The organism is Rheinheimera mesophila (genome assembly GCF_000986865.1).
Taxonomy (GTDB): Bacteria; Pseudomonadota; Gammaproteobacteria; order Enterobacterales; family Alteromonadaceae; genus Pararheinheimera; species Pararheinheimera mesophila.
Genome location: NZ_LAVS01000015.1, coordinates 1 through 54,151, shown reverse-complemented (window position 1 = coordinate 54,151; position 54,151 = coordinate 1). Strand labels below are relative to the sequence as shown.

Here is a 54,151-nt window from a genome sequence, read left to right as displayed (position 1 = left end):
AATCAGTTCTCCATGACTTACAATATAGGCAATTTCACAGACATCAAGCGTTTCGCGCACATTGTGGTCAGTGATCAGCACACCTATACCTCGTTGACACAAATGCTGAATGATTTTTTTTATATCTAACACTGAAATAGGATCAACGCCAGCAAAAGGTTCATCTAAAAGGATAAATGCCGGATCGGCAGCTAAAGCTCTGGCGATTTCCACCCGTCGACGCTCACCTCCTGATAAGCTCATACCCAAACTATTGCGGATATGGCCGATGTGGAATTCGTCCAGCAGCGCATCGGCTTTTTCTTCGCGCTGTTCTTCCGTGAGATCTTTACGGTGTTGCAAAATCGCCAGCAGGTTGTCGTACACAGTCAACTTACGAAAAATAGAACTTTCTTGCGGCAAATAACCAATACCCAGGCGGGCGCGGGCATGGATGGGATCAAAGGTGATTTCTTTGCCGTCTAAGGTGATGTGGCCTTTATCAGAGGGCACCAGACCCACAATCATATAAAAGGTGGTTGTCTTACCCGCCCCATTTGGCCCCAGCAAACCGACAATCTGACCTGCTTTGACTTCCAGACTAACGTCTTTGACCACCTGGCGGCCTTTATAACTTTTCGCCAGATGGGACGCGACTAACTTCATTATTCTTTTCCTTCCGGGCTGAACACTGTGGTGACACGTTCGGTTTTTTTACCGTCTGACTGCGCTTCCAGCTCCTGTTTTTCCAGGTTGTATTTAATCACCGCACCTTGCACCATACTGCCACTCTGACTCAGTTCAGCATTACCTGTCAGCACCAGTGTGCCATTGGCGACGTCATAACGAATTTCATTAGCACTGGCTCTGATAGGTTTTTCGCCATCGAGCATTTGCGAATAAGTCGCGGGTTGGCCTGAAGCGATAAAGACTTCTTTGCCTTTGCCTGCGCTGGCAATGACTTCCAGTTTATCGGCTTCAATTAACAGGCTGCCTTGTTCCACTTTGACGTTGTCGACAAAGGTCATCACCTTATCTTTAATGGAGCCAAACTGACGGTCGGAACCGACCTGAATTTCTTTTTTGAAATCGTCGGGTCCGGCCTGAATGACGGCACTGAACGTCAAAGCGATACTTAATAAAATAATGTTACTTTTCATTGTAATAAACCGTTTTAGTGTGCTGTTTCAGCTCTATGTTCTGTGCGTTTAAATCGGCCAGCATGCCCTGACCTGTAATTTGGAAACCCAGTCCGAAGATCCGCACCTGTTCGCTCGATTGCAGTGTATTGTTGTCGAACAGCAGCTCAACCGCATTGGTCTCTATCCGGGTAAAGAGTGGGTCTGTCGCCATATTACGCAGCTCCACCCTCTGTTCGAGAATAAGTTTGTCATCAGGATAAAGTACGGCCTGCTCGCTTGTCACTTGCCATAATGGCACTTTTTGCTGGTAAATGGTGTAGATAGGGAAATCAAACTGTAAAAAACCGAAACGCTCGAAATGCTCCATGCGCTGCGCCCGGATCAAGTCAGACAAGTGGCCTTCCTTGTCATAAATCATCCGGGTCAGGTCCTGCGCCACATAGTCAGGTTGACTATCCTGATTGGCTGGCAAGCCGCTTTGTTCCTGCTCCAGTAGTTGCCAGCTATAAAAACCAGCAGCGGCGGCCACGATGAGCAGTAGCCATAGAAATTGACGGATCATGTACTACTTCCTGAAAATTCAGCAAATTTACCCTGACAGGTCAAAAGCAAATCGCACAGTTCACGCACTGCGCCAAAACCACCGGGTAATGTACAACGGTAGTCAGCGTGCAACGCGAGGTAAGGATGTGCATCCTTTACCGCAACGCTCAATCCACAGTGTTGCATCACGGCCCAGTCGGCTAAATCATCGCCGATAAAAGCAATTTGTGAGGTTTCGAGTGCCAGTTTCTGCTGGAGTTCAGCAAAAGCGGCTAGTTTATTTTCTTGTCCCTGATAAATGTAAGGGACAGTGAGTGACGTCATACGTTGCTGTACTAGATCGGAGCGACGACCTGTAATCACGGCTACTTCAATACCTGCATGACGTAATGCTTTAATACCATAGCCATCGCGGGTGTGAAATGCCTTCAGTTCCTCGCCCTGATTGCCCAGATAAATCCGGCCATCAGAGAACACGCCGTCGACATCACAGATCAATAAACGGATCTGCTGAGCTTTGTGCTCCAGCTCCGGGCTGACGGCCTGATACATTTGAGCAAATAAAGACGACATTAAAGCACCCCGGCTTTGAGTAAATCATGCATATTCAGCGCACCTACAGGCTGTTGGTGTTCGTTCACTACAATCAGACCATTAATTTTGCGTTGTTCCATCACTTGTAACGCTTCTGCCGCCAGCATAGCAGGTTTAGCCGTGATGCAGTTTCTGGTCATCAGACTGGCGATACGGGCTTGATGCAAATCAACTTGTTGATCCAGGACGCGGCGCAAATCACCATCGGTAAATAATCCTGCCAGTTGACCAGCGTCATCGACAATAGCTGTCATGCCCAGGCCTTTGCGGGAAATTTCCAGCAGTGCTTCTTTCAGGCTGACCTGGTGATGCACTACAGGCAGAGCCTCACCACTGTGCATTATATCTTCCAGTCGTAACAATAAACGCCGGCCTAAGCTGCCGCCCGGATGAGATAAGGCAAAGTCATCCGCAGAAAAGCCCCGTGCATCCAGTAAAGCTACAGCTATTGCATCTCCCATCGCCAGGGTAGCTGTAGTGCTGGCGGTAGGTGCCAGACCCAAAGGACATGCTTCCTGTTCAACCCGGACACAGAGATGAATATCAGACAAAGTCGCCAGCGTCGATTCTGCACGTCCTGTCATACTAATGAGTTTGATGCCGCGACGTTTCAAAACCGGCACTATGGTCAGAACTTCTGCGGTTTCTCCTGAATTAGATATGGCAAGCACCACATCATGCTGGGTGATCATGCCCAAATCACCATGACTGGCTTCCGCCGGATGTACAAAAAATGCTGGCGTACCAGTGGAGGCTAAGGTGGCGGCAATCTTATTGGCGATATGGCCGGATTTACCCATCCCAATCACAATGACACGACCTGTACAGTCATACATCATCTGACAAGCCAGATTAAAACCCTCGTCTATATAAGCGGCCAGTTGGGTCACCGCTGTGGCTTCAATTTGTAATACCTGCAAAGCCTGAGGGCGAAAGTCCAGAGTCATGCAAAAGTCCCCATTTAGTAATCAGTGCCAACTGGGTTGGATCTGAGTTCATTGGAAAGGATCCGGTTAGAGAATCTGTGTCGTTGTCTATGCCTGCTATTCGCAAAACCAATGACTTAGGATAGCAAGAGCTGAAATATTAAGCTGCGATTCACTTTCAGCGCGGCACACTTTGCGCCTGTACACAGAGGCAGATATTTTCGTGCTTCTCAGACCTAAATGCAAAAGATTACGTAAAACAAATGAATTATTCTGTTTTTGCAATCAGTTGTTACTATTTTTTATAAGGTTGTTGCGGCGAAAAACCTATACAATAGTGCCTCTTTGTGAATCCGCTTCGCTTGAAGTCGCTGTTGTGCATAGGTATATTGCGCGCCTTTAATTTTAGCGATACGCGCTAGTCTTTTTTATCAATGAGGATCAACGTGTCAGATATTCTGGTAGACATTCAGCACCTGACGTTCAAACGTGGTGACCGTGTGATCTATGATGACATGAGCATGCAGTTTCAGCGTGGCAAAGTCACCGCCATTATGGGGCCGAGCGGTATTGGTAAAACTACATTGCTGCGCCTGATTGGCGGACAGCTTAAACCTGAGCAGGGAAAAATACTGATCAATGGTCAGGACATTCCTACTTTGAATCGTAAAGATTTGTACAAAGCCAGGCAAAAAATGGGCATGTTGTTTCAAAGTGGCGCCCTGTTCAGCGATATGTCGGTGTATGACAATGTCGCCTTTCCTATTCGTGAGCATACCCGTCTGCCGGAAGAGATTATCCGTCTGATGGTGCTGATGAAACTGGAAGCTGTAGGCTTGCGTGGCGCCCGCGATTTAATGCCGGCTGAACTCTCTGGTGGTATGGCCCGGCGGGCTGCGCTGGCCCGCGCTATTGCTCTTGACCCTCAACTGATTATGTATGATGAGCCATTTGCTGGTCAGGATCCGATTTCGATGGGGGTAATAGTGCGCTTGATCCGCTCGTTGAATAACGCGTTAGGTTTAACCTCTGTTGTTGTTTCACATGATGTCAATGAAGTAATGAGTATTGCGGATTACGTCTATGTGGTGGCAGAACAAAAAGTGATAGGGCAGGGTACGCCGGATGAACTTCGGGCCCATCCTTCTGCCTTAGTACAACAATTTTTGCAGGGACAGTCTGATGGTCCTGTGCCTTTCCACTTTAAAGCAGCCAGTTACAGTGCTGAATTAATGGAGTTAGCCAAGTGATAGTGGATAAGTTACAGCAACTTGGACAACACAGTATTGCTAAGATCCAGGGCATGGGCCGTGCAACTTTAATGTTGTTTGGTGCTTTAGTGGCCTGGCCAACGCCGCGTAAAAGCTTTCCACTGTTGTTAAAGCAGTTGTATGTGGTTGGGGTGTTGTCTTTACTGATTATTCTGGTGTCTGGTTTGTTTATCGGCATGGTGCTGGCATTACAAGGCTACACTGTGCTGTCTAAATTCGGCGCTGAGCAGATGTTAGGCCCTTTGGTCGCGTTGAGCTTGTTGCGGGAATTAGGGCCTGTGGTAACCGCCTTGTTGTTTGCCGGCCGTGCCGGTAGTGCGTTGACCGCAGAAATAGGCCTGATGAAAGCCACAGAACAGCTTTCCGGTATGGAAATGATGGCCGTGGATCCGCTGCGCCGTATCATAGCGCCGCGCTTTTGGGCCGGTGTGATCAGTATGCCGTTACTGGCCCTGATCTTTACTGCAGTAGGTATTTTAGGTGGTCATCTGGTCGGTGTGGATTGGTTGGGTGTAGACGGCGGTGGGTATTGGTCCGCGATGCAGGCCAACGTCGATTTTCAGCAAGATATTCTCAACGGTGTGATTAAAAGTGTGGTCTTTGCCTTGATTGTAACCTGGATAGCCTTACATAAGGGGTTTGATGCGGTTCCTACCTCGGAGGGGATCAGCCAGGCGACCACACAGACAGTCGTGACCTCATCGTTAGCGGTCTTAGGTTTTGACTTTATATTAACAGCAGTAATGTTTGGTGGATAAAAAATGACATCTCGCAAAATCGAAGTGTTGGTGGGTCTGTTTGTAGCTTTGGCTATAGCTGCTTTTCTGTTGTTAGCGCTGAAAGTGGCCAACAGCGGCATGACGGGCTCAGGTGAAACTTATATGTTATACGCCAAGTTTGAAAACATTGGCGGCTTAAAAGTTCGTTCGCCGATTAAAGTGGGTGGGGTAGTGGTAGGGCGGGTTCGTTCTATCGAACTCAATACTGAAGAATATTCCCCTGTGGTGGCGATGGAAATTGATAGCCAATACAACAATTTTCCTGAAACCAGCTCGGTGGCTATTTTGACCTCAGGTTTGTTAGGTGAACAGTATTTAGGGTTACAGCCTGGTTTTGTCGATGAGACAGTCTCCATTCTGAAAAGTGGCGATTATGTGGAAGACACCAAGTCAGCTATCGTACTGGAAGAGTTAATTGGCCAGTTCTTATTTAACAGAGGAAGTAACTAAGCATGAAAAATTTGCTGGTAAAAATTGCAGCGACAGCGCTGATTTCTTTTGGGTTAGTTGCCCAGACTTTCGCCGCTGAGGTCAAAACCTATGATGATCCGTACAAAATGATCGAAGCTGTGGCGGATCAAACCTTCCGTCGTATTTCTGCTGATCAACCTTTAATCCAAAAGGATTTAGAGCATTTACGGGTGATCGTCAATGAGGAATTAGTGCCTTACATTGACAGTCGCTATGCCGCTTTCCGCGTGATAGGTAATTACATTAAACAAACCAAACCAGAAGAACGTGATGCTTTTGTGGTGGCCTTTAAGGACTATATGGTAGCGACCTATGCTGGTGCATTGACCCAGTATAAAAACCAGAAAGTGATTTTTGAGCCGGCAAAAGCTGTAGGTAACCAGAATATTGTTACGATCAAAACCCGTGTGATTGATCCAGGCAAGCCGGATATCAACATCGAGTTTAAACTGCGTCGTGCTAAAGATGCGCAGAACTGGCAGGTATTTGATATGGTGGCTGAAGGTATTTCTCTGCTGGACAGCAAAAGAGCAGAATTGGGTAACCTGATCCGTCAGCAAGGTTTGGCCAGCGTCACAGCTTTGTTAGTGGAAAAATCAAAAGCTCCTATCACAGCTCCTTTGCAGGGTAATGATGCTAAAAATTAGTCAGCAACAACAAACACTGTTTTTTGCCGGCGCCCTGGATCGGCAAACTGTGCCCACCCAGTGGCCATTTAAGTTATTAAAAAAGCTAAATGGCGCTGTGGTATTCGATTTCAGTGATTTGGCTTTGGTCGATACCGCCGGGCTTGCCTGGTTACTGCATCAGGTGGCGCAGGCCACTCAGCTTGGCTTAACTATCCAGATGCGTCATGTGCCTGAGCAATTAATTTCGCTGGCGCAGTTGTCAGATGTGTTGGCATTGTTGCCATTAGAAAAAGAGGATAAAGGCCATGCAGTGTAACGAGATTGAGCAGCTATTAACTGAAGAATTAAAGCTGGCAGAGGTCTATGTCAAAGCCGAAGGCAACCATTATGCTGTGACTGCAATAGGCGACTGTTTTGACGGCGTCAGCCGGGTTAAGCAGCAACAAATGATCTATGCCCCTTTGATGGCAGCCATTGCAGATGGTAGTATTCATGCTGTTTCGATCAAAACTTTCACGCCGACTCAATGGCGTCGTGAAAAATTACTTAACCCACCTGTATAGTAGTTAAAAATGCAACAATTTCTGGTTTCAGGCGGCGCCACTTTAAAAGGTGACGTTGTTATTTCCGGCGCTAAAAACGCCGCACTTCCTATTTTATTCGCCACTATTCTGGCTGAGCAGCCGTCTGTGCTGAGCAATGTTCCTGTGTTGAAGGACATCGACACCACCTTCAAATTGTTGCGTATTTTTGGTGCACAAGTCAGCCGTGACGATCATCAGGTGACAGTGGATGCGACTGCTATTCACAGCCAGATGGCTCCCTATGAGCTGGTCAAGACGATGCGCGCTTCGATTCTGGCACTAGGACCTTTATTAGCACGTTTTGGTCATGCTGAGGTGTCCTTGCCCGGTGGTTGTGCCATTGGCGCCCGTCCGGTCAATCTGCATATCGACGGTTTGCGCAAAATGGGTGCTGAGATCACAGTGGAAGCTGGTTACATCAAAGCCAAAGCGGCCCGCTTGCACGGTGCTCATATTTTTATGGATATAGTCAGTGTCACTGGTACTGAAAATCTGATGATGGCTGCTGTGTTGGCGGATGGTTTAACCATTATTGAAAACGCTGCACGTGAGCCGGAAGTGGTGGATTTAGCCAAATATCTGATTGCTATGGGGGCAGATATTCAGGGGGCAGGCACTGATACCATTCGTATTACCGGCAAAGAGAAGCTGCATGGCGCTCATCACACCGTATTACCAGATCGCATTGAAACCGGCACTTTCTTAGTCGCAGCCGCTGTAACAGGTGGTGATGTCACCTGTTTAAATGCATCGCCCGCTGAGCTTGAGGTGGTGCTGGAAAAACTGCGTGAAGCAGGGGCAGATGTTAGTTCAGGACCAGATTGGATCCGTCTGAACATGACAGGCCGCACCTTAAAATCTGTGAATGTAAAGACTGTACCTCACCCTGGTTTTCCGACCGACATGCAAGCTCAGTTCACTGTACTGAATGTGGTAGCTGAAGGTGTGGGAATGGTCACAGAGACTATTTTTGAGAATCGCTTCATGCATGTGCCTGAATTACAACGTATGGGCGCAGATATTCAGTTGGAAGGCAATACAGCGCTGATTAAGCATACAGATAAACTGATGGGTGCTCAGGTGATGGCCACCGATTTACGGGCTTCTGCCAGTTTAGTGATTGCAGGTTTAGTGGCTGAAGGGGACACCATAGTGGATCGTATTTATCACATCGACCGTGGCTACGAGCAGATTGAGCACAAGCTCAAAGGTTTGGGGGCCAGGATTCAGAGGATCAACGCCCCTGCCTGATCCGAGGTTCGGTGAATAAAAAAGTCAGCGGTTTTTGCCACTGGCTTTTTTATTTGTCCGTCAGTCGTTTAGTTGAGCTCACGTATCACTACAGGTATTTTTAGCTGCTTACCTTGTCGGTCAATCGACATTTGCAAGGTTGTATCCGGAGCGGTTTCAGCGATTAAATCCAGTGCATGGTGCACGCTGGTCAGGGTTTCGCCGTTGATTTGCTGCAGAATATCACCGACCTGTAAACCGGCAATAGCGGCAGGGCTTAAAGGTTCAATAGCGCTGATTTTGACGCCAAACAAGGTTTGTGCTGTGGATATCATCAAGTCGCCGGCAGGGTTCACCACCGGATCTCCGCTGACACCTAAATAACCCCGGATCACCCGGCCATGCTTGATCAGTTTTTGCAGCACATTACTAGCAAGGCGATAAGGCACCGCAAAAAATATCCCCTGAATATCCTGATTACGCTGGCGTTGAAAGGCCGCGGTATTGATACCCACTAAAACACCATTGCTATTGATTAAAGCGCCTCCTGAATTACCGGCGTTAATAGCCGCATCCATCTGCATAAAGTCGGCATAACCATTGGCCGGGCTCAAGCCGGCACGCCCTGTGGCACTGATCACTCCCTGAGTAATGGCTTGTCCCAGGTTAAAAGGGTTCCCTATGGCTAATACGACATCACCCACTTGCGGCTCTAAACTGGCATCCTGAGGGATCACTGGCAGATTGTCTGCCTCAACATACAAGACGGCTAAGTCGGTTAATTGATCCTGACCGATCAGCACGGCATCAAAAACCCGGCCATCTTGCAAAGCGACAGAGATTTGGTCTGCACCATAGACCACGTGGTAGTTGGTCAGGACATAACCCTGAGCATTCATGATCACACCTGAACCCAGTTCCTGGCGTTCGATGGTGCGGCTTTGATAAGAGCGCGGATCCTGACTGGTACTTTTTGTGTATACATTGACCACTGCAGGTGCGGCGGCACGAACCGCCTTAGAATAAGATACCGGCGCAGGCAACGATTCTTTTTCCTGCCAAAAATTCAGCTTCAGTCCTGGTTGCGGGTTGAAAAATACCAACCACAGCATGGCGATTGCCAGACCATAAGCGACACTTTTTAATAGACTTATCAGAAGTTTGGACACAGGAAGAAATTAAGAAACTAAAGGATTTTGCAAGCATAACACTAAAACAGAAGTTGCAGTAGCAAGCCAATAGCCTGCTACTGCAAAAAGTTAAGCGATTAACGTATTAACACATACAGGATACGTTCACCACGTTGAATCTGCAGCGCTATCACACCTGAGCTCTTGCTCAGAATATCGCGCAGTTCCTTAGTGGTCGTGACTCGGCTGCGGCTTACACCAACGATCACATCGCCTTTTTCCAGTCCTAAAGCTGCTGCGGGTGAACGACCAGCCACATCGTTGATCACGACACCTGCTTCGCCATCCGGAGTTTTTCCATCACTCAGGCTGGCACCTTCGAGCATAGGATGCAGCACTTTAGCCTCTGCAGTGGTTGCTTCTGCTGCTTCTAATGTGACTTTGACCGTCATGGCTTTGTCTTCGCGCAGAATACCCAAGGTAATCTCTTTACCCACACCTAAGGTCGCTATTTTTGCTCTGATTTCAGTAAATGAACCAATTTTTTTACCATTCAGATGCGTAATAATATCGCCACTTTTCAGACCTGCTTTATCTGCAGCAGACCCCGGGATCACTTCCTGTACCCAGCCACCTTTGTTGGTTTTAGCTTTCATCGCCTTAGCAATTTCAGCATTTAAATCACCGCCCCGCACACCAAGAGCACCGCGGCGTACCTCACCGTATTCAATAAACTGAGCGACCAGATTTTTCATCATATTGGCAGGAATGGCAAAACCTATGCCGATATTGCCGCCGTTTGGACCCAGTATGGCGGTATTAATACCAATCAGCTCGCCTTTGAGGTTCACTAAAGCGCCCCCTGAGTTACCACTGTTGATGGCAGCATCGGTCTGAATAAAATCTTCATAACCTTCGATGCCTAAACCACCGCGGCCCAGGGCACTGACAATACCTGAAGTGACGGTTTGACCCAAACCAAAGGGATTACCTATAGCAATGGTAAAATCCCCCACTCTTAACGCATCCGAGTCCGCCAAAGCGACTTGTGTCAGATCTTCAGCCTCGATTTGTAGCAAAGCGATGTCACTCTCTGGATCTTCACCAATTTTTTTCGCTTTATAGCTGCGGCCATCTTTTAAGGTGACCTGAATTTCAGAGGCTTCGTTAATGACATGATGGTTGGTGACTACATAACCTTTTTTGGCGTCAATGATCACGCCTGAACCCAAACCACGGAAAGGTTGTTCCTGACGCAGTTCACCACCACGACCTAAAAATTGCTCTAATGCACCGGGCAAACGCTGACGAACCTCACGGCTACCAGCGACAGAGATATTGACCACTGCCGGAGTTACATTTTCCAACATAGGGGCCAAACTTGGCATTTCCTGATCGCCAGCACCAAAGAAAGGTAATTTGGCATGAGCTGGCGCGGGCTGCGCCAGCAGGAAGGCGGCAAAAATACTGACACTGACTAAAGATAACTGCGACTTCATAGTAGGTAATGCTCCTTTACGCGGACGACGCCACTGTACAGATGACGTCACTAAGAATGCTTTACCAGTCGAAAAGTTCAGTTGTCCGATGAGTTTTGCTCAGTTTTATTTTTCATTAAACCACTAGCGGTATTGGAATAATCCAGTGGTTGATAGGATGGCTCATCCTTCACTTTGCGACGCTCATCCAGTTTATGGATCGACTGGCGAATTTGTGCCGTAGTGTCTGCCGAGAAATAATTCAGCTCACTGCGGTTGTCAAATGTTGGTCTTTCGATCAACTGCATCTTGGTCTGTGCCATGTGGCGGGCAATTTTTTCGTAGTTTTCGTGGAGCTGACTCATCAGTTGATGGGTGGTTTCCACATGTTCTGTCACATCGCTACGATATTGCTGCAGCTGTTGTTTGGTTTCGTTTAGCTCCACCTGCAGTTTGCTCTGATTAAATTGGCGCAAACAGTACAAGCGGGTTGCCACTATGCCAACCACTAAGCCAGCTACTAACCAGGCCAAGGCAAAAGTAACAGTCATAACAACTCCTGAAAAATTAGTTAGTTCAACAATAGTTTAACCTATCTTCTTATCCAGAGTGGTAAGGCATGTTACTATTACGACCATTATTTAGGGTTAATTGGCTTATTTTTCAATATCCGGCATGACGACACCACTGCAAAAATATCAACAAGACCTCCAACGTGAAGATTTTCTGTTTGATGCGGCTCAGCAAAATGCGGTGCAACATCTGGAACGTCTATACCAGCAATTTGTGCAGGACAAACCTGTTAAACAGAGCTTTTTCGATAAGTTGCTGGGTAAAAAGCCAGAGATAACACCATTAAAGGGACTCTATTTCTGGGGTGGGGTGGGCCGGGGTAAAACTTATCTGGTGGATACCTTTTATGAATGCCTGCCAACAACACGTAAGCTGCGTATTCATTTTCACCGCTTTATGCACAAGGTGCATCAGGAGCTTAAATCTCTGCCAGGGGTGTCCGACCCGTTAAAAATTGTGGCCGATCGCTTTAAAGCTGAAACGGACATCTTATGTTTTGACGAGTTTTTTGTGTCTGACATCACAGATGCAATGATTTTAGGCACCCTGATGCAAGAGTTGTTTGCCCGCGGTATTACACTGGTGGCCACCTCTAATATTGAACCTGACGGTCTGTACCGCAACGGTCTGCAGCGGGCCCGCTTTTTACCGGCCATAGCGTTAATCAAGCAGCACACCGAGGTAGTGAATGTCGACAGTGGCATAGATTACCGGCTTCGTACTTTAACTCAGGCTGAGATTTATCATTCGCCTTTGGATGCAAAAGCAGATTGTAATCTGGCAGAGTATTTTTTAGCTTTGTCGGTTGAACCGCGCCAGGAGCAAGCTCAGATTGAAATTGCCGGTCGGACTTTAACCAGCCGCAAAGAAGCGGACGGTATTATCTGGTTTGATTTTTCTGAACTCTGTGAAACGGCCCGCAGTCAGTATGATTATATGGAACTGAGTAAGTGTTATCACACAGTTCTGTTGTCGAATGTGACCCAGATGGGACAGACCCGCGATGATGTCGCCAGGCGCTTTATTGCCCTGGTTGACGAGTTCTATGAACGCCATGTCAAACTGATTATTTCCGCTGCTGTGCCTATGGAACAACTTTATCTAGAAGGCATTTTGTCTTTCGAATTTAAACGCTGCTTAAGTCGCCTGCAGGAGATGCAATCGCACGATTATCTGGCCAAAGAACATTTACCGTAATTTTTTCTGTAAATGGCTGTTTTTTATCATTGGTTACTATATAATCCGCGGCCGGCCCACGTTACAGCCTGAAATTGCCGTAGCCTGGCAGTTTATGTACTCGAAGGGGTGCGATAAGCGACACAATGAAGATTGTGTTAGGTGTAACAGTGTTATTTTTTTGGGTAGTTTTTAGATGAAAACTTTTACTGCTAAGCCAGAAAGCGTACAACGCGACTGGTTCGTTGTTGATGCAACAGGTAAGACACTTGGTCGTATCGCAACTGAGATCGCTCTTCGTTTACGCGGAAAGCACAAGCCAGAGTACACTCCACACGTTGACACCGGTGACTACATCATCGTTGTAAACGCTGACAAAGTGACTGTCACTGGTAACAAAGCAAAAAACAAAATGTACTACTCTCACAGTGGTTTCCCAGGTGGTATCAAAGAAATTAACTTTGAAAAACTGCTGGTTAAGAAGCCGGAGATGGTATTGGAAGCAGCCGTTAAAGGTATGTTGCCAAAAGGTCCTCTGGGCCGCGCTATGTTCCGTAAGTTAAAAGTTTATGCAGGCGCCGAGCATCAACATGCTGCTCAGCAACCGCAAGTTTTAGATATCTAATCGGAGCAGAACATGGCAACTAATCAATATTACGGTACTGGTCGTCGTAAGACCTCTACAGCTCGTGTATTCATCAAAGCAGGTTCAGGTAACATCGTTATCAACCAACGCTCTATCACTGAATACTTCGGTCGTGAAACTGCTCGTATGGTTGTGATGCAACCATTAGAGTTAGTGGAAATGGTAGGCAAGTTTGACTTATACGTCACTGTAAAAGGTGGTGGTATTTCTGGTCAGGCTGGCGCAATCCGCCACGGTATCACCCGCGCTCTGATGGAGTTCGACGAGTCTCTGCGCCCTGCATTACGTAAAGCTGGTTTCGTCACTCGTGACGCCCGTAAAGTTGAACGTAAGAAAGTGGGTCTGCATAAAGCTCGTAAGCGTCCACAGTACTCAAAACGTTAATTCGTTTTTTGTTGCAAAGAACCCGGTCTTGTACCGGGTTTTTTTATGTCCAAATTTTACAGTGCTGCTGCGTTGAGTAGCGCCATTGCTGCTGTGTAACTGGGCTGATATCGGAACGCTGGTTTTTTTATGCCGACATGATTTTTTTATCGCTAGAACAGCTTTGGTTGTGCTTGATCATGGCAGAAGTGGCTTTTTCAGGTTAAAACATGGTGATGCAAAGTTTTACTGACTATTCTGGTTTCGTATTTCGTCGAAAAACTGATGTCAGAACAAAGAGAATTCGGCTAAATCCTTGTGTAAAGCAGGGCTTTTCATTATGATCCGCCGTATTTTTCAACTTATAATAATCGCTGTAATTCAGCCGCTTAAAATATCAACATTTAAGCGTTTAACGTGGAGATGAGTGGATGAGCAATGCGCCTGTAGATCATGGTCGCCGTCGCTTTCTGACCATAGCAACTTCTGTAGTTGGTGGGGTTGGTGCGATTGGAGCTGCTGTTCCCTTTATTGCTTCCTGGAATCCGAGTGAAAAAGCTAAACAAGCCGGTGCAGCAGTCACCGCTGACATTAGTAAACTCGAAGACGGGCAGTTAATTCGGGTCGAATGGCGGGGTAAGCCGGTGTGGATCGTGAAGCGGACGCCAGCCATGCTGGAAAGTCTGAGCAAAGTGGTAGATAAACTTCGTGATCCAGCTTCTGAAGAGCCACAACAACCTGATTACGCTAAAAACGACCACCGTTCGAAAAAACCTGAGATTTTTGTTGCTGTGGGTATCTGTACTCATCTGGGCTGTTCTCCTACTTACCTGATGAAAGATTTCGACGCTCAGGTCGAAGGCATCCCTTCTGGTTTCTTCTGTCCATGCCATGGCTCTACCTACGATATGGCTGGCCGGGTGTTCTCTGGTGTTCCGGCACCAAAAAACCTGATGATTCCACCTTATATGTTTGTCGATGACACCACCATTTTAATTGGTGAAGATGAGGGGACAGCTTAATGTTTAAAAACTTTATGAGCTGGATTGAGTACCGTATGCCATTTATGGAGAAAATGAATCTTCATGTGTTGCAGTACCCAGCGCCAAAAAACTTTAACTTCTGGTACTTTTTTGGCTCTTTAGCCATGTTAGTACTGGTGAACCAAATCCTGACCGGTATTTGGTTAACCATGAACTTCGTTCCTACGGCTGAAGGCGCTTTTGCTTCAGTTGAATACATCATGCGTGATGTCGACTACGGCTGGTTGTTGCGTTACATGCACTCCACAGGCGCCTCCGCCTTCTTCGTTGTGGTTTACCTGCATATGCTGCGTGGCATGATGTATGGCTCTTACCAGAAACCACGGGAATTACTGTGGATTTTCGGTATGCTGATTTTCTTAGTGTTAATGGCTGAGGCATTCATGGGCTACTTGTTACCATGGGGTCAGATGTCGTTCTGGGGGGCTCAGGTTATTATTTCCATCTTCGGTGTTATTCCAGTGATTGGTGATGATTTAACGCTGTGGATCCGTGGTGACTACGTAATTTCAGGCGCTACCTTAAACCGCTTCTTTGCTTTACACGTGATTGCTTTGCCATTGGTATTAGTGGTGCTGGTGTTCTTGCACATCATCGCTTTGCATGAGGTGGGGTCAAACAACCCGGACGGTATTGATGTAAAACGTCCAAACGACGGTCAAAAGATTGAAGACAACGTGTCTGATAAATTCACCTTCCATGAATATTTCACCAAAGGTGGCAAGAAAATTATCGTTGATGCTATTCCTTTCCACCCGTATTACACGGTGAAAGACATAGTGGGTGTGGTCGGTTTCCTGTTTATTTTCTGCTGGGTTATTTTCTTTGCACCAGAAGGTGGTGGTTTCTTCCTGGAGCCGCCAAACTTTGAACCGGCAAACCCAATGAAAACACCTGACCATATAGCACCGGTTTGGTACTTCACCCCTTTCTACGCCATTTTACGTGCTGTACCTGATCAGCTGTTTGGTGCGATTTTTATGTTTCTTGCTATTCTTTTCCTGGCTTTACTGCCTTGGTTAGACCGTTGTCCGGTTCGTTCAGTGCGCTATCGCAGCACTCTGCACAAACTGAATCTGGCTAACTTTGTGATCAGCTTTGTGATACTGGGTATTTTAGGGGTTCTGCCTGCTACTCCAACTTATACCTTGTTAGCACAGATTTTCTCGTTCACTTATTTTGCTTACTTTGGCCTGTTATGGTTCTACAGTAAAAATGAGAAAACCAAGCCGTTGCCAGTGAGGTTATCCTGATGATTAGAACGTTATTTACTGTACTGGCGCTGGTTGCATCCAGCGCCGCTATGGCTGCGGCTCCGGCTGTGCATTTGGACAAAGCGCCTATTGATCTGACGGACAAAGAGTCACTGCAACGTGGTGCACGGATGTTCCAGAACTACTGTTTAGGTTGCCACCAGATGCAGTACCAGCGCTATTCCCGGACCTTCCGTGACTTGGGTATTCCCGATGATATAGGGATGGAAACCTTAGGCTTTACTGCAAACAAAGTGGGCGACCATATTAAAAATGCAGCGCCTAAGGCTGACCTGGCGAACTGGTTTGGTGCCGCACCACCAGATTTGACTAACGTGGCCCGTGTCCGTGGTCCTGACTGGCTTTATACTTATTTACGCACCTTCTATGCAGATCCAAGCCGTCCATTTGGTGTGAACAATGAAGTTTTCCCGATGGTGGGTATGCCACATGTATTACAGGAGCTGCAAGGTATCCCTTACAAAGCTACTGAAACACGTTTAGTTGACGGTGTTCCTACTGAAGTAGACGTTGGCATCAAAACAGACGGTTCAGGCGAATTGAGTACGGAAGAATATGACCGTGCTGTAGCTGATCTGGTGAACTATCTGGAATATACAGGTGAGCCTTCTAAGCTGGAGTCGCGCAGCTTAGGTATTAAGGTTCTGATTTTCTTAGGTATCTTCTTCATCTTCGCATTCCTGCTGAAGAAAGAATACTGGAGAGATGTTCACTAACTACAAGAGTGTTCGCCTTTGAAGGGGCCGCGAGGCCCCTTTGTATTTATGCTTGTAACCGGAGGATCCTATGGCAATTTCTGCCAACAGACGCGCTGTGATGACCTTGTTTTCAACAGCCAATGACATGTACTGTCATCAGGTCAGAATGGTATTGGCGGAGAAAGGCGTCACAGTAGATATTATGCAGGTCAGTACAGATTGTCTGCCTGAAGATGTCTATGAGGTCAATCCTTATGGTTCTTTGCCCACTCTGATGGACAGAGATTTGGCTTTGTTTAAAGCCGATATTATTAACGAATACCTGGACGAGCGTTTTCCGCATCCTCCTCTGATGCCGGTGTATCCGGTTGCCCGTGCTAATGCCCGTCTGATGATGCATCGTATCGAAAAAGACTGGTATGCTTTAGCCGAAAAAATTCTGCAGGATGGCCCTGACGCTGCGCTCGCCCGTCGTGACTTGCGTGAAGGCTTATTGGCTATGGCGCCGTTGTTTCAGGAACATCCTTATTTTATGAGCGACGAGTACAGTCTGATTGATTGTTATCTGGCGGCCTTGCTCTGGCGCTTGCCTTTGTTTGGCATTGAACTGACAGGGGCTGGCAGCAAGTTACTGCAAAGTTACATGACCCGTATTTTTGAGCGGGATGGGTTTCAACAGTCTTTAACAGAAGCTGAGCGTGAAATTCGCCGGGGACGTGGTTACTGATGGATATGACGTCAAACAAGCCTTACTTAATCCGTGCCTTTTATGAATGGATAGTGGATAACAACCTGACTCCGTATCTGGTGATCAATACCAGCATCAAAGGCTGCAAAGTTCCAACTCAGCACATACAGAATGGTCAGATTGTACTGAATATTTTGCCTTCCGCCGTTGGCAATATGCTGATGGGCAATGAGGTGATTACTTTCAATGCCCGTTTTGGTGGTAAGCCTTTTGCACTGACAGTTCCTGTCAAAGCAGTGTTGGCTATTTATGCCCGCGAAAATGGGGCTGGCACTATGTTTGAAGCAGAGGAAGACACAGAAGATGAACTTCATCAGCCGGAGTTTAGAGCTGACGAAGAACCGCATCAAGACGGCGATATGCCACCGGACAACGAACCTACCGATCCAAACAAAGGTAAAAAAGTTTCTCACCTTCGTGTGGTGAAGTAAGGCCGAATAGCATCTGAGTTAAATCAGCTCAGATGCAACCTGCCAAAACGCTCTTAATAGCGGCTCATGTAAGCGTTTTGATAAGGTACATAAACCCAAATCAAAAGGCGCAAATTCATCGCCTTGGGTTAAATACTTTACCCTGTCCCGCGCTGGACTTTGTTGCGCCACTATAGCGGGCACCAACGCCACCCCGGTGCCTAAAGCCACCATACTGACCATAGCTTCATGTCCTTCTACCTTCGCCACTACCTTCGGCTCAGCAATGCGGGTTTTACGCCATAACTCAAAGCGGCTGCGCACCGGGCCATGCTCAGGCAAAATAAAAGGCACTTGCTCCCAGGGAATAGGACTTTGACTTAATAAATCATTGGTTTTGCAGGGGATCACAGGAGCTATCAGTTGCAGTGGTACTTTAGCTATGCTGCGAAAAGCCATATTCAGCGGAAAATGTTCGGGGTATACCGCCAATGCTATATCGGCTTCGTCTTGTTTTACTTTCTCCAGCGCTGCTGAGGCATCGCCAGTAATCAGCTTAATTTCTGCCAGAGGGCAGACTAAGCGGAATTTATCCAATATGGCCGGCAGGTGACTGAAACTGGCTGTGACAGTACAAAACAGCCGGATCTCACCGCTTAAGGACGCGCTGGTTTCACTTAAATCAATTTGCAACTGATGCCATTGTTCCAGATAATTTTTCACAAAGCTTTGTACTTTTTGACCTGCCAATGTCAGCCGTACAGAGCGATTATCCCGTTGAAATAACTCGACATTCAGTTCTTGTTCCAGGCGCTGGATCACCCGGCTTAAGGTCGATGGGCTGACATACATCTGCTCGCTGGTACGGGCAAAGTTCAGGCTGCTGGCCAGATGCAAAAAAAGCTGTGCATTACGGATATCCAATTGGGTCTGAATCCTTCGTTGCATAAAGTGAAATGCTGTATTGTGAATATATCACTTCACGCAATCATTGCACTGTTTTATTCTCAATCGCATCAAAACAGTGCATGACTTTTCTGCACTGTTACGCTGAGCGCAACTGGTCGCCAGCTAAAAGAATGGTCAGGATTTGCTATGAGTAACTACTTCAATACATTGAATTTGCGTCAGCAGTTAAAACAGTTAGGTAAATGCCGTTTTATGGCCAAAGAAGAGTTCGCCAAAGGCTCTGATTTGTTAAAAGGCTGGAAAGTAGTGATTGTAGGTTGTGGTGCTCAGGGTTTAAATCAAGGCCTGAACATGCGTGACTCTGGCTTGGATATTTCTTATGCCTTACGGGCTGAAGCCATCGCCGCCAAACGCAAATCGTTCCAGAACGCCGCTGACAATGGCTTTAAGGTAGGGACATACGAAGAGCTGATCCCAACCGCAGATTTAGTATTAAACCTGACGCCGGATAAACAGCATACGTCGGTAGTGAAGGCGGTGATGCCATTGATGAAACAAGGTGCCACACTGGCTTACTCGCACGGTTTCAACATAGTGGAAGAAGGCACACAGATTCGTAAAGACATCACAGTGGTGATGGTGGCGCCTAAGTGTCCTGGCACTGAAGTACGTGAAGAATACAAACGAGGTTTTGGCGTGCCAACGCTGATTGCTGTGCACCCTGAAAACGACCCTAAAGGTTTAGGTTTAGAGATTGCCAAGGCCTACGCTTCAGCAACAGGCGGCGATCGTGCCGGTGTACTGGAGTCGTCTTTTGTCGCCGAAGTGAAGTCGGATTTAATGGGTGAACAAACCATTTTATGTGGCATGTTACAAACCGGTTCTATTCTGGCGTATGACAAGTTAGTGGCCGAGGGTGTAGAACCAGGGTATGCCGCCAAGTTAATCCAGTATGGCTGGGAAACTGTGACCGAAGCCTTAAAGCACGGCGGCATCACTCATATGATGGATCGTTTATCGAACCCGGCGAAAATCAAAGCTTTTGATTTAGCGGAAGAATTAAAAGGTACTTTACGTCCACTGTTCGAAAAACATATGGACGATATCATCAGCGGCGAATTTTCCCGCACCATGATGGCCGACTGGGCCAATGATGATAAGCAGCTGTTAGGCTGGCGGGAAGAAACCCGTCAGTCTGGTTTTGAGAATGCGCCTGTTTCCAGCGAACAAATTCCAGAGCAGGATTATTTCGACCGCGGCATTTTGTTTGTTGCTATGGTCAAAGCCGGTGTTGAACTGGCGTTTGAAACTATGGTTGCTGCAGGTATTGTTGAAGAATCGGCTTATTACGAGTCCTTGCATGAAACGCCGTTGATCGCCAATACCATAGCGCGTAAACGTCTGTATGAGATGAATGTAGTGATTTCAGACACTGCTGAATACGGTAACTACCTGTTCAGTAACGCTGCAGTGCCTTTGTTGCGCGATTTCGTCAACAAATTAAGCACTGAGTATATTGGCAAGGGCTTAAGCTCTGCTGCCAATGGTGTAGACAACATTCGCCTGATTGCTGTGAACGAAGCAATACGCCAGCACCCTGTCGAGCTGGTGGGTAAAAAGTTAAGGGGCTATATGACCGCGATGAAAAAAATCGTCGGTTGATAGGCTAACCCAAAGTACCGAGTTTTTACGTGGACCTTGGTTGTTTGCCCGGCTTTGCCGGGCTTTTTTTATTCGCAGCCATCCATGGCGCTCACCCTGTCGGGCCATCGTCGCTTTGCTCCGATGTTCAAAATCGCTCCGGGCGATTTTGTTACCTTCGTACTTGCAGCTTATGCTCCTTGGGACTCGATTGCTTGCCGCCTGGCTGCAACAGCAGTTACTTTGGTAAAGTGTCCTGAAATTTATGCAAAACTCAGTGTATGCTGGCAGCAATCTTAAGGGGGAAATCAGTGAAAACTATAGCTTTAGTAGCGCATGATGGGAAAAAGGCCGAATTGCTGGCTTGGGTCAAGCAACATGCAGATTTTTTTCAGGATAAACAACTGGTGGCGACTGGTACTACAGGTCGTTTACTGAGCGAGGCGTTACATAAAGACGTGTTATGTCTGGCCAGTGGCCCATTAGGCGGCGACCAGCAAATTGGCGCTTTAATTGCGGAGCAAAAAATTGACTGGCTGGTGTTTTTTTGGGATCCATTGTCGTCTCAGCCGCATGATCCTGATGTTAAAGCGCTGATCCGTCTAGCTGTGGTATGGAATATTCCGGTGGCTTGTAACAAAGCAACGGCAGATTTTATTCTGACTTCAGCATTAGTAGGGCAGGACTATCAGCGCACAGTGCCTGATTTTTCCAGTCATAACAACAGGTTGACAAAGTAAATAAACTGTTTTGCTTGGTAACAGGATGTTGACAATAATTCCTGTTTTGGTTTAACTAGCACAGGTTATTTTTTACAGGACAATTTGATATGGATATTCATCATTCAACTGCAGCAACTGAAGTCAGTTCAGCTCGCCGCTCAAAAGTGCAATTTTCAGGTCGTGGTGCGGAATTTTTCGGTATTTGGATAGTGAATGTGCTGCTGACCATAGTCACGCTTGGTATTTACAGCGCATGGGCTAAGGTGCGTACTACCCAGTATTTTTATGGGCACACCAAGGTAGATGGCCATAGTTTTCGCTACCTGGCTACACCCATTCAGATCCTCAAAGGCCGCATTATCGCTGTGATTATTTTTGCGCTGATTTCTGTCTTGAGTGCCTTCAGCCCTGTGTTTGGTCTGATAGCTGCTTTGGTGTTCTTAGTTGCATTGCCCTGGTTAATGGTGCAAGGACTGAAGTTTAATTTACGCATGACCAGCTATCGTAATGTGCGATTTGGCTTTCATGGTACGTATGGCCCGGCTTTTATCTATTACCTGCTCCTGCCGTTTTTGTGTATTTTTACTTTGTATCTGGCAATGCCATGGGCTCTGAAAAAGTTGGATCATTTTGTTTTCAGTAATATCAGTTTTGGCGGAAAACAGTTTGAGGTGAATACGCAAACCTCAAACTATTTCCAGGCATTTTTTGTTGCCTTAGGCGTAGCCATAGGTCTGGGGATCGCCTGCGGCATAGTCGCTGCCGTTTTAGGTTTTTCGATGCCAGAGCCGGAAGCCGGATTTAGTCTGGCGATATTGCTGCTGTACATCGCTTACTTTGGCGTTTTTATGCTGGTTGGCGCTGTCTATCAAGCCATGATCCGCAATCATTTGTTCAACTCTACGGTCTTACCAGACACAGCAGAACTGCACTCCAATCTGGACGCTGTTGATTTGGTCTGGGTAACCACGACAAATATGATGCTGATACTTTGCACTTTGGGTTTAGCTTATCCCTGGACTAAAGTTCGAATCGCGGCGTTGCTGGCATCTGCCACCGAAGTGACAGTGTATCCGGCGGCCGACCGTCTGACTGATCCGTTACAACAGGATTCATCTGCTTTTGCTGAACAAGCGGCCGATCTGTTTGACGTAGATTTATCCCTGACCTGATGCAGATTGTCAAAGGAACATTTCAGTATGCCGCCAGCACAGAACACTGTGCTGCGCAACTGCATTTAACTGAGCAAGGGCAAGTGTTGTTGTATGCGGAGCATGACAATACATTGCTACTGGACAGCAGCAAAGAGAGCTATCAAGTGGCTGAGGTATTGCCCGGTTTACCTGCTGAATTACTATTTGACAGTGGCGCGGTATTCTCGCCCGCCGATCCTCAATGGCGCTGGCCGAAAAGTCGACGTCAGAATCTGACACTGCAACTGGAAACCAGTAAATCGCTGATTGTGTTGTCAGTGATCGCCGTGCCCATACTGCTTTGGTGGCTCACCACTGTCGGTTTGCCAAAAGCTGCGACAGCCTTAGTGCCCTGGATCCCGCTTGCTGTTGAAGAAAGTATTGGCCAGCAGAGTATGCAGATGTTTGACCGTACTTTGTTGTCTGAGTCAGAACTAAGCCCGCAGTTACAACAGTCGATTCGCCAGCAGTGGCAAAGCGCCCTTGAGCAGTTGCAATTAAGCAGCGGTTACCGGTATCAGTTGCATTTTCGCGCCAGTAAACGATTGGGTGCTAATGCTTTTGCATTACCAGGTGGTTACCTGACTATCACGGATGAACTGGTAAAACGTCTTGAAACACAACCCGATGCTATTCTGGCCGTGCTACTGCATGAAGTTGGGCATGTTGAACACAGGCATGGTATGAAGCTGGCGGCACAAGCCACCGCCAGTACTATCGTAATGTCGGTCTTATTCAGTGATCTGGAAGGGGTGACAGAGGCGGTATTAGGTACAGGTACTTCGTTGGTTCAATCCGCCTTCTCCAGAGATATGGAGCGTCAGGCGGATTATTTCTCTACTCAATCCTTGTTAAAATTAAACAAGTCACCTCAGGCTTTTGCCGAAGCCATGCAGGCTTTGACTAAAGATCAGCCGAAAGAGGAGCTGATGCCCTGGCTGGAGTATTTGAATTCACATCCGAATACCAAAGAGCGGATAGAAAAGGCCACACAACAAGCGCAGCCTTAAGCTGAACTCTGCTTTAAAAACCAGTTAAGACCAGTTTACCTATGGCCTGGTGGCTTTCGATCAACTGATGGGCTCTGCGCAGATTTTCGGCGTTAATTGTGCCAAAATCTGCACTTAGGGTAGTTTTTAGCTGCCCCGCATCCACCATATCTGCAACCTGTTGTAAGAGCTGCTGTTGAGCAATCATATCCTCGGTTTGATACAAAGAACGGGTAAACATCAGCTCCCAGTGCAACGACAGGCTTTTGCGTTTCAGTTGGCGCAGATCAATAGGTTCGGGATCGTCTATCAGTGCCAGTTTGCCCTGAGGTTTAATCAATTCAATAATATCCTGAAAGTGATGGTCGGTATGAGTCAGACTTACTACATAATCGACTTCAGGTAAGCCTAGTGTTTTCAACTGTGCTGCCATCGGCTTTGTGTGATCCAGCACTACATCTGCACCCAAGGTTGTTACCCATTCACGGGTCTCAGGTCTGGAGGCTGTAGCAATGATCTTTAACTGAGTCTTTTGCCGTGCCAGTTGCAACAACACTGACCCCACGCCACCCGCTGCACCAATAACTAACAAAGATTTAGCTTTGCTGTTGTGTTCATTCAGTTCAAGCCGGTCGAATAACAGCTCCCATGCGGTAATGGCGGTTAAAGGTAAAGCGGCGGCTTGACTGAAACTTAAGCTTTTTGGCTTGTGGCTGACAATACGCTGGTCTACCAGCTGAAACTCGCTGTTCGATCCTGGCCTATCAATGGCACCGGCATACCAGACTTCGTCGCCTGCTTTAAAATCTCTGACGGCACCACCCACCGCGACCACCACACCAGCAGCATCCCAGCCTAATACTCTCGGCTGACCCTGTGGGTCGGCATTACGGCGGATCTTGGTATCGACCGGATTCACGGATACCGCTTTAACTGCCACCAGCAAGTCGTTATCGCCTGGTGTCGGAGTAGGCAGCTCTGTGTCGTATAGAGACTGCGGGTCTGTTGCTGCTAAATTTTGGCTGTAAACTATGGCTTTCATTTGAATACTCCATTGGATGAACAGCGCTAGTGTAAAGGGTGAGACTCTTTAGAAAAATATGCTAAATTTGAATTCAGTTTCAAAATTATTTTGATAATGATGCTCAGAACCGACGATTTACAACTTTTTGTACTGACCGCTGATTTAGGCTCCATTTCGGCGGCTGCGCGTGAGCTGGGTTTATCGCCTGCACTGGCTAGTGTGGCATTAAAACGGCTTGAGCAGCAGCTAAATAGCCAACTGATTCTGCGCTCTACCCGCAGTTTGAGGTTGACCACAGCAGGTATGGCTTATCTGGATTATGCCCGTCAGGCTATGCAGTTGCTTGGGCAAGGCCAGCAACTGTTGCAACTGGGCAAAGAGCAGTTATCCGGCGAGTTGACCTTGTCTATGCCGTCAGATGTTGGCCGTAACAGCATGGTCTTCTGGCTGGCCGAATTCCAACGCCTGCATCCGAAATTGCAGCTCAAGTTAAGGATCAGTGACAGACTGGCTGATTTGGGGCGTCAGCCTGTGGATCTGGCGATACGCTATGGTCAGCCTAAGGATTCTCAACTGATTGCTATGCCTTTGGTGCCGGATAATCACAGGGTGCTTTGTGCTGCCCCTGACTACATTGCGCGCTTTGGTGCTCCCGAACGACCAGAAGATATTAATCAGCATCAGGTGTTGCAACTGGTGTTGGGGGAGGCTGTGCACAGCAAATGGCAGTTCTGGCGACACGGGCAGTTACAACAGGTACAGGTGCGGGGCGCTTTGGTGGCGGACGATGGCGATGTAGTACGGCGCTGGGCTGTGGCAGGTTTAGGTATTGCCTATAAATCCCGTTTGGATATTCTGTCTGACTTAGACTCGGGTGCTTTGGTGAAGTTATTACCGGATTATCAAACCGAACATGCCCCTTTGTATTTGCTGGCGGTGCAACGCTTGTCGTCTTCCCCAGTGCTGCAGGCATTATCAGAGTTTTTGCTGCAAAAGTTACAACAGCGGTGGCAGGGTTAACTGCAAAGGATAAAAATACATGACATGGTTAAAGAATGAGGTTTTAGAAGGCGAATTTGTCCGGCTGGAACCTATGGCGTTATCGCATATAGCAGATTTGCAGCAAGCCGTGGCTGATGGTGAAAGCTGGAAACTTTGGTATGCCATGGTACCAACAGTGGACGAAATGCCTGCTTATGTGCAAGAGGCGTTAGCCGGTAAAGCCCAGGGCGATTCACCTTATGTCGTGCGTTGCAAAGCCACAGGTAAAATTGTGGGGACCAGTCGTTATTATATGGTCGATGCACAAAACAGAAGAGCGCTAATAGGCTACACCTGGTATGCCGGATCTGTCCGCCGCACTGCTATCAATACAGAATCTAAGTTTTTGTTATTAAATAATTTATTTGAAAATCATCAGGCCATAGCTGTGGAGTTTCGCACCCACTTTTTTAACCACAGCTCACGCAAAGCCATAGAGCGTTTAGGTGCCAAAATGGATGGTATTTTACGACAGCATATGATTTTAAAAGATGGCTCAATCCGGGACACTGTGGTGTACTCCATCATCGCCTGCGAATGGCCGTCAGTCAGACGGCATTTGTGGTCGAAATTAGGCAGGGACTAAGGCGTGAAATCTAGCATGCTATCGCCACGAAGTGGCATTGCATCCTGAACACAGGCTCAAAACATCAATCCAGATAACTCTTTTAAGTACAACGGAGTAGCCGGATGTTGGCTAAGTTGAAAAAATAAAACAGCCGCCAGGAACAGACTGACTAACGAGCCCCAGAACCAGCGCCGATCAGGTGTAGCCTGCTCTTTGTGCTGTAAATACTTTTTCAGTAAATAACTACTCACTACCGCCAACAATACTGAGCCTGCCAGCAAGCTGTAAAACAACGCCAGATTGGTGCCTTTCAGTTGCCAGGCTACGCCAGCCAAAATACCCGGCAGAAAATAAGCAATAGGCCAGAGCACACAAGCCAGAGTGGCTGCAGGAAAATAACGGGATGGCGATAACTGTAACATGCCAGCTAACAAAGGTAGCAAAGGTCGGCTTGGGCCGATAAAACGTCCGGCCACTATGGCCAGCCAGACATTGTTTTCTAGAGCTGCACTGATTTTATTCAGCTCTTTTTGCTGGCGCGATAACCAGTTCCAGCTCTCCAACTGCGGTCTGAACTTACGTCCGGCCAGATAAGACAGTGAATCACCGACTAAACCTGCTAATGCAGCAACCAGACAGGCAGTCCAGAAGCCCATTTGTTCAGCTCCAATCAAAACGCCAAAGCTAAACATCAAGGCTGTGCCCGGGACCAATAAACCCAACACGGCAACAGATTCTGCAAAAGTCAGCAAAAATAAAATCAGCAGGGCATAAGCCTGATACTCAGTTAGTAGCTGCTGTAACCATTGTTCCATCTGTCACTCACATCAATTGAAAACCTGTTCTTTACGCAGTATCGGGGCTTTGATGGCCTTATTCAAGCCGGATAGCCGTCAGAATCACAAGCAGATCAGATAAATCCTGTTGGTTCACGGCGATGTTATATTGTATCATTTCATCTTAACTAGAACGATTCAGCTTATGCTTCACAGTGATTGGACCCCAAAACATCATGCCAAGCCCGCATTTTAAACTCTATTTTGTTCTGACATTTATTGGCGTGAGTGCCTCTGTTCCTGTAGTGGCAGCCGCGGAGCAGATTGAGCGGATCGAAGTGTTGTATCGTCAGGCTTATCGCGGCGATATTCCTGCCCAGTCTTTACCTCAGTCAATTAGCGTGATCGATAAAGATTTGTTACAAGACAACGCCTTCACACGTTTTCAGGACGCTCTGGATTTCTCTGCCAGTATCTCCCGGCAGAATAACGGTGGTGGTTTATGGGATAGTTTTTCGCTACGAGGTTTCCCCGGTAATGAAAATATGCCATCCGGTTATTTAATTAATGGCTTTAATGGTGGCCGGGGTTTTAGTGGTCATCGCGACTTATCCAATGTCGAATATGTGGAGATTTTAAAAGGCCCAGGTTCAGCATTGTATGGTCGTTCAGAACCTGGTGGCACTATCAATGTCGTCACCCGCAAGCCACAAAAACAGCAGGAAGGTTATCTACAGTTTTCGACCGGGCGTTTTGATCAGCACAGAGTCGAAGCCGATTACACCAACGGTATCAGTGACAATGTTGCGGTGCGTATCAATGGCGCTGTGCAGGATTACGGCAGCTTCCGCGATTACGTCACGAGTAAAAAACAGGTGTTTACTCCGTCAGTGCGTATTGAGCTGGATGATAAATCCGCCTTGTTATACGAGTTCGAATATCTGAGGCAGGAACAGTTATTTGACCGCGGCCTCGTGGTATTAAACGGTGATTTTAATACAGTGCCTCGTTCGCGTTATTTAGGTGAACCAGGTGACGACCCTACAGAAATTGAAGCCACCGGCCATCAGTTATCTTATGAAACCAGCCTAAGCGATGACTGGTCATTATTAGCAGGTTTCGGTTATCGCGACTCCACATTAAACGGCTTTTCGTCGGATGCGGAGTTAGCGGCGGCTCGTCAGTCGTTGTTTGATGATGGTAAAACCCTCACTCGTCAGCGTCGTTACCGTGACTATCAGGCCGAAGACACCTCAGTGCGTTTTGAATTCAGTGGTCACCTCACCACTGCCGGTATTGTACATCATCTGCTGCTAGGCGCTGATGCCTACGATTATGATTTATATACCTTATTGTCACGGTTTCGTAGCCCTAAAGGCACTTACGCTTTAGATATTTTTAATCCTGTGTATGGCGGTGCAACCACAGCACCTTTGCCTTTGTATGAAAATCAGGAAAGCCAAACAGCCTGGGGTGTCTATCTGCAGGATCAAATGGATTTAACTCAACACTGGAAGTTATTACTGGGCCTACGGTTTGACGATTATCAGCAGGATATTCAGGAATTGCTCAAAGCCACCCGCTCAGAAAAAAGCGGCACGCAAGTCAGCCCTCGTATGGGGTTGGTGTATGAAGTTAACTCAGAGTTAAGTTTTTACAGCAGCTACTCTGAAGGTTTCCTGCCATTAAGCGGCACTGATTATGCGGGTAACCCTTTTGAGCCAGAGCGCAGTCACTCTTATGAGGTGGGTGCTAAATTCACCATTTCTGGTATCACAGGCACAATGGCATTTTTTGATGCGAAAAAATCCAATATCCTGACTTCAGATCCGGTCAATGTGGGGTTCTCTGCCACTTTAGGGGAAGCCACCAGCCGGGGTATTGAGCTGGATTTACAAGGCTCACTTACAGAGCAGCTCTCCGCTCAATTGTCCTATGCCTTTTTAGATACCGAAACTGCCAACGATATGGTGAACCTGGAATGGGGCGTCAATGTGCCGGCTGGTAGTCGGCTGGTGAATATTCCTAAACACAATGCCAGCCTGATGCTGACCCAGTTGTTACCAATGGGGTCGGTCGAAAGCCGCTTAGGGCTCAAGGTGAATCATGTCGCCAAGCGTTTGGGCGATTCAGTCGACAGCAGTTACAGGCTGCCGTCCCACACTTTAGTTGGCCTGTTTTGGACTGCTGATCTGGATCAACACTGGAAGGCTCAACTGAATATCGACAACCTGTTTGATAAGTTCTACATCCATAACTCCTATTCAGCGCTATGGACAGTGCCGGGTGAGCCGCGTAGTTACAAAGTGAGCCTGACTTATGCTTTCTAATTCAATGGGTGGGGAAATGACTATCCGTAGCCGCATTCAAAGTATCGATATGATGCGGGGTTTGGTGATGCTGATTATGCTGCTGGACCATGTGCGGGAGCGGTTTTTTTACCATATGCAGGTGTTGGATCCGATGGATTTGGATGCGACATCCACCAGTTTGTTTTTCAGTCGCTTTGCTGCGCATTTATGTGCACCGGTATTTGTGTTTTTAACAGGTTTGTCGGCCTGGTTGTATGCCAATCCGGCCCAGGGCCCGGCACGATCCCCGCGCAGCTTTTTGCTAAAAAGAGGTCTGTTTTTAATAGCGCTGGAAGTCAGCATTATCAATTTCTCATGGATGGGTTCTTATCAGACCATTTGGTTACAGGTAATTTGGGCTATAGGTGTCAGTATGGTGGTGTTGGCGCTGCTCAGTCAGTGGCCAAAAACTGTGTTGGCCTTGTTAGGCTTTGGTATTGTGTTTGGCCATAACTTGTTGACACCCGTCAGCGTTCAGCCGGGTGAGTGGGGCTATAGCCTATGGACTATTTTGCATGACCGTAACTTTTTAGTCAGCGAAGGGGCTGTGAAAATTAAAGCCAGTTATCCGGTTTTACCCTGGATAGGGGTGATTATTCTGGGGTATCTGGCAGGGCCCTTATACAGTAAAACTATGTCTGCACAGCACAGAGGTCGCTTGTTGTTACAATTAGGAGCAGGTTGTCTGCTGCTCTTTGTGGTGCTGCGTGGTTTTAATATCTATGGCGAAACTTTAGATTGGCAGCTCTATCCGGATTTAATCACCAGCCTGATGTCGATCCTGAATCTGACCAAGTATCCGCCCTCATTAAACTATCTGCTGGTGACGTTGGGATTGATGTTTTTACTGCTGTTTGCGTTGGAAAAACCGCAAGGCAACTGGAGGCAAATTCTGGTGAATTTTGGTTCAGCACCGATGTTTTTCTACATCCTGCATTTGTATGTATTGCTGGTGCTGTATCGGATTGTATTGGCGGTGTGCGGCCCTAATCAGGGAGAAGGCTTTGGCATGGAACATATGGGGTGGGTTTGGTTGACTACAGTGCTGTTAGCTGTCGCTTTGTATCACCCCACCAAGTGGTTTTCTTTGTATAAAAAACGTAGCCAGCAGGCCTGGATCCGTTATTTGTAAATCAGTATCAGCTAGTCGCTGCGCTCTGGCTTAGCTTGGCCGCAGCAAGCTGCCACTGCTGCATTTCATATAAACGTGACTCACAGCGGGCAAAAGCAAATTCAAGCTGTTTGGCTTGATACAGCTCTGAAATCGCCACTGCAGAGCTTAGTAGTAACAAGCAGCCTCTGTCATAGCACTCGTCCACCAGAGCAATAAAACGCCGCGCTTCATTGTCCAGCTTGCTGACAACTATATTCTGATGTTCACGTTGATAACTGTCTTCTACGCCATGCAAAATGGCCCTGTCCGACACCGCATTAAATTGCGGTACATTCTGCACAGCGATCGCCTGAAAGCGACTGGCCAGTTGCATATAATCCAGTTGGCTGCGTGGCCCTGAGCAGAGCGCCATAAAATCAAAACCTATGATCTGGTCGTTACTCCATAAAGCCGGAAAACTGCGCCCCAATAAAGCAAAGTCGGGCAGGGGCTGTACTTCACCAAATAGCTGTTCTGCCTGCTGTTTTAACTGTACCGCAGTAACGCCTTGCAGGTAATAGCGCATCGGGCTTTGGGTGAAGCGCCGGTAATCTATGCCGTTATCCAAGGTGATCACTGTGCAATGCTTTCGCAGCAAATCAATGGTTGGTAAAAAACGCTGACGCTGCAAGCCATTTTTATACAGCTCTTCTGGTACAGCATTGGACGTAGTCACCAGCACTACCCCACACTGAAACAAGTAACGCCATAAGGTGCCAAGTAACATGGCATCGCCTATATCGTTCACAAAGAACTCGTCAAAACACAGCACTTTGTACTGCAGTGCCCAGTCTTTGGCGATGTGCAATAAGGGGTCAGCTTCACCCTGATGCTGCTGCAGTTCCTGATGTACCCGAGCCATAAAATGATGAAAATGCAGCCGGATTTTGCCATCACAGGGTAACTGCTGATAAAACAAATCCATCAGCATGGTTTTACCACGTCCGACAGGGCCATGTAGGTATAAGCCCAAAGTCGGCTGGCCGGAACACAACTGATCCGCGATCAGTTGCAGCGCTAACACTGCCTGATATTGGGGCTCGTCATACAACAACAGGCCCTGTTGGACCTGTTGCTGATAAAGCGGTCTTAAGGAGTTCGAACTCAATCTGTAGGGCCTGCCGGTACATAACGCTGCAGCCAACTGATAAATTCGTTAAACCAGAAAATAGAGTTATTAGGTTTTAAGATCCAATGGTTTTCATTCGGGAAATACACTAAACGAGCATCTAACCCCTTGCCCTTGTAGACACCATAAATCTCCAGCCCCTGAGTCACAGGCACACGGTAATCCTGCTCACCATGCATAATCAGCATAGGGGTGACGAACTTATCGGCAAACAAGGCCGGGTTCCATTGCTGCATCACCTCTAAGCCACTCCACGGCGCTCCGCCATACGCATGTACCCTGTGTGTCGTTGAGTCTGAAGCAAACTGGCCCATCAGGTTATAGACACCGGCATGGTTAACCAGGGCTTTATAGCGGTCAGTGTGACCAGCAATCCAGCTCACCAGATAACCACCATAACTACCGCCTGCCGCCGCTAAACGGGAAGCGTCAATAAAACCACGGGACAGCATATAATCCACTGCAGCTTCACTATCCATAAAAGGTTTCACCGGATGCTCGCCATGAATGGATTCCGCAAAAGCCTGACCAAAACTGGTGGAGCCGTGAAAATTCGGCTGGATCACCACATAACCTGCAGCGGCAAAGACCTGGGTATTCCAGCGATAACTAAAACTGTCGCCTGAATAGCTGTGTGGCCCACCATGCAATACATTCAGCAAAGGCCATTTTTTGCTTGGGTCAAAGTTCGGCGGATAAGTGATATAAGCCTGCACCAGTTTGCCATCTGCTCCGGCAAAACTGACATCTTCTGTTTTGCCCCAACTGATACTTTGCTGCAGCTCGGTATTCAAACGGCTCAACTGCTTTAAGGTGCGGCCTTTATTGTCCAGCGCATACACCTCAGGCATCTGCTGCATGCTGTGCTGCACCAGATAGACTTGTTGCTGTTGGCCGATTTGTACCTGACTAATATCTGCCTGCCGTAAAATTTGCTTCACCTGTCCACCGGCCAAAGGCATGCTGTACAAGGCGGATTTGGCTTTATCCGCAGCCTGGAAATACAAAGTGCCGTTGTTGCCAAACTCCCAGTCATCGACCGAAATATCCCAATCTTTGGTCAGATTAGTTTTTTGCTGAGGTTTAAAATCAAAGCGGATTAACTGGTTATTATCAGCAGTAAAAAAGGTGCTGCGCTGTGCACCATAAACCAGACTTTTGCCATCAGGGCTGAATTTCGGGTTATTGTCACTGGCCGGGTTGTCGGCTGTGATATTAACAAACTGACCTGAACCATCGGTTTTAATCAGCAAAATATCGTGATTGATCTGATCAAAAGGGGGAGCACTGGTCACAGCGCTGACAGCAATCTGACGGCCATCGACAGAAATATCAAATTCAGCATCGCCATTTAAACTGAACCAGCGATCCCAACCCGGCGTTAAGTCAGCAATTTCACCTGTGTGAATATTGATACTGAATAAATGCGGATAGCTGTCATCTGTCAGCCAGTGATCCCAGTATCGGTAGACTCTGTTTTCGGTAACCCGGGCTGTGACTTTATTGTCTTTTTTCTGTTTGAGTTGTTCGGCTAATGCAGCAAAGTCACCATTAAAACCTTTAGGTACATGGGCCAGAAACAAAATCCGCTGACCATCCGGAAACCATTTCGGTTGCTGCACAGCAACAGGTAACTTCGTTAAGGCTTTGGCTTCACCTCCGGTTAAAGGCAATAAAAACAGTTGATTATGTTCATTGCCTCGTTTGGAGACGAACACCAACTGGCGTCCATCCGGGCTCCAGGCAGGGGCAGAGTCTGAATCCGGGTGTTGAGTTAAAGCGGTCAACTGTTGAGTGCGTAAATCCAGAATATGAATATCGGCATTGCCTTTATCGGCGGCCAGATCGTAACGGGTCACAGTCAACGCCAGTTGCTGGCCACTGGGTGATAAGGTCATGGCCCCAGGGCGCGCTACCTGCCATAGATGTTGGGCAGTTAAAGGTTCAGTTGCAGCCTGAGCAGCACCTGCCGCTACAAGCATCATCAGAGCCGAAAAACTAAATCTCATACAGACTCGCCTTTGTTCAATCAAAGCAATAAGTTGACGCTAGCATAGGCCAGCAGCGCTATAAATAAAACCCTGATGAATGGAGGAAAATTCAAGATTAGACCACAAGTCACAGTACTTTCTGCTTCAATCGAATAACAAGTGCGACTTGAGTGAAGTTACCGATAAATATTATTTAACTTATTGATTTGTATGATCAATGTTGAGGTGTGGCTCATGCTGTTTTGTAACGGTTTGTAATTGAAGAGTGTAAAATTAGAGTGAATAAACGTCATGTTTACCTAACAATAAATTTTTCAGCCCGGAACTAAAATAGTCTTTACGTGCAGGTCAGGTATTGAGTTACTCGAGTATTATAATTACTCAGGTGTACCGCACAGGCATACAGCTTTAAAGCTTTGATAGTCATTATTTTTATGCGTATTGATTTATTCAGACTAAAACGAGAGGACAATAAAGATATGTTCACCATTGTTACTTCGTTCTGACGCAGTACAGGATTATTGTCTCTGATCCAAATTTTCAGAGACAATCTCACCAGCATATTGCTGGGGCAGGATTTCTCCCCGCCCGCCCCCTGTTCAAACCAAAGTTTGAGCGGGTTTTTTGGTTTTAACGATAAAAAGCTTCGACTTTACCTTTCAACGTCATCAGTAAAGGCTGGCCACGACGATCCAGTGCTTTGGCGGCAGCCACTTTCACCCAACCTTCGCTGATGCAATATTCTTCCACATCAAAACGCTCTTTACCGTTCAGACGAATACCGACGTCATATTGAAAAATTGCGGCGACATAATGTGGACTGCGTGGATTAATGCAAAGACGATCCGGTAAATCCGGCCGTGCTGCTGTGTCTTGCGTTGTGGTTTCCGTCATGGCTCTGGCCTGTAATCAATAAAGTGTGCGCCATTGTAGGCAAAGCCAGCAGAGTGCTCAAGAGTCATGCAGCGAAAGCTGCAACTCAGCCTGAGATTGAACTGCCTGGCAAGCTGACCCAGTCCGCTCTGCTGAAGGAAGAAACACTACACCCGCACTCGGATAGACAGCAAGGTAGCCATAGCAATCAGCACGGCGATGCTGTAGAGCGCCACAGGTAAGCTGAAGTGCTGAGCTATCTGGCCGACACTGGCAGGCCCCGCCAATACACCAATGTAGCCCAGGGTTGAAACTGCAGGTACTGCAATGGCTTGTGGCATGCTGGTTTGTTTACCTGTGGCTGAGAACATAATAGGTACCACATTGGCGCAGCCTGCACCCACCAAGGCATACCCTGCTAAAGCCCAGTACATATCCGGCGCTACTATCGCAAAAAACATCCCGGCACTGGCCAGCAGACCGCCTAAAGTTAACATCAGCCGGGCGCCCAGACGTTCTGTTAACTGATCGCCGGTCAGTCGGCCCAGGGTCATAGTGATGGAAAAACAAAATAACCCGAGCACAGCTTTGGAATGAGACGCCTGCTGGTACTCGGTTAAATACACACCACTCCAGTCTAAGACAGTGCCTTCGGCCAGAAAGAACGAAAAACAGATCAGGCCAATTAATAACACCGCACCGTGTGGCAGCGCAAAAGCCGGGCCTTCTTTTGGATTGGCAAAAGGTAACAGCCCTTTGTGAAAGACCAGTAACGAGGCCATCATTGCCAACCCAATCAGTACACAGGCATGAAAAGCACTGATGCCTGAACTTAATAAAACCACCATCAGGCCAGCTCCGGCAATACCGCCCAAACTGTAAAAGCCATGAAAGCCAGACATCAGGGTTTTGTTGGCCCTTTTTTCCACCAGAATAGCCTGAATATTCATCACACAATCTGTGGCACCGATACCAAAACCAAAAGCAATCAGCAAAAACACCAGTTGCATGGTACTGCCAGCCAGTGGCAGCAGCATCAGCACCACAGAAAATACACATAGCGTCACCAGCATCACCAGTTTGCAGCCCAGCCGCGTTGCCACTGCACCCGCTAAAGGCATAGACAAAATAGCGCCCATACCTAAACACAACAGCAATAAACCCAGGGTGCCGTCGTCTATGCCGGTATTGGCCTTAATAATTGGGATAATGCCGGCCCAGGCCGCTGTGGCTAAGCCTGAGCAAAAAAACATCGCTTTGGTGGATACCACTTCGTTGCCGTTATCCGGCTGACAAACAACAGATGGATCTACAACACTGTTATTAGACATGAAAAAACCTCATGGATGATTCAACACCAGCCCTGCAGGAGTGAGTATGGTTCAATTGCCTGTTACCAAGAAGGCCGGCTGGTATTCTGCACGATAGAGCCTGTTGGTGAGTTTGGAGGCGGATTCTGCGTTATTTCAAGTTGAGACACCAGTGAAAAACCACAACTGACAGCTTTGTCAGGGCAAGCGGCTTTTTTGTAAAAGCAGCAAGTTTTGACCATCTGCTGCATTAACCCTAAGATAGCTAATCTTTTATTTGACTGATCGGACTCACCATGAAAATAGCGTTAATTATCTTAGTTATTGCCTGTATCGCCTATTACTTTTACAACAACGCCAACAACCAAAAAGCCGCGGCGCTGAATCTGGAAAAAGGTAGTGCATTTTTGGCTGAAAACAGTAAAAAAGACGGCGTAAAAACCACAGCTTCAGGCCTGCAATATGAAGTTTTGCAAAGTGGCAACGGCGAAACTCACCCAAGCGCCAGCAGCACAGTGCGGGTGCATTACCACGGCACTTTGATTGACGGCACAGTATTCGACTCCTCAGTTGAGCGCGGTAAAACCATTTCTTTCCCGCTCAACCGCGTGATCCCCGGCTGGACCGAAGGTGTGCAGTTAATGAAAGTGGGCGATAAATTCCGTTTTTATATCCCGTCGAATCTGGGCTACGGCAACCGCAGCGCAGGCAAAATCCCGGCCGGTTCAACCCTGATTTTTGATGTAGAGTTGTTTGAGATCCAATAAAATTGGGAGGAATGATGCAACAAAATAGCCCTTTTGACGTTGTAAAAAGTGTTCCGCTTTATAGTTTCATAGCAATCCGGTGTTTATAAAACAGGTTCAGGACTAAGAGCAAAGCGGCTTAATCTTTAGTTTTAAAGTTGGCCTTGAACGCTCTCGTTTTGACTATGCCGCGTGCTTCTTGCCTTTGCTTCAGGTTATTACTGTTTTCAGCGCTTTTCTTCCATCAGGCCTATTAAATTACCATCCGGGTCTTTCAGAAACGCTATCCATAGCTGATGATCCGACATCTGGGCTGCAAGCTGCGGCGCTCTCTCACCAGTGGCGCCACGCTGCAGAGCTGTTGTATAAAACTGCTCTATGTTTGTGGTTTGAAAATAAGGAATAGAGTTTTTGCCGACTTCACCTGCGCCTTGTGGCGTACTGAGCATCAGGCGGGTTGCGCCGCATAGCACAAACGCCAGTTGTGCTGTCGGCGCAAACAGAAACTCTAAACCAAGCACCGCAGTGTAAAAAGGCAGAGCCACCTGCACATCGTTGACTGTGATACCCAACTGGCCTAAGCCTGTGATGTTATGCTGCATAACGGAGTCCGCCCTTTTAGTTCTGTTGCTGAACACGCTGGCTACACCAAATCGCCAGCCAGGCCATCGGCAGATAAGCCACCCACAGATCCAGTGTGATAAACCAGAGTGGTGCCGGGATCATCAGGCTGGCCGCTATACCACCACATAGGAAAAATACACCAATCGCATAAGCAAAACGGTTTTTGTAACTGGCCGCTATCAGGTATGCGACAAAAGAGCCAACCAAAGTACCCAGAGCATGCGCCAGAAAAGGCATGACAAAATGTTTGGGCTCAAATAAGTCGATAGCCAAACTCAGGCTTTCGGTGTTTGTTACATCGACGCCCGCAGGTGGAGCAATAAGCATAGGGCTGATGCTGATCAGCGCCATATTGACGGTCGCACCAAGCAGGATCCCCAATACAAGAGCGAGCAAATTTCGAAACATTTTCAGCATGGTTGTGCTCCGCAGGGACATGGTCAGCATTTAAGTTAGATGAGTTATGACCGCAGAGCAACATAAGTCCAACCCGGTGAAGGCAGTAACTGGCTTTATGGGATGCCGTTACAGCCAAAGGTCTGAAAAGCCGGACGCAAACTGAGTTGTTGGTAATAAGCGGCTACAGCGGGCAATTCAGGTTTTTCTATCGGAGTCATCAGCCATCTGTTCACCGACAGTCCTAACACTATATCTGCCAGGGTAAATTCAGCGCCGGTAATGTACGCCGCTGTTTTCTCTAATGCTGCGTTCAGTATCTGCATCTGCTTATTCCAGGCATCAATACTATTCGCAACTGCTGCGACATCAGAAAAAGCCGGGCTTTTTCTAACCAGATGCATAAAAGCGTAACGCCATGAGTTATTCAGTTCTGTACTTTGCCAGTCCATCCATTGTTCAACCAGAGCTCTTTGTTTGGGCGAGTCGGGCAGCAGCACTTTGTCAGGGTACTGTGATGCCAAATACCTGCAGATGCTATTGGATTCCCACAACACAAAATTGCCATCCAGCAACACGGGCACCAACGCATTCGGATTCAGAGCTTTAAATGCTGCTGTTTCAGTGGATTGGAAGCCTGATCCCTATTCTTCCTGTGCGTAGCTTAAGCGAAGCTCAGCGCAAGTCCACAGTACTTTACGTACATTGATGGAGGAGGATTTACCTAAGATTTTTAGCATAGCCATTGCTCAGTCCGAAGATTAGGGGCGTAACGCCGTTATTCGTTATCAATCAGCATCAGCAAGTCGGTGACACCAGCATCCAAACCCATTTGAGAAAATAAGGTGGTCAATTGACCGCGATGATGAGTCTGGTGATTAAACAGATGCTGCATGACCGAAGCTAACTTCTTTTGCATCAGCTCGCCTTTGATATTTTTGTAGCTCAATAGCTGCTGTAGTTGGGTTTCATCCATCTCAGCGACAAAAGCTAAAATCAGGCAATCAACATGCTGACGGGCCTGATAAAGCTGGGTAAAGTCCTGATACAGCAGTTGGTCCAGAGCTGTTGGCAGAGGCAACTGCTTTAATGGCAATAAAGAGTGGGGCTGAGTGGCCAATTGGCTGCATCTGTTAAGCCAGATTAAATCTGCCACCAGCAGGTGATTCAGAGTACCAGCCACAGAGCCAAAAAAAGCGCCTCTGTTATGCACCAGTTGATCGGCAGTGAGGGTAGAGGCCAGTTGATACAGCTTGTTATTCATCCACTGGTTGTAGCGGGCGAGTAAGCTGAAGTTGTGGTGTAGTGACATAACAGGTCCTTTTTCCTCAGAGCCAGATCGACTGCGTTATTCAAGATCCAAGGCCTGATCCGCAATGAAAGATCAGGCTCCCGTGAAAGGCGCTTACTGAGCAGCAGCCCTGGCAATAAAACGATCCATCTCGGTCTGCAGAATTTCCAAAGGCAAAGCGCCATTGGCTAACAGGGCATCGTGGAAAGCACGCAGGTCAAATTTATTCCCCAGTTGCTGCTCGGCTTTGGCGCGTAGCTGACGGATTTTAATTTCGCCCATTTTGTACGACAGCGCCTGGCCAGGCCATGAAATATACCGATCCACTTCAGCTCTGACATTGGCCTGTGACAACGAGGTATTGCTGGACAGGAAATCCAGCGCTTGTTGACGGCTCCAGCCCTGCGAGTGAATACCTGTGTCTATCACTAAACGACAAGCGCGCCACATTTCGTAACTTAAGCGGCCAAACTGTTGATAGGCATTGTCGTAGACGCCCATCTCCACACCAAGACGTTCAGCATACAAACCCCAACCCTCGCCATAAGCGCTTAAATATAGGTTACGGCGAAACTGCGGTACATTTTCCAGTTCCTGCGACAAGGCATTTTGTAAATGATGACCCGGCACAGCTTCGTGCAATGTTAAGGCCACCAGCTCGTAGAGTGGGCGTTGGTCCAAAGCATGGGTGTTCAGCCAATAAGCGCCGCCGCGGATGCCTCCTATCGCGGCAGGGTTGTAAGATGCTGTGGTGTAGTTTGGGGCTATCTCATCTGGCACAGGCACTATGCCGTAGGGCAGGCGGGGCAATTTGCCAAAAAACTCCGGCAGCCGGTAATCAATACGTTTGGCGATATAAGAGGCTTCTTTTACTAATTCTGTTGGGGTTTTGGCATAAAACTGCGGGTCGGTACGCAAAAATTTGGTGAAGTCGCTGAAGCTGCCTTTAAAGCCGGTTTGTTTAATCAGTGCGTCCATTTCAGCGCGGATCCGTTTTACTTCGGCAAGGCCAATGTTGTGGATCTCGGCCGGGTCCATGTCCTCGGTCACATAGGTATTGATGCTATGGCGGTAATAAGCTTTGCCTTGGGGCAGTTGTTCCGCCGCTAAACTTTCAGTGGCGGCTTTCATATAGTCACCTTCCAGGAAATCGGCTAAACGGGCAAAAGCGGGTAAGGCTGTTTTTGCAATAGCTTGTTTGGCGGCCTGCTGTAATTGCTGTTGTTCTGCTTGCGAAAATGAGGCCGGGAATTTTTTAAACGGCTGATACAAACTGCTTTGCGTCGGGTCTTTATAAACCTGAGCCCGCACCGTCGGCGCTATCCCCTGTACGACAATTTTTGGTAAAACAAAACCGTCCTGAATACCAGTACGCATATTGGCGATATTTTCATCAAAGTAGCGGCCAAAGTCATTAATGCGGGCAATATAATCCTGATAATCCGTCACTTTAGGCATAGCCAGGCCACTGCTGGCATCTAAAGCACTACTCCAGAAACTGTAAAAAGTATTGGCCGGAATACGGTCGAGGAACAGCGTATTGGACTGAATGGAGTTACGCAGCACCCAAGCCAGCAGTTGATGGTTGACTCTGTCCGCGTCTGTCAGTGCTTTTGTGTCTATCGCCTGCAGGCGCTGTAATAAAGTTTGTTCAGCCTTTAGCCGACGGGCTCTGTCTTTGGCTGTTACACCAGGCAGTCTGTTATTGTAACCTGCTAAACCCATACGGCCTGCGGTAACAGGGTCTTCCTGCAGGCTGTATTGCCAATGATCATCAATGACTTGTTGCAGTTGCTCTGTTGCTGTAGCGGCTAAGGCGACGGGCGTCAGCCACAGTAGAACGAGGGTAAAAAAAGACAATAGTTTGCGGGACCTTAACACAGGGTATCTCCAGACAGATGGATCAGCTTATTTTTATAGCTTTACCTTAGCATGAGCCCTTGAGCTAGTGGCAACTTCTAACCCGGCATTTAAACGCTACACCGCATTCCTTAGGCATTAGTCCGCAATTAGCTTTTCGCCTTAGGCAAAAAGCAGGACAACAGCACTGTCGCCAGTATAAAGCCGCTGGACCAATACAGGCAGGCTTCCAGGCCCTGAGTCTGATACAAATAACCGGACAACAGCGTGCCAATTAAGCGGCCCATGGCGTTGGCCATATAATAAAAACCTACATCCAGTGAGACTCCGTCGGCTTTGGCGTAGCTTACAATCAGATAGCTGTGCAAGGATGAATTGACCGCAAAAACAGCGCCGAATAGCAGCAAAACAGACACTAACAGGGTTTCAGTCGGGAAGGGCAGAGGTAAAAGTTTGGCCAAAAGCGCCGGGATCAGGCAAAGGACAAAGGCCCAGCCGACTGCAGCCCAACGGCCCGGAACTTTGCCTGACTTCTTACCTGTAATAAATGGTGCCAGACTTTGCACCAGGCCATAACCAATAATCCATAAGGCCAGAAAAGTACCTATAGCTTGTTGGCTCCAGGCCAGTTGCTGCGCTAAAAACAGCGGCAGGGCGATGACAAACCATAGATCCCGTGCGCCAAATAAAAACAAACGGGCCGCAGATAACAAATTCACCGGGCCACTTTTCGACACCATGTCTTTAAATTTGGGTTTGTAACTGCTTTTGCCGAGGTCTTTTTTCAACAACACCAAACTTAATAACCAAACCAGAGCTAAAGCGCTGGCCATCACCGCCACTGCGCCCTGAAAACCGACTTGTGTCAGTAAAAAACCACCGATGAAAAAACCAAAACCTTTCAGTGCATTTTTTGAGCCTGTAAGCACCGCAACCCATTGATACAGCTTGCTTTGGTTGTCCTCTGGCACCAGTAATTTAATGGAGCTTTTGGCGCTCATTTTATTTAAGTCTTTGGCAATCCCAGACAAGGCCTGAGCCGCCATCACCCAGGGCACTATGAGCCATTCTGCAGGCACCATTAACATCGCAAGCGCTGCTATTTGTAAAAACAGCCCAATATTCATGGTTTTATTCAAACCCATACGGGCGCCCAGCCAGCCACCAAACAGGTTGGTCAGCACACCAAATAACTCGTAAAACACAAACAAAGAAGCGATTTCCAAAGGGCTATAGCCGAGTTTATAAAAATGCAGCAGCACCAACATGCGCAAAGCGCCGTCTGTCAGGGTAAAAGCCCAGTAGTTGCCTGTGACTACAAGATACTGTTTGATAGCTGTCTGCATTTTATTTGTCCCGTTATATAGATCCGACTAGTTTGGCCAACTCCACTGTACGATTGGCATAACCCCATTCGTTATCGTACCAGGCATAAATTTTCACTTGAGTGCCGTTGACCACCATGGTCGACAGGGCGTCGATAATGCTGGATCTTGGGTCGGTTTTATAATCGACCGACACCAGAGGCCGCTCTTCATACCCCAGAATGTCTTTGAGTTCCTGCTCTGAGGCCGCTTTTAATAAGGCATTAACCTCTTGTGCTGTGGTAGCGCGTTCTACTTCAAACACGCAGTCGGTTAAAGAGGCATTAGCCAGTGGTACTCTTACGGCATGGCCATTCAAACGGCCTTTGAGTTCAGGGAATATTTCGGTAATAGCAGTAGCCGAACCTGTAGTAGTGGGAATTAAACTGCTACCGCAAGCACGGGCACGGCGTAAGTCTTTGTGTGGCGTGTCCAAAATAGACTGGGTATTGGTTAAGTCGTGAATGGTGGTGATAGAGCCATGTTTAATACCGAGCTTTTCATGAATAACTTTAACCACTGGGGCCAGACAGTTGGTGGTGCAACTAGCCGCTGTCACTATCTTATGTGTTGCGGCATTAAATAACTGATGATTGACTCCCATCACCACGTTTAATACACCCGCTTCTTTGACCGGGGCGCTGACCACCACACGTTTAACGCCCTGATCCAAATAAGCCTGTAGCTGCGCTGTGCTTTTCATTTTGCCAGAGCATTCAATAACAACATCGCAACCTGACCACTCGGTGTCTGCTATTGCTTTATTGTGCGTCACGGCAATAGGCTGGCCTTTAATAACCACGGAGCTGTCCTGAGCTTCCGCCTGCTGCTGCCAGCGGCCGTGCACTGAGTCGAAATTCAGTAAATGAGCAAAAGTAGCCGCATCACCGGCTGGGTCGTTGATCTGCACAAATTCAAACTCAGGCCAGTCAAATGCAGCACGTAATGCTAAACGACCGATACGGCCAAAGCCGTTTATTCCAACTTTAATTTTTTTCATCATAGCGTCTCTTGAGTTACAGGCTTTGAAAATAGGCCTGATGTGGGGCTAAGGTCAGGGCATAAGGCCGCAAGGCCTGAATACGTTGCCTGATCCGCTCTTTGTCGATACCACGTTCGACCATAATTTGTGCAGCCACTAAACCAGTGCGGCCTGAGCCGCCTTTGCAGTGGATGGCGACTTTTTTGCCATCTTTTAACAACTGATGGATCTGCGGGCCTTGTTGTTGCCAGGCTGCAGCAAAGTCGGCCAGCGGTGCCTGATCGTCTTCAATAGGGCAATGAAACCAGGCTAAGCCCAGTTCTTTGCACAGTATGGGTAAGTCCATGACCTGGTTACGTGCTATTTCGTCTTCAGGCATTAAGGTTAAAATGGCCGAAGCACCGGCTTGCTTTAACCTTAACAACGAGTCTTTCAGTCCCTCAGTTTTAGTGCCGGGGCAAGGGGTAAAAAGAAGTGCCGCTGAGCCTTCCAGTACTAATTCGTCAAATGGGTGTGACATAAATTTGTCCTTTTCGCTATGCGATAGCTTGGATTAATTAGGTATAAACCAGTGGCGTGTGCGGTTGGCAAACCAAACCAGCGACAACATCACAGGAACTTCAACCAGTACGCCAACTACAGTGGCAAGAGCCGCGCCTGAATTCAGGCCAAAAAGCGAAATCGCCACAGCGACTGCTAATTCAAAAAAGTTACTGGCACCGACCATACCGGCCGGTGCTGCTATGTTATGAGGTAGTTGCAGTTTGCAGCCGGTAACATAAGTCAAAGCAAAAATGCCGTAAGTTTGCAGCAGTAAAGGAATGGCAATCAGCACTATAGCGAGCGGTTGATGCAAAATAGTCTGAGCCTGAAAACCAAACAACAGCACCACTGTGGCCAGTAAGCCAAACACGGACCAGGGTTTAATATGGGCAAGCAGGGCCGACAGGTGTTCTGGTTTTTTGCCGGAGAACAATTTTCTGGTCCAGACACCGGCCAAAAGTGGCAGCAGCACATAAAGCACCACAGATAAAATCAGAGTTGACCAGGGCACAGTGATATCCGACACACCCAACAGCAAAGCACTGATAGGCGCAAAGGCGAAAATCATAATAATGTCGTTTATTGACACCTGAACCAGAGTGTAATTGGCATCGCCTTTGGTCAGTTGGCTCCAGACAAACACCATAGCGGTGCAAGGAGCTACACCCAATAAAATCATACCTGCTATGTATTCAGTGGCCGTCTGAGGGGCAACCCAATCAGCAAACAGAAAGCGGAAAAACAACCAGCCCAGCAAGGCCATAGTAAAAGGTTTGATTAGCCAGTTTACGACCAGTGTCAGCAGGATGCCTTTGGGTTTTTGGGTGACGTCTTTGATGGCGCTAAAATCAATCTGCACCATCATTGGATAAATCATCACCCAGATAAAAGCTGCTATTACCAGATTCACCTGAGCATATTCCAATGAGGCCACTAACTGGAACAGGTTTGGGATCAGATTGCCGGCAACCACACCCAGCAACATAGCCAGCGCCACCCAGACCGATAAATAACGTTCAAATAATCCCATAAATAAGCCTTTGTTTTTAAAGTGTGATTTATAAAGGGTAAGAAAAAGCTATAGCTTCGATAGCAGCCTGATTGAGCTGATTCAGCCGAATCAGCGCTTCACATCTTTTGCTCAGCACATCAAACAGCAGCGTAAATTCCGCTTCAATTTGTGTTGGAGAAAGTCCGTTACGGGTTGGATCTGGTAAACCCCAATGGCCTTTGACTGCCCTGCCAAACCAGACTGGACAGGATTCTCCTGCAGCCTGGTCACAGACAGTGATCACCAGATCCGGATTAAATTCGGTCAAATCATCCCAGCTTTTGCTTTGCAGATTTTTTGTATCCACCGACCACTGCGACAGATACTGCAATGTTAAGGGGTGAACTATACCTCGTGGAGAGCTGCCTGCACTGGCTACTACAACATCGCTTTGGTTACCCAGTCGCACCACCAAATGACGGGTAATAGCTTCTGCAAGAATGCTGCGACAGGAGTTGTGAGTACATAAAAACAGAATATTCATTTCAACATCCTTAGCGTTAACAGCAACCTTTTTGTCGCTCTGGTCTGCTACCCATCTGGCACAATTGCTGGTGGTTTAATGTCAGCCAGTCAGAGTGTGCGGCTGCTGTCTGTTGTACACAGCTCAAAGCCCAATCAGGTAATTCCGGGTTTAACCGGTAATACACCCATAAACCTTGTTTACGGTCGAGCAAAATGCCATCACGGCGCAACTGAGCTAAATGACGTGAAATTTTCGGCTGGCTGTCGGCAAGTGCAGCTACCAGCTCACAAACACAAAGCTCTTGTTCCTGCTGGATCAGCAACAAAGAACGCAGCCGGGTTTCGTCCGCCAGCGCTTTAAAAAATATGATAGGGTTCAGTTGCATTCTCGAAACTACATATGGAAAACCATATGTAGTATATATCTGTTTTTCCATATGTAAATTGAAATCTATGGCGAAACTTCGCTTTGCGATATGCTAGAGCCAATAAAAACAAGGACGCTTTCCTATGACGAACCAGCTTCTTCACACTGGATTTTTAGATGATCAGTGTTTATCCGGGCCTTTACCTGAGCAGTGGTTGTTGTTGCCCAGCCTGGCTTTAACCAAAAGACGCTTTAGCTGGGCTCTGACTTTGCTGGTTGTATTGTGCGTCGTCATGGCCGCGCAGTGGTGGTGGGACTTCCCCTGGCTGTTGCCTGTGCTGGGGAGTGCCAGCGGATTGATAGTTCTTGTCAGTTGGTTCTGGTTACCACTGGCGGTCCGCCACTGCAGATTTTTACTTCGTACTGAGGATTTTTTACTGCAATCTGGTGTGCTCTGGCATAAAGCGGTGTTGATCCCCTTGCATAGGGTGCAGCATGTCACCATCAGTCAGGGGCCACTGCAAAAACGTTTTGGACTTGCGACCTTAAAAGTTTTTACCGCTGGGGGTGTGCATGCTGAAGCCACGCTGGCTGATATCAATTATGGCGTAGCGCAGGCGTTCAGTGAGCAGCTTAGCCAGTTGATCCCACGCGGAGACAGTGATGCTCAGGACTGAGATGCCTGAGCCAAAAACCACTGCTGAACAGTGGCAGCGTTGTTCGGTTTGGGCTTTGCTGCCCCTGCTGGTCAAAGCTGTGGTGCAATGGGCTGGTGTGATCCTCGGTGGTGCCTATTTATCTTTTAGCGAGCGTTTTCAGCATTATGCTCCCTACGCTCTGACCGCTTTGGCGCTCTTGATCATCGGCAGTGCGGTGTTGAACTGGCGCAGCACTTTGTTTCGTGTTTCTGCAAAGGGCATTGAATTAAGCCGGGGCGTGTTGCAAAAAGAGCATCTGCTACTGGCAAAATCCCGGGTGCAGGAGTTGCAGGTGCAACAGCCATTTTATTTTCGGCCGCTGCAATTGTTTACGGTCAGCCTGGACAGTGCAGGTAGCCAGCAGCAGGAGTTTTATCTGACCGGCCTGACGGCGTCACAGTTAACCTTGTTGCAAGGTGGCGCGCAAGCTTCACAGCACAGCCCCTCCACAGCATTTTTCCGTCTTTGGCTTGCTACGCTGTACAACAAACACTTGTGGTTACCTTTGATGGCGGTCTGTGGTGCGGTGTTGTCGCAGCTTGATGGCCAAGTAGGCGAGCAGTTGGTGGCGCAAGGCGGTGAAATGCTGCAACAGGCCGGTTTGGAACAGAGTCTCACTGTGCAACTAGCCGTCAGTTTTGCGCTGCTGCTGTTGGTTGCATTGGTTTTAGTACTGATGAGCTGGATTTGGCTTTACCCGCAGCATTTTCTGCGTGATGACACACAACTGCAGTTGATTCAGGGCTCCTTGTTAAAAAGATCGCAACGGATCTTAAAGAAACGAGTACAGCTACTTAGGCTGAATCAGCCCTGGCTGGCACGGATTTTTGGACACTTCTCTGTTATTTTTCATGGATTTACTAATTCTCAGGAGCAAAGCAGTAAATTTGTAGTGTTAGGGCAAGGGATCGATGAGGTTAATCAACAGTTGGAAGCACAACAACTGTTAACCTTGTCTGAGCTCCAGCAACTCGCCTGGCAGCGTTTTGCTCCGGTCTATTTCCGGCGTTTACTCTGGCTTAGAGGGGGAGTCATTCTCCTGTTAAGTCTGCTGATAGCTCTGCTGGTAAAAACCCAACTGATCGCTCCAGGCACAGGTTGTAGTTTGGCTGGCATGGCGGCTTTGTGGTTGTTGGCGGACTGGTGGGCTTACCGGCGTTGGCATGGATTTTATGTGCAGGATCAGGTGCTGTACCTGTGGCAAGGGGGCATCAGTCAGTGCTGGCAGATATTACCTTTGTGGCAAGTACAAAAGGTGCAACTGGTGCAATCGTTATTTTTGCGTAAGCAGCAACTGGTGCAGCTCAGGTTCGATACGGCCAATGGCAGCATCACGCTGGCAGCTATTCCAAATCAGCAAGCCAGGGAGCTATATGCTCAGGTACTGAGTTGGCGACACTCCATTGCGCATGGTCTGCCCGATGCGTCGACTCGTATAACAGCGCGATCATGACGAATTCAACTGCTGTGGTTTAACTCTTGGATGATGTAATTTGCAGCAAAAGCGGCTTTGTTATTTGAGAACAGTTCTTGTTTATGGTAATACTGCGGCAACTTTCAGTGAACCCCAACGGAGTATCCGATGAAATTTTGGCAAAAATCTTTAATTACAGCAGCCTTCACTACTGCGGCTATGGCTCAGGCCGCAGAAGTGAATGTGTATTCTGGCCGTCAGGAAGAATTGATTAAACCTATGCTGGATCAATTCAGCAAGGACACTGGTATTAAAGTGAATCTGATCACAGGTAAGCCGGATGAACTGATCAGCCGGATGCAAAGTGAAGGTCGCAATAGCCCTGCAGACCTGCTAATCAGCACGGATGTCGGGCGTTTACACAGAGCTGAAGTGCAAGGTTTATTGCAGCCGGTCGATTCAAAAGTACTGACGGATGCTATTCCTGCGCACTTACGCGATCCTAAACAGCAGTGGTTTGGTTTAACCAAACGTGCCCGTCCTATTATGTATGTGCCGGGCAAAGTCAAACCAGAGCAGTTAAGCACTATTGAAGATTTGGCCGACCCAAAGTGGAAAGGAAAAATCTGTGTACGTTCATCTGACAATATTTATAACCAGTCGATGGTTGCCGCCCTGATCACCCAAATCGGTGAGGAAAAAACTCAGGCCTGGGCCAATGGCTTTGTCAAAAACTTCGCTCAACCACCTAAAGGCGGCGACCGCGACCAGATCAAAGCTGCGGCTGCCGGTGTGTGTGATATTGCCATTGCCAATACCTACTATTTAGGTGGTATGTTTGATGATGCGAGCGACAAAGCCGCCGCTGAAGCTGTGAAAGTATTCTGGCCCAATCAGCAGGACCGTGGAGCTCATATCAACATCTCTGGTGCTGGTGTAGCGAAATATGCACCAAACAAAGCTGAAGCGATAAAGTTGCTGGAGTATATGGTGAAACCTCAAAGCCAAAGCTGGTATGCTGTGACGAACCACGAATATCCGGTTGTGGCAGATGTGAAGTGGAGCCAACGTCTTGAATCCTTTGGGCAGTTTAAGGCCGAGCAGGTACAATTATCGACTCTGGGCGAGTTAAACGCTAAGGCGATTCAGGTGATGGACAAAGCAGGCTGGAAATAATTCCACTGCGTAATTTTGTTGATACGAAGAAGCGGGCGACCTTTCAGGTCGCCGCTATGTTTTTCACGATACAGTGTTTTAAAAGGATATCCCCCGTTTGACCAGCCCACTCTTCAGCCGGACTGTCACTCTGCTCGCCTTGCTGCTGGCAGTGCCTGTGCTGGTGATCCTTGGCTCTTTAGTGACGCCCCAGCCTGAACTGTGGACCCATTTACTCGATACAGTGCTGGCTGATTACGTCATCAACTCTCTAGTATTGGCGTTGGGGGTGGGGGTATTCACTGCTGCTATAGGGACATTTACCGCCTGGACAGTGGCGCGTTATCAGTTTGTTGGTCGTACTCTGGTGCAGTGGTTATTGCTGTTGCCGATGGCGATCCCGGCTTATATCATGGCCTACAGTTACACAGGTTTACTGGATTTTGCCGGACCAGTGCAAAGTCAGTTACGGCTTTGGTTTCACTGGTCTTACGGCGATTATTATTTCCCTGAAATCCGCTCTTTGCCCGGCGCTATCCTGATGTTGTCGCTGGTGCTTTATCCTTATGTCTATATGTTGGCGCGTACCGCCTTTCGCCAGCAATCCGGCTCTTTACTTGAAGCCAGCCGCACTCTGGGCCTGACACCCCGGCAGCATTTCTGGAGGGTGGCTTTGCCAGTGGCCCGTCCTGCCATTTTAACCGGCGCTGCCCTTGCGATGATGGAGGCTTTGGCTGACTACGGTACAGTGCAGTATTTTGGGGTCACGACCTTTACCACCGGCATTTTCCGCACCTGGTTTGGTATGGGCAATCAATTGGGGGCGGCGCAACTCTCGGCGCTGTTGTGCAGTTTTGTGTTGCTATTGCTTTATCTGGAGCAATGGTCCAGGCGCAAACTGAAGTTTTATCAGCAAGGCCAAAAGCAGCAGGAGCAGTCCCGTCAGCCAGTGCAGGGGGGCGCAGGTGTTCGTTTACTGCTGTTGTGTCTATCGCCTGTTATTTTTGGTTTTTTGTTACCGGCGTTGCAGTTAGTGGGCTGGGCTTTGGAAAGATTAGAGCAACTGTGGTCAGCCGATTTTATTCAGTTGCTGATCAATAGTTTTTCACTGGCTGCTCTCACCGCTGTAGTTACCGCCAGTCTGGCGATTTGCTTTGCTTATGCCAAACGTTTGTCCGGTCATTGGTCTTTGGTGTTGCCGGTGCGTGTTGCTGCTATGGGGTATGCCTTACCAGGCACTGTGATTGCCATAGGCGTGATGATACCGCTGGCGGCTTTGGATAATTCCATCGATCTGTGGGCAGAGCAGCAGTTTGGTATTCGTACCGGTTTATTGTTATCCGGCACTTTAGTCGCGCTGGTGTTGGCCTATACAGTGCGTTTTATGGCTGTGGCATTACATAGTGTTGAAGCAGGTTTAATGCAAATTACCCCCTCGATGGACAACGCGGCCCGCAGTTTGGGCGAAAGCCCGGTTGGGGTGCTCAGGCGGGTGCATGTGCCACTGCTGCGGGCTTCGGTGCTGAGTGCTTTATTGCTGGTGTTTGTTGATGTGCTTAAAGAGCTACCAGCCACTTTACTGCTGCGACCTTTTAACTTTAATACCTTGTCGGTGCGCAGTTACGAGCTGGCTTCAGATGAGCGGCTGGCTGATGCGGCCTTGCCCGCACTGGCCATAGTACTGATAGGGTTAATTCCGGTGATCCTGCTGTCCCGCGCTTTGGATCGTTCTAACAGAGGAGCTACCTAGTGCTGGTATTACAACAAGTGTCGATCGCCTATGGCTCGGCTACTGTGGTGAAAGACTTAAGCTTAACTTTGCAACAAGGCCAGATCGGCTGTTTGTTAGGACCATCCGGCTGCGGTAAAACCAGCTTGTTACGCGCTATTGCAGGTTTTGAACCTGTTCAAACTGGCGCCGTTGTCTTGGCTGGTTCGGTTCTGTCAGAACCAGGCATGCGGGTCAGTCCGGAACAGCGTGGCATTGGTATGGTATTTCAGGATTTTGCACTGTTTCCACATTTGACCGTCGCGCAAAATATTGCCTTTGGCTTACAGAAAACACCAAAGGCGCAGCAGCAACAGATAGTCGCAGAATTATTAGCGTTAGTCGGCTTGCCAACGTTGGCTGACCGTTATGTGCATCAACTCTCAGGTGGCCAACAGCAGCGGGTGGCTTTAGCCCGGGCTTTAGCACCACAGCCACAAGTGTTGTTATTGGATGAGCCTTTTTCTGGCTTAGACGCTGATCTACGTGAGGCTCTGGCACAAGATATTCGCGCTATTATCAAACAACGTGGTATCAGCGCTTTGATGGTGACTCATGACCAGTTTGAGGCTTTTGCCATCGCCGATCAGATAGGTGTGATGCAACACGGTAAGCTACAGCAATGGGGTAGTGCTTACGAGCTGTATCATCAGCCTGCTAACCGTTTTGTGGCCGACTTTGTTGGGCATGGTGCTTTACTTAAAGGCGAAGTGCTGGCGGATGAGAGGGTGTACACAGCCTTGGGCGTATTTGCGCAGACCCAATCGACTTTTGCCTCTGGTGCGGCCGTGGATTTACTGGTGCGGCCGGACGATATAGTGCATGACGATCAGAGCGGCTTTACTGCCAAAGTGGTGGGCAAATCCTTCCGTGGCTCACATATTCTGTACAGTCTGGAGTTGGAGGGGGCAGAGCAGGTGTATTGTTTAGCGCCTAGCCATCATGATCATCAGCTACAAAGCCGCATTGGTATTAAGTTGGAGCTGGATCACTTAGTGCTGTTCCCGCGAGCCTAACTCAGCGGGCAAATCAGCCTGTTAACAAACTGATTTGCCCTCTTGAACTTATAAGGTAAAGCGCGCTACGGCGTGATTCAGGCCGTTGGATAAAGTGCGAAGTTCATGCGCCACTTCACTGTTGTGGCGGGTTGCTTCGCTGTTTTGTGCCGACATAGTGGCGATACGTTCAATATGACCAGCCACTTCATTACTGGCGGCATTTTGCTCCTGTAGCGACATCGAAATAGATTCAACAACACTCACTACCTGCTGGAAGCTGTGCTGAATAACATCGATAGCGCTGCCCGCCTGACCGGCTAGTTCGACCCCCATATTGACTTGTTCAACCCCTGTACTCATCTGACCCACAGCATCCACTGTGCCACTTAAAATCACGTCTATCATGCCGGAAATTTCAGTGGTTGATTGAGTAGTGCGCTGCGCCAATAAGCGTACTTCATCCGCTACTACGGCAAAACCGCGGCCTTGCTCGCCAGCCCGGGCCGCTTCGATAGCCGCGTTTAGAGCCAGTAAGTTGGTTTGATCAGCAATACCTTTAATCACGTTGACGATAGAGGAGATTTGTTCAGACTGTTTACCCAGCTCTTCAATACGGCTTGAGGCTGAACGCACCACCTGAGCTATCCGCTCCATGCTGGCGACTGTGTCGTTAATCACTTTACTGCTTTGTTGCGCCTGTTGACCGGACTTTCCGGCAATAGTCCGGGCTTCGCTGGCATTGGCTGAGACGGAATCTATGCTGACACTGAGTTGTTCCACTGCTGCAGCGATAGACGACGAAGCTCTGGATTGCTCTTCGGCTGAAGCTGAAAGTTGTTCTGTGGTACTGGCCACAGTAGAGCTGGCGCCACTTAAATCGGCCGCCGCGGTTTTGATTTGACTCATCAGTTGGTGCAACTGAGTTTGCATTCTGGCCAGCGCTTTCAGCAGATCGGCTATTTCATCCCCACCACTGCTGTCAATGGTATTGGTCAGTTTGCCATCGGCCACAGCGGAGACTAACTCCTTAGCCACCTGCAATCTGCTTTGCAGCGACGTTTTCAGATAAAGAGCGATAAACACACTGAACACCAGAATAACTAAACCACCGATCAGCAAGGTCGTTAAGACAAAACTTTTCGCCTGAGCTGCGTCCTGACTGCGACTGTCTAACAACGAGCGTTCTCTTTGCTGCACAGTTTCCATCTGCAGGCGAATTTTATCCATAAAGGCTTTGCCTGTGCCGCGGCGCTCGAATTCCCTTACTGCCTGGCGTGCTGTTGTGTCTGTGCCTGCGGCTTGCATTTGACTGATACTCGGCTCAATAGCTTGAGTCAACCACTCGTTGTAAAGGCCCTGTATGGTTTTTAAGCTTTGTTGTTGCTCAGGGTTATCCGAGGTTTTTTGCAGTAGTTCCTTGATATCTTTTTCTGCTTCCAGTTTGCCCTGATGGTAGGGCTCTAATGAGGCTTCATCGCCAGTGATGACAAAACCCCGTTGGCCTGTTTCTATATTCACGAAGGCTTCCGACAATCTATTGGCAATACGAATCACTTCAAAGGTATGGATATTCAGCGCAACAGCCTGCTGCATTTTATTCAGTTGATTGAGAGTGATCACAGTAGACAATGCAACCAGCGCCACAATAGCGGCAAAAGCAAAAATAAGTTTTCGAACCAGAGTCATAATGTACCTCGGTGGGATTAGCTGTTGGATACTGAGCAAAGGCCCGGTGCCGTAAAGGTGTTGATACAGTTGTACGTGGTACAGGCAAACTGGATCAGTAGCTTATAAATAAAGTCGGGGGAATGCTTTTGGCGAATTCAGGAAAATAAGCCGGGAAAGTTTGAGTGCCTGGTTTTTTCTGAATAATTTACTGATTGAGTTTTAATGCTTTAACAAAAATAAAAGCGGAAACCCGATAAGAAACAGCAAAAAGCTCTTGTTCAGGCGAAAGGACCAGAGCGACTCCGGGCTGCGGCAACAGGCTGTTTTAACAGCTTAGGGCAGGTTGCCATTTCAGACCACCTGCAGTTATTTGTCAGGCTTCGTTCGCCTGAGACTTATGGTAATGGCTCCATCAGCCCAATTCGGTTGCGTTCGCTGTCTTCAATTTCAGCAACATAAGAGTAGCCGCCAGCCCTGGTTTTAGGGAAAAGTACTTTTGCTCCAGCTAATTGGACCTGATGCAGAGTGTTGTCGATGTTTTCGGCATGTAAATAGATCAGAGTTCCACTGAGGGATGGTTGGTAGATCTCCCCCTTCGCCAATGCACCGCTGATACCGGTGCCATCGAGCTCAAAAGGTATAAACGCCATCTGATTGCCATGGATCTCTTCGAATTGAAAATCAAAACCGAAGACTTGCTGGTAAAACGCAACGGCCCGCTTCATGTCGGTGACAGGGATCTCAAAATACATCGCAGGGTTAGCTTTACGTACCATCTCTTTCCTCTGATAAATTGAACAAGCGGATACCAACATTGCCACAGAAGCAATAATTGCCAGCATTGCGTTGTCTTTGGTTTTTGTGGAGAAGGGCATCTGTAATAAGTTCCTGATAAGCAGGGTTTTAGTATCAAGTATACAGATATGGGGGTGATTAGACCTTACGCCTGAGTTCCGTTAATTGATTGTTATGCACGATTTAAAACCAACCTAGTAACTTTGGCTAAGCCATAACCTAATGTGCCAGTCACTGCACTAAGCCAAATGGCATGAATTGGGATAAAGATAATAGCCAATGCAGAAGTAGATGAAGTGTGTTCAGGCGTAAAAAGCGAATGCTGCATACCCCAGTAACCCCAAAAATGGAAAATGGATATAGTGGCAAGTGAGCTGTAAAGTGCGATTTTTCCGATAGCAGAATTTTTAAGACTTGAAAAAAGAGCTACAGCAGAAAGCACTATATAAGGAATTATTCTGAAGGAAGCTGAAAACAAAAAACTATCTAGTGTGAAATATTGAGTGGCACGTTCAAAGCCAGATTGAGGACCGTACCCGCAGACAATCACAGCCAATAGCCAATTAACTGTTGTCTCATTGATGAAGAGAAAAGATAGTAATAATAAAG

At 47.8% G+C, this 54,151-nt stretch carries 59 protein-coding genes and 1 pseudogene; 30 read left to right on the top strand and 30 right to left on the bottom strand.

The features are described from left to right. The 5 genes from lptB to SD53_RS07845 all read right to left on the bottom strand — a co-directional run. Positions 1-645, bottom strand: a 645-nt coding sequence (gene lptB / locus SD53_RS07865; RefSeq protein WP_046519678.1) for an LPS export ABC transporter ATP-binding protein, incomplete at its 3' end; no start/stop codon positions are given. Continuing rightward, the gene (gene lptA, locus SD53_RS07860) at positions 645-1,139 is read right to left on the bottom strand and encodes a lipopolysaccharide transport periplasmic protein LptA (RefSeq protein ID WP_046519677.1); all 495 of its coding nucleotides are present in this window, start codon (positions 1,137-1,139) and stop codon (positions 645-647) included. The genes lptA and lptB, both read right to left, overlap by 1 nt. Further along, positions 1,129-1,683 (bottom strand): LPS export ABC transporter periplasmic protein LptC, encoded by a 555-nt coding sequence (lptC, locus tag SD53_RS07855; protein ID WP_052749303.1) that lies wholly within the window; start codon positions 1,681-1,683, stop codon positions 1,129-1,131. The genes lptA and lptC overlap by 11 nt, the downstream gene beginning before the upstream one ends. Continuing rightward, on the bottom strand, positions 1,680-2,237 hold the full coding sequence (gene kdsC / locus SD53_RS07850) for a 3-deoxy-manno-octulosonate-8-phosphatase KdsC (RefSeq protein ID WP_046519676.1): 558 nt from the start codon (positions 2,235-2,237) through the stop codon (positions 1,680-1,682). Before kdsC ends, lptC begins: the two co-directional genes overlap by 4 nt. Beyond that, a complete protein-coding gene (locus SD53_RS07845) occupies positions 2,237-3,205 on the bottom strand; it encodes a KpsF/GutQ family sugar-phosphate isomerase (RefSeq protein ID WP_046519675.1) in 969 nt (322 codons plus the stop codon). The genes kdsC and SD53_RS07845 overlap by 1 nt, the downstream gene beginning before the upstream one ends. Before the next feature lie 413 nt (positions 3,206-3,618). Between SD53_RS07845 and SD53_RS07840 the strand changes: the two genes are divergently transcribed. From SD53_RS07840 to murA, 7 genes are read left to right on the top strand one after another with little or no spacing between them, the layout of a single operon-like run. Continuing rightward, positions 3,619-4,434: an ATP-binding cassette domain-containing protein gene (locus SD53_RS07840; RefSeq protein ID WP_046519674.1), complete on the top strand. Its 816-nt coding sequence runs from the start codon at positions 3,619-3,621 to the stop codon at positions 4,432-4,434. Then, a complete protein-coding gene (mlaE, locus tag SD53_RS07835) occupies positions 4,431-5,213 on the top strand; it encodes a lipid asymmetry maintenance ABC transporter permease subunit MlaE (protein ID WP_046519673.1) in 783 nt (260 codons plus the stop codon). The genes SD53_RS07840 and mlaE overlap by 4 nt, the downstream gene beginning before the upstream one ends. A gap of 3 nt (positions 5,214-5,216) precedes the next feature. After that, positions 5,217-5,684, top strand: a complete 468-nt coding sequence (mlaD, locus tag SD53_RS07830) for an outer membrane lipid asymmetry maintenance protein MlaD (RefSeq protein WP_046519672.1) — start codon at positions 5,217-5,219, stop codon at positions 5,682-5,684. 2 nt (positions 5,685-5,686) lie between these two features. Continuing rightward, positions 5,687-6,352: an MlaC/ttg2D family ABC transporter substrate-binding protein gene (locus tag SD53_RS07825; RefSeq protein WP_046519671.1), complete on the top strand. Its 666-nt coding sequence runs from the start codon at positions 5,687-5,689 to the stop codon at positions 6,350-6,352. Next, positions 6,339-6,650 carry an STAS domain-containing protein gene (locus SD53_RS07820; RefSeq protein ID WP_173425690.1) on the top strand — a complete coding sequence of 104 codons (312 nt, stop codon included), beginning with the start codon at positions 6,339-6,341 and terminating at the stop codon, positions 6,648-6,650. The genes SD53_RS07825 and SD53_RS07820 overlap by 14 nt, the downstream gene beginning before the upstream one ends. Next, positions 6,640-6,897: a BolA family protein gene (locus SD53_RS07815; RefSeq protein WP_046519669.1), complete on the top strand. Its 258-nt coding sequence runs from the start codon at positions 6,640-6,642 to the stop codon at positions 6,895-6,897. Before SD53_RS07820 ends, SD53_RS07815 begins: the two co-directional genes overlap by 11 nt. 9 nt (positions 6,898-6,906) lie before the next feature. Next, positions 6,907-8,169, top strand: a complete 1,263-nt coding sequence (murA, locus tag SD53_RS07810) for a UDP-N-acetylglucosamine 1-carboxyvinyltransferase (RefSeq protein WP_046519668.1) — start codon at positions 6,907-6,909, stop codon at positions 8,167-8,169. 68 nt (positions 8,170-8,237) lie between these two features. On the opposite strand, the gene degS is transcribed toward murA, so the two are convergent. The 3 genes from degS to SD53_RS07795 all read right to left on the bottom strand — a co-directional run bounded on the left by degS (position 8,238) and on the right by SD53_RS07795 (position 11,307). After that, entirely contained in the window at positions 8,238-9,317 is a 1,080-nt protein-coding gene (gene degS, locus SD53_RS07805) for an outer membrane-stress sensor serine endopeptidase DegS (RefSeq protein ID WP_046519667.1), read from the bottom strand. Positions 9,318-9,415: 98 nt separating this feature from the next. Beyond that, the gene (locus SD53_RS07800; protein ID WP_046519666.1) at positions 9,416-10,777 is read right to left on the bottom strand and encodes a Do family serine endopeptidase; all 1,362 of its coding nucleotides are present in this window, start codon (positions 10,775-10,777) and stop codon (positions 9,416-9,418) included. Between the two features lie 77 nt (positions 10,778-10,854). Next, a complete protein-coding gene (locus SD53_RS07795) occupies positions 10,855-11,307 on the bottom strand; it encodes a Z-ring associated ZapG family protein (protein WP_046519665.1) in 453 nt (150 codons plus the stop codon). Positions 11,308-11,431: 124 nt separating this feature from the next. Here SD53_RS07795 and zapE (SD53_RS07790) point away from each other — a divergent pair, with 124 nt between their 5' ends. The 8 genes from zapE (SD53_RS07790) (at position 11,432) to SD53_RS07755 (ending at position 17,708) form a co-directional block, all read left to right on the top strand. After that, entirely contained in the window at positions 11,432-12,526 is a 1,095-nt protein-coding gene (gene zapE, locus SD53_RS07790) for a cell division protein ZapE (protein ID WP_046519664.1), read from the top strand. Between the two features lie 175 nt (positions 12,527-12,701). After that, positions 12,702-13,130: a 50S ribosomal protein L13 gene (gene rplM, locus SD53_RS07785; protein ID WP_046519663.1), complete on the top strand. Its 429-nt coding sequence runs from the start codon at positions 12,702-12,704 to the stop codon at positions 13,128-13,130. Between the two features lie 12 nt (positions 13,131-13,142). Then, positions 13,143-13,535, top strand: coding sequence for a 30S ribosomal protein S9 (gene rpsI, locus SD53_RS07780; protein ID WP_008899943.1), 393 nt, complete (start codon positions 13,143-13,145; stop codon positions 13,533-13,535). A 410-nt stretch (positions 13,536-13,945) separates the two neighbouring features. Further along, a complete protein-coding gene (gene petA, locus SD53_RS07775; protein ID WP_046519662.1) occupies positions 13,946-14,536 on the top strand; it encodes a ubiquinol-cytochrome c reductase iron-sulfur subunit in 591 nt (196 codons plus the stop codon). Continuing rightward, positions 14,536-15,810, top strand: a complete 1,275-nt coding sequence (locus SD53_RS07770; protein WP_046519661.1) for a cytochrome b — start codon at positions 14,536-14,538, stop codon at positions 15,808-15,810. Before petA ends, SD53_RS07770 begins: the two co-directional genes overlap by 1 nt. Further along, entirely contained in the window at positions 15,810-16,547 is a 738-nt protein-coding gene (locus SD53_RS07765) for a cytochrome c1 (protein ID WP_046519660.1), read from the top strand. Before SD53_RS07770 ends, SD53_RS07765 begins: the two co-directional genes overlap by 1 nt. Before the next feature lie 70 nt (positions 16,548-16,617). Further along, positions 16,618-17,256 carry a stringent starvation protein SspA gene (sspA, locus tag SD53_RS07760; RefSeq protein WP_046519659.1) on the top strand — a complete coding sequence of 213 codons (639 nt, stop codon included), beginning with the start codon at positions 16,618-16,620 and terminating at the stop codon, positions 17,254-17,256. After that, positions 17,256-17,708 carry a ClpXP protease specificity-enhancing factor gene (locus tag SD53_RS07755; protein ID WP_206539915.1) on the top strand — a complete coding sequence of 151 codons (453 nt, stop codon included), beginning with the start codon at positions 17,256-17,258 and terminating at the stop codon, positions 17,706-17,708. Before sspA ends, SD53_RS07755 begins: the two co-directional genes overlap by 1 nt. Before the next feature lie 18 nt (positions 17,709-17,726). Here SD53_RS07755 and ilvY read toward each other — a convergent pair whose 3' ends face one another. Beyond that, a complete protein-coding gene (gene ilvY, locus SD53_RS07750; RefSeq protein ID WP_366246846.1) occupies positions 17,727-18,635 on the bottom strand; it encodes an HTH-type transcriptional activator IlvY in 909 nt (302 codons plus the stop codon). A 147-nt stretch (positions 18,636-18,782) separates the two neighbouring features. On the opposite strand from ilvY, the gene ilvC reads away from it, so the two are divergent. The 5 genes from ilvC (at position 18,783) to SD53_RS07730 (ending at position 23,162) form a co-directional block, all read left to right on the top strand. Then, positions 18,783-20,258 carry a ketol-acid reductoisomerase gene (gene ilvC, locus SD53_RS07745; protein ID WP_046519658.1) on the top strand — a complete coding sequence of 492 codons (1,476 nt, stop codon included), beginning with the start codon at positions 18,783-18,785 and terminating at the stop codon, positions 20,256-20,258. Between the two features lie 84 nt (positions 20,259-20,342). Next, positions 20,343-20,537: a hypothetical protein gene (locus SD53_RS18590; RefSeq protein ID WP_125060846.1), complete on the top strand. Its 195-nt coding sequence runs from the start codon at positions 20,343-20,345 to the stop codon at positions 20,535-20,537. Between the two features lie 11 nt (positions 20,538-20,548). Then, entirely contained in the window at positions 20,549-20,977 is a 429-nt protein-coding gene (locus SD53_RS07740) for a methylglyoxal synthase (protein ID WP_046519657.1), read from the top strand. 89 nt (positions 20,978-21,066) lie between these two features. Then, entirely contained in the window at positions 21,067-22,131 is a 1,065-nt protein-coding gene (locus SD53_RS07735; protein ID WP_046519656.1) for a YjgN family protein, read from the top strand. After that, on the top strand, positions 22,131-23,162 hold the full coding sequence (locus tag SD53_RS07730) for a M48 family metallopeptidase (protein ID WP_046519655.1): 1,032 nt from the start codon (positions 22,131-22,133) through the stop codon (positions 23,160-23,162). The genes SD53_RS07735 and SD53_RS07730 overlap by 1 nt, the downstream gene beginning before the upstream one ends. Positions 23,163-23,175: 13 nt before the next feature. Here SD53_RS07730 and SD53_RS07725 read toward each other — a convergent pair whose 3' ends face one another. Continuing rightward, positions 23,176-24,183 carry a zinc-binding alcohol dehydrogenase family protein gene (locus SD53_RS07725; RefSeq protein ID WP_046519654.1) on the bottom strand — a complete coding sequence of 336 codons (1,008 nt, stop codon included), beginning with the start codon at positions 24,181-24,183 and terminating at the stop codon, positions 23,176-23,178. A 96-nt stretch (positions 24,184-24,279) separates the two neighbouring features. Between SD53_RS07725 and SD53_RS07720 the strand changes: the two genes are divergently transcribed. Both SD53_RS07720 and SD53_RS07715 read left to right on the top strand, forming a co-directional pair. Beyond that, positions 24,280-25,185: a LysR family transcriptional regulator gene (locus SD53_RS07720; protein WP_241481775.1), complete on the top strand. Its 906-nt coding sequence runs from the start codon at positions 24,280-24,282 to the stop codon at positions 25,183-25,185. Positions 25,186-25,204: 19 nt separating this feature from the next. Next, on the top strand, positions 25,205-25,792 hold the full coding sequence (locus SD53_RS07715; RefSeq protein WP_046519653.1) for a GNAT family N-acetyltransferase: 588 nt from the start codon (positions 25,205-25,207) through the stop codon (positions 25,790-25,792). Positions 25,793-25,848: 56 nt separating this feature from the next. Here the strand turns inward: SD53_RS07715 and SD53_RS07710 are convergent, their stop codons facing one another. Further along, entirely contained in the window at positions 25,849-26,589 is a 741-nt protein-coding gene (locus tag SD53_RS07710; protein ID WP_046519652.1) for a DedA family protein, read from the bottom strand. A 197-nt stretch (positions 26,590-26,786) separates the two neighbouring features. On the opposite strand from SD53_RS07710, the gene SD53_RS07705 reads away from it, so the two are divergent. Together SD53_RS07705 and SD53_RS07700 are read left to right on the top strand one after the other, a co-directional pair. Beyond that, a complete protein-coding gene (locus SD53_RS07705; RefSeq protein WP_046519651.1) occupies positions 26,787-28,880 on the top strand; it encodes a TonB-dependent siderophore receptor in 2,094 nt (697 codons plus the stop codon). A gap of 16 nt (positions 28,881-28,896) precedes the next feature. Beyond that, positions 28,897-30,033, top strand: coding sequence for an acetyltransferase domain-containing protein (locus SD53_RS07700; RefSeq protein ID WP_106693141.1), 1,137 nt, complete (start codon positions 28,897-28,899; stop codon positions 30,031-30,033). Between the two features lie 7 nt (positions 30,034-30,040). Here SD53_RS07700 and zapE (SD53_RS07695) read toward each other — a convergent pair whose 3' ends face one another. From zapE (SD53_RS07695) to SD53_RS07680, 4 genes are all read right to left on the bottom strand, one after another. Further along, the gene (gene zapE / locus SD53_RS07695; protein ID WP_046519649.1) at positions 30,041-31,162 is read right to left on the bottom strand and encodes a cell division protein ZapE; all 1,122 of its coding nucleotides are present in this window, start codon (positions 31,160-31,162) and stop codon (positions 30,041-30,043) included. After that, on the bottom strand, positions 31,159-33,192 hold the full coding sequence (locus tag SD53_RS07690; protein WP_046519648.1) for a S9 family peptidase: 2,034 nt from the start codon (positions 33,190-33,192) through the stop codon (positions 31,159-31,161). The genes zapE (SD53_RS07695) and SD53_RS07690 overlap by 4 nt, the downstream gene beginning before the upstream one ends. Positions 33,193-33,804: 612 nt before the next feature. Continuing rightward, positions 33,805-34,068: a DUF3297 family protein gene (locus SD53_RS07685; protein ID WP_046519647.1), complete on the bottom strand. Its 264-nt coding sequence runs from the start codon at positions 34,066-34,068 to the stop codon at positions 33,805-33,807. A gap of 146 nt (positions 34,069-34,214) precedes the next feature. Continuing rightward, positions 34,215-35,378 (bottom strand): MFS transporter, encoded by a 1,164-nt coding sequence (locus SD53_RS07680; RefSeq protein WP_046519646.1) that lies wholly within the window; start codon positions 35,376-35,378, stop codon positions 34,215-34,217. Between the two features lie 275 nt (positions 35,379-35,653). On the opposite strand from SD53_RS07680, the gene bamJ reads away from it, so the two are divergent. After that, on the top strand, positions 35,654-36,124 hold the full coding sequence (gene bamJ, locus SD53_RS07675; protein WP_046519645.1) for a BamJ family beta-barrel-assembly machinery protein: 471 nt from the start codon (positions 35,654-35,656) through the stop codon (positions 36,122-36,124). 206 nt (positions 36,125-36,330) lie between these two features. On the opposite strand, the gene SD53_RS07670 is transcribed toward bamJ, so the two are convergent. The 12 genes and pseudogenes from SD53_RS07670 to SD53_RS07620 all read right to left on the bottom strand — a co-directional run bounded on the left by SD53_RS07670 (position 36,331) and on the right by SD53_RS07620 (position 45,065). Continuing rightward, positions 36,331-36,705 carry a VOC family protein gene (locus SD53_RS07670; RefSeq protein WP_046519644.1) on the bottom strand — a complete coding sequence of 125 codons (375 nt, stop codon included), beginning with the start codon at positions 36,703-36,705 and terminating at the stop codon, positions 36,331-36,333. A 16-nt stretch (positions 36,706-36,721) separates the two neighbouring features. Then, positions 36,722-37,144 carry a hypothetical protein gene (locus SD53_RS07665; RefSeq protein WP_046519643.1) on the bottom strand — a complete coding sequence of 141 codons (423 nt, stop codon included), beginning with the start codon at positions 37,142-37,144 and terminating at the stop codon, positions 36,722-36,724. Between the two features lie 95 nt (positions 37,145-37,239). Beyond that, positions 37,240-37,623, bottom strand: a complete 384-nt coding sequence (locus SD53_RS07660) for a glutathione binding-like protein (protein ID WP_366246847.1) — start codon at positions 37,621-37,623, stop codon at positions 37,240-37,242. Positions 37,624-37,638: 15 nt separating this feature from the next. Further along, positions 37,639-37,731: pseudogene (locus tag SD53_RS18940) on the bottom strand (glutathione S-transferase N-terminal domain-containing protein); the annotation flags it as partial. A 170-nt stretch (positions 37,732-37,901) separates the two neighbouring features. Then, positions 37,902-38,435 (bottom strand): DinB family protein, encoded by a 534-nt coding sequence (locus tag SD53_RS07655; RefSeq protein ID WP_046519642.1) that lies wholly within the window; start codon positions 38,433-38,435, stop codon positions 37,902-37,904. 93 nt (positions 38,436-38,528) lie between these two features. Further along, positions 38,529-40,295 (bottom strand): DUF885 domain-containing protein, encoded by a 1,767-nt coding sequence (locus SD53_RS07650; protein ID WP_052749301.1) that lies wholly within the window; start codon positions 40,293-40,295, stop codon positions 38,529-38,531. Between the two features lie 128 nt (positions 40,296-40,423). Beyond that, entirely contained in the window at positions 40,424-41,620 is a 1,197-nt protein-coding gene (arsJ, locus tag SD53_RS07645; RefSeq protein ID WP_046519641.1) for an organoarsenical effux MFS transporter ArsJ, read from the bottom strand. A gap of 13 nt (positions 41,621-41,633) precedes the next feature. Then, complete coding sequence (locus tag SD53_RS07640) at positions 41,634-42,638, bottom strand: ArsJ-associated glyceraldehyde-3-phosphate dehydrogenase (RefSeq protein WP_046519682.1); 1,005 nt, start codon at positions 42,636-42,638, stop codon at positions 41,634-41,636. Positions 42,639-42,654: 16 nt separating this feature from the next. Next, positions 42,655-43,140: a phosphatase domain-containing putative toxin gene (locus SD53_RS07635; RefSeq protein ID WP_046519640.1), complete on the bottom strand. Its 486-nt coding sequence runs from the start codon at positions 43,138-43,140 to the stop codon at positions 42,655-42,657. A 33-nt stretch (positions 43,141-43,173) separates the two neighbouring features. Continuing rightward, complete coding sequence (arsB, locus tag SD53_RS07630; protein WP_046519639.1) at positions 43,174-44,193, bottom strand: ACR3 family arsenite efflux transporter; 1,020 nt, start codon at positions 44,191-44,193, stop codon at positions 43,174-43,176. Positions 44,194-44,221: 28 nt separating this feature from the next. Next, on the bottom strand, positions 44,222-44,698 hold the full coding sequence (locus tag SD53_RS07625; RefSeq protein WP_046519638.1) for an arsenate reductase ArsC: 477 nt from the start codon (positions 44,696-44,698) through the stop codon (positions 44,222-44,224). Between the two features lie 16 nt (positions 44,699-44,714). Beyond that, positions 44,715-45,065 carry a metalloregulator ArsR/SmtB family transcription factor gene (locus tag SD53_RS07620; protein WP_082101817.1) on the bottom strand — a complete coding sequence of 117 codons (351 nt, stop codon included), beginning with the start codon at positions 45,063-45,065 and terminating at the stop codon, positions 44,715-44,717. 124 nt (positions 45,066-45,189) lie between these two features. Between SD53_RS07620 and SD53_RS18000 the strand changes: the two genes are divergently transcribed. From SD53_RS18000 to SD53_RS07595, 5 genes are all read left to right on the top strand, one after another. Beyond that, positions 45,190-45,723, top strand: coding sequence for a PH domain-containing protein (locus tag SD53_RS18000; protein WP_052749300.1), 534 nt, complete (start codon positions 45,190-45,192; stop codon positions 45,721-45,723). Further along, a complete protein-coding gene (locus SD53_RS07610) occupies positions 45,710-47,197 on the top strand; it encodes a PH domain-containing protein (protein WP_082101816.1) in 1,488 nt (495 codons plus the stop codon). The genes SD53_RS18000 and SD53_RS07610 overlap by 14 nt, the downstream gene beginning before the upstream one ends. Before the next feature lie 129 nt (positions 47,198-47,326). Further along, a complete protein-coding gene (locus tag SD53_RS07605; RefSeq protein ID WP_046519636.1) occupies positions 47,327-48,334 on the top strand; it encodes a Fe(3+) ABC transporter substrate-binding protein in 1,008 nt (335 codons plus the stop codon). A gap of 97 nt (positions 48,335-48,431) precedes the next feature. Next, positions 48,432-50,063 carry an ABC transporter permease gene (locus SD53_RS07600; RefSeq protein WP_046519635.1) on the top strand — a complete coding sequence of 544 codons (1,632 nt, stop codon included), beginning with the start codon at positions 48,432-48,434 and terminating at the stop codon, positions 50,061-50,063. Further along, positions 50,063-51,097, top strand: a complete 1,035-nt coding sequence (locus SD53_RS07595; RefSeq protein WP_046519634.1) for an ABC transporter ATP-binding protein — start codon at positions 50,063-50,065, stop codon at positions 51,095-51,097. Before SD53_RS07600 ends, SD53_RS07595 begins: the two co-directional genes overlap by 1 nt. Positions 51,098-51,145: 48 nt before the next feature. Here SD53_RS07595 and SD53_RS07590 read toward each other — a convergent pair whose 3' ends face one another. From SD53_RS07590 to SD53_RS18645, 3 genes are all read right to left on the bottom strand, one after another. After that, on the bottom strand, positions 51,146-52,765 hold the full coding sequence (locus tag SD53_RS07590; RefSeq protein ID WP_046519633.1) for a methyl-accepting chemotaxis protein: 1,620 nt from the start codon (positions 52,763-52,765) through the stop codon (positions 51,146-51,148). Between the two features lie 377 nt (positions 52,766-53,142). Then, positions 53,143-53,622, bottom strand: a complete 480-nt coding sequence (locus SD53_RS07585) for a VOC family protein (protein ID WP_206539913.1) — start codon at positions 53,620-53,622, stop codon at positions 53,143-53,145. Positions 53,623-53,714: 92 nt separating this feature from the next. Continuing rightward, the coding region (locus tag SD53_RS18645; RefSeq protein WP_046519632.1) for a hypothetical protein at positions 53,715-54,151 on the bottom strand (437 nt) is incomplete at its 5' end.

Excerpts from the sequence above, each read along its gene's own strand:
- SD53_RS07620 (WP_082101817.1), bottom strand. The coding sequence starts at position 45,065 with ATGCAACTGAACCCTATCATATTTTTTAAAGCGCTGGCGGACGAAACC.
- SD53_RS07590 (WP_046519633.1), bottom strand. The coding sequence starts at position 52,765 with ATGACTCTGGTTCGAAAACTTATTTTTGCTTTTGCCGCTATTGTGGCG.
- mlaD (WP_046519672.1), top strand. The coding sequence starts at position 5,217 with ATGACATCTCGCAAAATCGAAGTGTTGGTGGGTCTGTTTGTAGCTTTG.
- SD53_RS07820 (WP_173425690.1), top strand. The coding sequence starts at position 6,339 with ATGCTAAAAATTAGTCAGCAACAACAAACACTGTTTTTTGCCGGCGCC.
- SD53_RS07730 (WP_046519655.1), top strand. The coding sequence starts at position 22,131 with ATGCAGATTGTCAAAGGAACATTTCAGTATGCCGCCAGCACAGAACAC.
- sspA (WP_046519659.1), top strand. The coding sequence starts at position 16,618 with ATGGCAATTTCTGCCAACAGACGCGCTGTGATGACCTTGTTTTCAACA.
- SD53_RS07845 (WP_046519675.1), bottom strand. The coding sequence starts at position 3,205 with ATGACTCTGGACTTTCGCCCTCAGGCTTTGCAGGTATTACAAATTGAA.
- SD53_RS07800 (WP_046519666.1), bottom strand. The coding sequence starts at position 10,777 with ATGAAGTCGCAGTTATCTTTAGTCAGTGTCAGTATTTTTGCCGCCTTC.
- SD53_RS07705 (WP_046519651.1), top strand. The coding sequence starts at position 26,787 with ATGCCAAGCCCGCATTTTAAACTCTATTTTGTTCTGACATTTATTGGC.
- SD53_RS18000 (WP_052749300.1), top strand. The coding sequence starts at position 45,190 with ATGACGAACCAGCTTCTTCACACTGGATTTTTAGATGATCAGTGTTTA.
- SD53_RS07840 (WP_046519674.1), top strand. The coding sequence starts at position 3,619 with ATGAGGATCAACGTGTCAGATATTCTGGTAGACATTCAGCACCTGACG.
- SD53_RS07665 (WP_046519643.1), bottom strand. The coding sequence starts at position 37,144 with ATGCTGAAAATGTTTCGAAATTTGCTCGCTCTTGTATTGGGGATCCTG.
- SD53_RS07690 (WP_046519648.1), bottom strand. The coding sequence starts at position 33,192 with ATGAGATTTAGTTTTTCGGCTCTGATGATGCTTGTAGCGGCAGGTGCT.
- bamJ (WP_046519645.1), top strand. The coding sequence starts at position 35,654 with ATGAAAATAGCGTTAATTATCTTAGTTATTGCCTGTATCGCCTATTAC.
- SD53_RS07685 (WP_046519647.1), bottom strand. The coding sequence starts at position 34,068 with ATGACGGAAACCACAACGCAAGACACAGCAGCACGGCCGGATTTACCG.
- ilvY (WP_366246846.1), bottom strand. The coding sequence starts at position 18,635 with ATGCAACGAAGGATTCAGACCCAATTGGATATCCGTAATGCACAGCTT.
- murA (WP_046519668.1), top strand. The coding sequence starts at position 6,907 with ATGCAACAATTTCTGGTTTCAGGCGGCGCCACTTTAAAAGGTGACGTT.
- SD53_RS07710 (WP_046519652.1), bottom strand. The coding sequence starts at position 26,589 with ATGGAACAATGGTTACAGCAGCTACTAACTGAGTATCAGGCTTATGCC.
- SD53_RS07825 (WP_046519671.1), top strand. The coding sequence starts at position 5,687 with ATGAAAAATTTGCTGGTAAAAATTGCAGCGACAGCGCTGATTTCTTTT.
- rpsI (WP_008899943.1), top strand. The coding sequence starts at position 13,143 with ATGGCAACTAATCAATATTACGGTACTGGTCGTCGTAAGACCTCTACA.
- zapE (WP_046519664.1), top strand. The coding sequence starts at position 11,432 with ATGACGACACCACTGCAAAAATATCAACAAGACCTCCAACGTGAAGAT.
- SD53_RS07765 (WP_046519660.1), top strand. The coding sequence starts at position 15,810 with ATGATTAGAACGTTATTTACTGTACTGGCGCTGGTTGCATCCAGCGCC.
- SD53_RS07635 (WP_046519640.1), bottom strand. The coding sequence starts at position 43,140 with ATGTCACACCCATTTGACGAATTAGTACTGGAAGGCTCAGCGGCACTT.
- SD53_RS07815 (WP_046519669.1), top strand. The coding sequence starts at position 6,640 with ATGCAGTGTAACGAGATTGAGCAGCTATTAACTGAAGAATTAAAGCTG.
- lptA (WP_046519677.1), bottom strand. The coding sequence starts at position 1,139 with ATGAAAAGTAACATTATTTTATTAAGTATCGCTTTGACGTTCAGTGCC.
- SD53_RS07715 (WP_046519653.1), top strand. The coding sequence starts at position 25,205 with ATGACATGGTTAAAGAATGAGGTTTTAGAAGGCGAATTTGTCCGGCTG.
- SD53_RS07680 (WP_046519646.1), bottom strand. The coding sequence starts at position 35,378 with ATGTCTAATAACAGTGTTGTAGATCCATCTGTTGTTTGTCAGCCGGAT.
- SD53_RS07605 (WP_046519636.1), top strand. The coding sequence starts at position 47,327 with ATGAAATTTTGGCAAAAATCTTTAATTACAGCAGCCTTCACTACTGCG.
- SD53_RS07755 (WP_206539915.1), top strand. The coding sequence starts at position 17,256 with ATGGATATGACGTCAAACAAGCCTTACTTAATCCGTGCCTTTTATGAA.
- arsB (WP_046519639.1), bottom strand. The coding sequence starts at position 44,193 with ATGGGATTATTTGAACGTTATTTATCGGTCTGGGTGGCGCTGGCTATG.
- SD53_RS07720 (WP_241481775.1), top strand. The coding sequence starts at position 24,280 with ATGATGCTCAGAACCGACGATTTACAACTTTTTGTACTGACCGCTGAT.
- SD53_RS07640 (WP_046519682.1), bottom strand. The coding sequence starts at position 42,638 with ATGAAAAAAATTAAAGTTGGAATAAACGGCTTTGGCCGTATCGGTCGT.
- SD53_RS07625 (WP_046519638.1), bottom strand. The coding sequence starts at position 44,698 with ATGAATATTCTGTTTTTATGTACTCACAACTCCTGTCGCAGCATTCTT.
- SD53_RS07655 (WP_046519642.1), bottom strand. The coding sequence starts at position 38,435 with ATGTCACTACACCACAACTTCAGCTTACTCGCCCGCTACAACCAGTGG.
- kdsC (WP_046519676.1), bottom strand. The coding sequence starts at position 2,237 with ATGTCGTCTTTATTTGCTCAAATGTATCAGGCCGTCAGCCCGGAGCTG.
- SD53_RS07770 (WP_046519661.1), top strand. The coding sequence starts at position 14,536 with ATGTTTAAAAACTTTATGAGCTGGATTGAGTACCGTATGCCATTTATG.
- petA (WP_046519662.1), top strand. The coding sequence starts at position 13,946 with ATGAGCAATGCGCCTGTAGATCATGGTCGCCGTCGCTTTCTGACCATA.
- SD53_RS07725 (WP_046519654.1), bottom strand. The coding sequence starts at position 24,183 with ATGAAAGCCATAGTTTACAGCCAAAATTTAGCAGCAACAGACCCGCAG.
- SD53_RS07700 (WP_106693141.1), top strand. The coding sequence starts at position 28,897 with ATGACTATCCGTAGCCGCATTCAAAGTATCGATATGATGCGGGGTTTG.
- lptC (WP_052749303.1), bottom strand. The coding sequence starts at position 1,683 with ATGATCCGTCAATTTCTATGGCTACTGCTCATCGTGGCCGCCGCTGCT.
- arsJ (WP_046519641.1), bottom strand. The coding sequence starts at position 41,620 with ATGCAGACAGCTATCAAACAGTATCTTGTAGTCACAGGCAACTACTGG.
- ilvC (WP_046519658.1), top strand. The coding sequence starts at position 18,783 with ATGAGTAACTACTTCAATACATTGAATTTGCGTCAGCAGTTAAAACAG.
- SD53_RS07735 (WP_046519656.1), top strand. The coding sequence starts at position 21,067 with ATGGATATTCATCATTCAACTGCAGCAACTGAAGTCAGTTCAGCTCGC.
- SD53_RS07670 (WP_046519644.1), bottom strand. The coding sequence starts at position 36,705 with ATGCAGCATAACATCACAGGCTTAGGCCAGTTGGGTATCACAGTCAAC.
- SD53_RS07610 (WP_082101816.1), top strand. The coding sequence starts at position 45,710 with ATGCTCAGGACTGAGATGCCTGAGCCAAAAACCACTGCTGAACAGTGG.
- SD53_RS18590 (WP_125060846.1), top strand. The coding sequence starts at position 20,343 with ATGGCGCTCACCCTGTCGGGCCATCGTCGCTTTGCTCCGATGTTCAAA.
- rplM (WP_046519663.1), top strand. The coding sequence starts at position 12,702 with ATGAAAACTTTTACTGCTAAGCCAGAAAGCGTACAACGCGACTGGTTC.
- SD53_RS07795 (WP_046519665.1), bottom strand. The coding sequence starts at position 11,307 with ATGACTGTTACTTTTGCCTTGGCCTGGTTAGTAGCTGGCTTAGTGGTT.
- SD53_RS07585 (WP_206539913.1), bottom strand. The coding sequence starts at position 53,622 with ATGCCCTTCTCCACAAAAACCAAAGACAACGCAATGCTGGCAATTATT.